Genomic DNA, 56,633 nt, shown 5'->3' with positions numbered 1-56,633 from the left:
CGGGTCGACACCACGAGCCGCCGGTCGAGCAGGGGCAGCGGGCGACCACAGGCGACGCCGTCGGAGTCGAGTTGCTCGCTGGCGTTCTCGGGCTTTTCGGCCAGGCCGGCCAGGCGGCCGGTCGCCGCGTACCGATCGCGCAGCGCCGCGGCGGCGCCGCCGTCGGTGGGTGAGGGCGCGACGAGGGCCGGATCGGTGGCGGGGGCGGGCTCGGTGGCGGGAGAGCAGCCGGCGAGAGCGGTGGTCAGAGCCGCCGCGATGATCAACCGTCGGGACACCGGAGGGATGCTAGCCGGGGATCGACGCCGATGGCGTCCCGCGAGGGTACGCGTCAGGCGGGGCGGGCGCCGACCGCGTCGCGTACCTCGGCGCCCTGCTCGCCCTCGACGGCGCGGGCGCAGTGGGCGCAGCAGAAGAAGCGGCCGGAGACCTCGACGCCGTGGCCGACGATCTTGGTCTGGCAGTGCTCGCAGATCGGCGCCATCTTGTGCACCGCGCACTCGAAGCAGTCGAACGTGTGCCGCGACCCGTCGACGGTGCGCACCTCGAACGCCATCCAGTAGTCGTTGCCGCAAACCTCGCAGGCAGCCATGCGAAACCCCCCGAAAACGGACCTGTCATCCGAGAGTCGCGCAGACGACACCATCGAGCAACCGGAACCGGCGAACCTGATCCGGCCCCACGGCGAGTCGCTCCCGGCGTGTCGCGCGTTGACCCCGGTGACCGCCGAAACTCCCCGGAGGATTCGTGATCAAGCGCAACAAGCTCTTCGGCAACCAGACCCGGGTGACGTTCTCGCTGCCCCGGGACACCCCGGCCGGCACGGTGAGCGTGGTCGGCTGCTTCAACGGGTGGGAGCCCGGCCGCCACGAGCTGGTGCCGCGCCGCGACGGCACCCGTACCGTGACGGTCCGGCTCGCGCCGGGGGAGTACCGCTTCCGCTACCTCGCCACCGGCGGGGTGTGGCTGGACGACGAGGCCGCCGACCAGGTGGACGAGGCCGGCGGCCTGCTGCGACTCTGACGCCGCCGTCGGTGTGACGCCGCCGTCAGCCGGCGCTGGGCTCCAGCCGCACGGAGATCGAGTTGACGCAGTGCCGGGTGTCCTTCGGGGTGAAGCCCTCACCCTCGAAGACGTGCCCGAGGTGGCTGTCGCAGCGCGCGCAGCGGATCTCCACGCGCCGCATGCCGAGCGTGTTGTCCGGGATCTCCTTGACCGCGCCCGGGATGGCGTCGTCGAAGCTCGGCCAGCCGCAGTGCGAGTCGAACTTGTCGTCGCTGCGGAACAGTTCCAGCCCGCAGGCCCGGCAGTGGTAGACGCCGGGGGTCTTGGTGTCGACGTACTCACCGGTCCAGGGCGCCTCGGTGCCGGCCTCGCGGAGCACCCGGAACTCCTCGGGGCTCAGCCGCACGCGCCACTCGTCCTCGGTACGGGGCAGTTCGTTGTCGGAAAGACTCACCGTTCCACGGTACGTCGGCTGTCGGTGGCATCGCATATGGTCGCGTGATGGCGGGCAGGAGCGCGGTCGAGGAGATCGAGGTGGCCGGGCACGCGGTGCGGCTGAGCAGCCCCGACCGGGTGATCTTCCCGGAGCGCGGCTTCACCAAGGCCGACGTCTTCCGCTACTACCTGGCCGTCGGCGAGGGGATCATGCGCGCCCTGCGCGACCGGCCGACGACGCTCCAGCGCTTCCCCGACGGCATCGAGGGGGAGATGTTCTTCCAGAAGCGGGTGCCGCAGCGGGGCGTGCCCCCGTGGGTCCGCACCGCGCGGATCGCCTTCCCGAGCGGCCGCCCGGCCGACGAGCTGTGCCCGGCCGACCTGGCGCACGTGGCCTGGGCGGCGCAGATGGGCACCGTGGTGTTCCACCCGTGGCCGGTGCGCGCCGCCGACACCGACCGCCCCGACGAGCTGCGCGTCGACCTCGACCCGCAACCCGGCACCGACTTCGCCGACGCGGTGACCGCCGCCGGTGAGCTGCGCGGGCTGCTCGACGAGCTGGGCGTGCCCGGCTGGCCGAAGACCTCCGGCGGCCGGGGCGTGCACGTCTACCTGCGCATCCAGCCGCGCTGGACGTTCGTCGAGGTGCGCCGGGCGACCATCGCGCTGGCCCGGGAGCTGGAACGCCGCCGCCCCGAGCTGGTCACCACCGCCTGGTGGAAGGAGGAGCGCGGCGAGCGCGTCTTCGTCGACTTCAACCAGATGGCACGGGACCGCACCATCGCCTGCGCGTACTCGCTGCGCGCCAACGCCCGCGCCACCGTCTCGACCCCCGTCGACTGGGACGAGCTGCCGCAGGTCGACCCGGACGACTTCCACCTGGGCACGGTGCCGGCCCGGTTCGCCGAGCGCGGCGACCCGCACGCCGGCATCGACGACGCCCCGTGGGACATCACACCGCTGCTGGAGTGGGCCGAGCGGGACGCCGCCGACGGCCTGGGCGACATGCCTTATCCACCGGAATACCCGAAGATGCCCGGCGAGCCGAAGCGGGTGCAGCCGTCGAAGGACCGCGACCGCCCGCGCCCCTGACGCGCCTCCTTTCGGCGAGTGGAACACCATGGGTGTCTCCGGGGCCCTGAGACACCCATGACGTTCCACCCGACCGCGGGTGGGCGCGGCGAGGTGCCGCGTGCGCCGCGCTCGGGTGCCGCCGGCTCAGTCGAGGGCGGTGAGCAGGGCCCGGACCGAAGCGACGATGTGCCGAGGGCGGCGGTAGAGGTCGGTGGCGGTGTAGACGCGCACGCGCCAGCCGTGCTCGGCCAGCCAGTTGAGCCGGGAACGGTCGTGGTGCATCCGGCCGGGGTCGAGGTGGGATCGGCCGTCGTACTCCAGGCCGATGCGCCGACTCCGATAGCCCAGGTCGAGGCGGTAGATCGGCAGCCCGGCGGGGTCGGGAACCCACAGTTGCGGCTCCGGTGGCGGTAACCCGCCGTCGATCAGCAACAGGCGTAACTGGCTCTCCTGCCGGCACTCCGGGCGCGGGTCGGCGAGCGCGGCGAGTTGCCCCGCCTGTCGTACTCCCCGCAGGCCGGCATGCCATGCCACTTCGGCGAGCAGGTCCTCCCGGCGGCAGGCGCCGGCTCGGAGACAGAGATCCAGCACCGGCAGCGCGTCCGACCGCCGGATCACCCGGGCGAGGTCCACCGCGCAGCGGGCGGCGGGCGCGCAGGGGATCCCGGCGATCTCTGTCGCGTCCCGCACCGGCAGCACCGTCTGGTGCGTCGCCACGCCCCGGATCCGCCGTGCACTCGCACCGGGCGGCACGATCACGTGCACCCGATCGTCGGTGACCGCCCCGAACCGGTGCAGTCGCGCGCCGGTGTGGAATCCCGCGACGGTTCCCGGCGGCAGCCGCCGGAACAGGGCGCGCAACCGGCTCGCCTCGTCCTCCGTGCAGCCGTAGACACCCCGGGACAGCCGGCCCAGCCGTCCCGCCGACACCTGATGCCGGACCGCTCCCCGGCTCATCCCACCCGCCCGCAACTCCCCATACCGCCACACCCGCCCACCCTCCCGCCCCACGCCCCCGAAATTCCGCCCCTGTGGACAGCCCTCGCCCTGCCCCGTCGATCTTGGAGTCGTGGTCGTTCCCAAAAGGCACATAGAACGCATTCGAGGTGCCACAACTCCAAGATCGACGGGGAGGTGGCGGGCGGCGCGGCGAGAGGACGGCGAGGGACCGATAACGATCATGTAACGGGCGCGAACCTTTTGGTGGGTGTCACTGCTCTCTCTCGGCATCGGCCCGCCGGGGCCAGGAGAGGACGTCGGATGAAGCTGGTGTGGAGGCGGGCGGTAGAGGCCCGAGGGCTGCTGCTCGCCGCCGCTGTCGCGGCACTCGTCGCGGTCGCGCTCGTCACCGGGCTCTCCGACTACAACCGCCGGGCGGTCTCCGCGGGTGCCCGGGCGGTGCTGGACGCCGCCCCGGCCGAGGAGCGCAGCCTGCTGGTCAGCGGCTCCGGCGGGGCCGACGCCGCCGCGTTCGCCGAGCGGGACCGGGCGGTACGGGAACAGTTCGCGAACGGGCTCGGCGGCGCCCCGGTCACCGTGGCCGCGACCCGCTCCGGGACCGGCCGGGAGCTGACCGGTGACGTGGGCGCCGCCCGCACCGACGACGACCCGATGTTCGCCAACCTGGCCACGCTCGACGACCTGCCCGCGCACGCCGAGCTTGCCGCCGGGGCGTGGCCGGTGCCGGGCAGCGACCCGTTGCAGGTGACGTTGCCGGAGAAGGTGGCCGCGCAACTGAGCATCGAGATCGGGGAGCGGGTGCCGCTCTACGACAGGGGCGCGGAGCGCGCCGGCACCGTGGTGGTCGTGGGCACGTGGCGGCCCCGGGACGCGACCGAGGCGTACTGGCGTCTCGCCCCGGGGGTGGGGGAGAGCCAGGGCGACGCGGCGGTCACCTCGTACGGGCCGTTCGCGCTGGACCCGGCCGACTTCGCCGGCACCTTCCCGGGTTCCACCTCGGCGGCCTGGCTGGTCGATCCGGATCTGGTGGCGGTCGAGCCGGCCCGGCTGCCCGCGGTGACCAAAGCGCTGGACGAGATCACCGGGAAGCTGCCGGACGCCACCGGGCTGGGCTCGTCGGCGCAGCAGGTCAGCCACCTGGACCGGCTCGTCGACCGGCTGAGCCGGGCCGATCTGGTGGGCCGGTCGGCGCTGCTCACCCCGCTGCTGCTGATCGTCGTGCTCGGCGGGTACGCGCTGGTGCTGGTGGCCGCCCTGTTGAACGAGGACCGGCGGGCACAGACCGCGCTGCTGCGGGCCCGGGGCGCCGCCCGGGGGCAGATCGCCGGGCTGGCCGTACGCGAGGCGACGCTCGTGGTGGCGCCGGCGCTGCTGCTGGCCCCGGCGCTGACCGGGCAGGCGATCCACTACCTGGGCGCGGACCTGGGGCTGGCCGACGGCGACCTGGCCCGGGTGTGGCTGGTGGCGGTCGGCGCGGCGACCGGCTGCCTGCTCGCCATGGTGCTGCCGGCGATGCGTCGGGCCGGCACGTACGTCGCGGACATGGCGTCCCGGTCCCGCCCCTCCCGGGGAGCGGCGGCGCAGCGGGCGAGCGTGGACATCGCGCTGGTGGCCCTCGCCGTGCTCGCCTGGACCCAGTTGCGGCAGTACTCGTCGCCGCTCGCCGGCGCGAACGGCAGCCTCGGCATCGACCCGCTGCTGGCCGCCGCGCCCACCATCGGCGTGCTGGCCGGCGCGGTGATCGCGCTGCGGCTGCTGCCGCCGACCACCCGGATCGCGGAACGCTTCGTGGACCGGCGGACGTGGAACGCCACCATGTTCGGCATGTGGCAGGCGGGCCGCCGCCCGCACGCCGGCCCGGTGCTGCTGCTCGCGCTCGCCGTCGGCGGCAGCACGCTCGCCTGGTCGCTCGTCGCCTCCTGGGAACGCTCGCAGCGCGACCAGGCGCAGCACACGGTCGGCGCGGACCTGCGGCTGACCGAGCGGGACGGCACCGCGCCCGCTGACCGGGCCGCGCAGCTGGCCGCCGTACCAGGCCTGGACCGGGCGCTGCCGGCCTGGCGCGACGACGTACGGGTGGGCCGTGAGGCCCGGCCGGCGACTGTGGTGGCGCTCGACACCGCCGCCGCGAAGGGGATGATCCGCCTCGACGACACCGGCGGCGACGCGTCCACAGCCGCGCTGCTGGACCGGCTCGCCGCCGGCCGGACCGCGCCGGTCGGCGGCGTCCTGCCGGCCGGGGCGAAGACATTCGCCGGCACCGTGCGCACCCCGGTCGAGAGCATGTTCGACAGGCCCCGGGTGGTGGTGACCGCGCTGTTCGTCACCGACGCCGGGGCCACCTGGCGGGTGCGGCTGGCCGAGGCCGGCGGCGACGGGAAGCCGGTACGTTTCTCCGTGCCGCTGCCCGACAGCGGCGGCGCCCCGCTGCGCCTGGCCGGCTTCGAGGCCGACGGCGGCGACGCCACCGGCAGCTCGTACCGGCTGCTCCTGGACGAGCTGCGGCTCACCGACGCCGCCGGGGCGGCCCTGCCACTGCCGGTGGAGGGGCCGTGGCGGGTGATCGACCCGGGCGCCGGGCCGCGCGGCACCGCCGAGGCGAGCCCGACCCGGATCGACGGGACGCAGGGCTTCGACGTGCCGGCCGGGCTGTTGCAGTTCGCCCGGGTGCCCTCGTCCCGGTTCGCGCTGGTGCCGCAGGCGCCGGACCGTCCGGTGCCGGTGCTCGTCACGCCGGGCGTGGCCGCCGCGATGAGCGTCAAGACCGGCGACACCGTCAAGCTGTCGGTCGCCGAGGTGACGCTGGAGGTCACTGTGGTCGGCCAGGTCGCCGCGATCCCGGGCACCGGCGGCGAGGGCGTGCTGCTGGACCTGCCGGCCGCCACCACCCAGCTCCTGGAGCGCAGCGGCGGCGTCCGGCCGGTGGCCGAGTGGTGGCTGGGCACCACGCCCGGCGGGCACGCCGCCGCCGCTGACGCGCTCGCCGCGACCGGCGGCACGGTGCTGCTGGACCGGCGGGCGGTGGCCGCGGAGGCCGCCGAGGATCCGTACTGGCAGGGTGCGCGCACCGGCCTGCTGGCCGCCGCGCTCGGCTCGGTGCTGCTCGCCCTGGTCGGCCTGGCTGTCGACGTCTGGGCCACCACCCGGCGGCGGCTCACCGAGTTCGCCGTGTTCAACACGCTCGGCGCGAACACGCGGCTGCTGGCTCGCGCGTACCTCGCCGAACAGACGTTCCTGGCCGCGATCGGCGTCGGCGTCGGGCTGCTCGTCGGCGCCCTCGTCGCGGCCACCATGGTGCCGCTGGTGATCCTCACCCCGGCCGCCGGCCGGCCGGTGCCCGAGGCGGCCTTCACAGTGCCCTGGGTGCCGATCGGGACGACGGCCGCCGGGCTGCTGCTCGCCGCGCTCGCCTTCGCCGCCCTCATCACCACCGGCATCCGCCAGCGGGTCGCCGCCGCGCAGCTCCGGATCGGAGGAGAACGATGAGCCTTCCGGGTGCCGCGCGCCGGGTCCGCGCGTACGGGGGGCAGTTCCTGCTGCTCGCCGTCCTGACCCTGGTGACCGCCCTGCTGATCACCGGGGTGCCCCGGGTCGCCGACCGGCTGACCGGGCAGGGGCTCACCGAGTACGTGGCCGGTCAGCCGGTGGCCCGCCGGGACCTCACGTACAGCACCGCGCCGGACGCTGTGCCGGCCTCGGCCCAGCCCGTCGTCGCCAGCCGGGGAAGCCAGCTCGCGGCGATCGAGGAGAAGATGCCCGCCGAGGTACGCGACACGATCGGCGAGCGCTGGTTCGCGGCGCAGACCGTGCCCGGACGGCTGCGCGGCCCGACGCTCAGCGCCGACAAGGGACTGATCGACGTGCATCTGCGCGCCGGCACCGGGATCAGGGAGGCGGCCACCCTTGTCGACGGGCGGTGGCCGGAACGTCCCGTCGCCCCGGCCCGTACCGTCGAGGTGACGCTCGCCGAGACGATCGCCGGCACGCTCGGCGTGACGACCGGCGACCGGTTCCTGCTCCTGATCCTCGATCCGGACGGCAACGTGCTGAAGTCCCTCCCGGTCCAGCTGGTCGGCGTGTGGCGGCCGAACGACCCGGCCGACGGCGTCTGGGACACGCTGCCGTCGATGCTGAAGCTCACGCCGCCGGAAGGAGACGGCAAACCGTTCGTGGGCGTCGCCTACACCGCCGACGGCGGCGTCGACGAGGCCGCCGCGACCGGCTGGCCGGTGAGCTTCGGCTGGCGCTACCGGATCGCCCCGGAACGGCTCGAACCGGGCCGCCTCGACGAGCTGATCGCCGGGGTCGACGGGCTGAACCGCGCCCTGCCCACCGAGGTCACCGTGACGCTCAGCCAGGGCGTGGACATCCCGCTGCGGCGCTTCGCCGACTCGCTGGCCGCCGCGCGTACCCTGCTCGCTGTCATCGCCGCCGGGCTGCTCGCCACGCTGGCCGGGCTGACGCTGCTCGCCGCCCGGCTGGCCGCGCGCCGCCGCCGCGCCGAGTTCCACCTGATCCGGGCGCGCGGCGGCTCGACCGGCGCGGTGCTGCGCCGCGGCCTGGCCGAATCGCTGCTGGTGCTGCCGGCCGCCGCCGGGATCGGCTGGCTGCTCGGCGGGCTGCTGCCCGGCGCCGGGGCGTCGTGGTACTGGGTGGTGATCGCCGGGCTCCTGGCCACGCTGCTGCCGCCGCTCGCCGCGCTCGCCGTGGGCCGCCGGGCCGGTGGCCGCGCCGACCTGGGCGGCCGGTCGCCCGCCGTCCGGCTCACAGTCGAGGTGGCGGTGCTCGGGCTCGCCGTGCTCGGCGCGTTCCTGCTGCGCCGCCGTGGGCTCACCGCCGGGTCGGTGGACCCGCTGCTGGTGTCCGTACCGGTGCTGCTGGCGATCGCGGCGGCGCTGCTGGCGCTGCGCGCGTACCCCTGGCCGTTACGGCTGGCCAGCCGCGTCGCCGCCCGGGCGCGCGGCAGCGTCGCCTTCCTCGGCACCGCCCGCGCGGGCCGGGCCGCGACCACCGGGCCGCTGGTCGTGGTGGTGCTGGCCGTCGCCACCGCCGCGTTCTGCGGCGTGGTGGCGACCGGCATCGAGACCGGCCGGGACACCGCCGCCGCCCAGGCCGTGCCCGGTGACCTGCTGGTACGCGGGGAGCGCTTCACGCCGGACACGGCCGGGGAGCTGGCCGCGCTGCCCGGGGTACGCGCTGTCGCGCCGGTGCTGACCATCCCGGCCGAACGCCCCTACGCCGACCAGGCCGGGCGTCCCGCCCCGGTCACCGAGCTGCGCGTGGTGCTCGTGGACGGGGAGCGGTTCGCCGAGGTGGCGCGGCAGGCCGGCGTACCGGTGGACGTGCCCGACCCGGTGCGGGCCCGCGCCGACGGGAGCACGCCGCTGCCGGCGCTGGTGTCCCCGGCGGTGGCCGGGGACCTGGCCGACGCCGGGCTCGCCGACGCCCGGGGCGAGCGACCCGCCTGGCTGGACGTGCAGGGCAACCGGCTGCCGGTGCGCACCGCCGCCACTGTCGACGGGTTCGCGCTGGTGGGCGAGGGCGTACGCCGGTTCGTGGTGCTGCCGTGGCCGGCGTTGCCGGCCGACGCCCCGCACCAGCTCGCGCCGACCGGTTTCGTGCTCGCCGGCTCCGGCGTGGACCCGGCCGAGGTGGACCGGGTCGCGGGCGAGGGACAGCGACGCTACCTGCGCATCGGCGGCGTCGACGCCGGGGACCAGGCCCGCGCGCCGGAGGTGACGACCCGGTCGACGGTCCGCGCCGACCTGGGCGGCACCGGCGTGAACGGCCTGCTGGTGTTCGGCTTCGCCCTCGGGGCCGGGGGCGGCGCCGTGCTGGGGCTGCTCGGGCTCGCGCTCGCGGTGCTCGCCGGTGCCCGTTCGCGCGGGCAGGTGCTGTCCCGGATGCGCACCATGGGCCTGTCCCGCCGGCAGTGGCGCGGACTGCTCATGGTGGAGCTGACCCCGCTGGTGCTGGTGTCGGTGCTCACCGGAGCGGTGGTCGGCGCGTTGCTGCCGCTGCTGCTCACACCGGTGCTCGGACTGCCCGCCTTCACCGGCGGCGTGGACGTGCGCCCGGGTTTCGAACCCGGCCTGGTGGCCGGGGTGTCGGTGCTGGCCATGCTGGCCCTCGGCTTCGCGATCGCCGTGGAAGCCGTGAACAACCGCCGGTTGCGCCTCGGTGAGGTGCTGCGGCTCGGAGAGGAGAGCTGAGATGACCGCGACCGCCGAGGCGTCCGTACCGGATCTGGCGTCCCTGCAACAGCGTGCCGCCGAGCGTGCCGCCGAACGGGCCGGCGGGCGGGACCGGCTGCGCGGGCACATCGTCTGCGACGGTTTGGTGCGCATCTTCAAGACCGAGGGCGTCGAGGTCTTCGCCCTCCAGGGCCTCGACCTGGTGATCGACAGGGGTGAACTGGTCGCGATCGTCGGCGCCTCCGGCTCCGGCAAGTCGACGCTGCTGAACATCCTGTCCGGCCTGGACACCCCGACCGCCGGTATCGCCCGGGTCGCCGACTACGACCTGCTGTCGCTGTCGAACAAGCGGAGGCTGGCGTACCGGCGGGACGTGGTCGGGTTCATCTGGCAGCAGACCGGCCGCAACCTGCTGCCGTACCTGACCGCGCTGGAGAACGTCGAGCTGCCGATGAAGCTGGCCGGGCGGGCCGGCGGGCGGCGCAAACGGCGGGAGCGGGCCCGTGAGCTGCTGGAGATGGTGGGCGTCGGCTACTGCGCGGACCGGCGGCCGGGCCAGATGAGCGGCGGCGAGCAGCAGCGCTGCGCGGTCGCCGTGGCGGTGGCGAACGACCCGGAGATCCTGTTCGCCGACGAGCCGACCGGCGAGCTGGACGAGGCCACCGGCGCGGAGGTCTTCGCCGCGCTGCGCACCATAAACGCCGAACTCGGCGTCACCATCGTGGTGGTCACCCACGACCACGCCGTGGCCGGCCAGGTCCGCCGTACCGTCGCGATCCGCGACGGCCGGACTGCCTCGGAGGTACGCCGGACCGCGCGCGTCACCGCCGACGGCGGCACCGAGATGGTCAGCGAGGAGTACGCGGTGCTGGACCGCACCGGCCGGATGCAGTTGCCCGCGCAGTTCGTGGAGGCGCTGTCCCTGCGCGACCGGGTTCGGCTCAACCTGGAACCCGACCACGTCGAGGTGCGCCCCGGCGACCGGGCGCACGCCGAGGAGAGTGAGTGATGACCGACCAGGCCGAGGTGCTGCCGGCGGCGCCGGTGAGCGCCGTCGAGGACGTGGTCCGGGTCGAGGGGGTGAGCCGCACCTTCGGCAAGGGGGAGCACGCCGTGCACGCCGTGCGGGACGTCTCGTTCACGGCCGGGCGCGGTGAGCTGGTCGCCGTCCGGGGCCGCTCCGGCGCCGGCAAGACCACGCTGCTGAACCTGGTCGGCGGCCTGGACCGGCCGGACGCCGGGCGGATCCGGGTGGCCGGGCACGACGTCACCGCCGCGGGTGAGCGGGAGCTGCTGTCGCTGCGCCGCGGCACCATCGGGTTCGTGTTCCAGACGTTCGGCCTGGTGCCGATCCTGTCCGCGGCGGAGAACGTCGGGGTGCCGCTGCGGCTGGCGAAGGTGCCGGCGGCCGAGCGGGAGCAGCGGGTGGCGGTGCTGCTGGAGCTGGTCGGGCTGGGTGGGCACGCGGCGCAGCGCCCGTACGAGCTGTCCGGCGGGCAGCAGCAGCGGGTGGCGGTGGCGCGGGCGCTGGCGAACGAGCCGGACCTGCTCATCGCCGACGAGCCGACCGGTCAGCTCGACTCCGAGACCGGCCGGTCGATCATGGACCTGCTCCGGGCGGTGGTGCACGCCCGGGGCATGACCGCGCTGGTCGCCACGCACGACCCGGCGCTGATCGAGCTGGCCGACCGTACGCTCACGCTGCGCGACGGCCGGCTGGTGCCGGAGGACTGACCCGGGGTGCCGGGCCGCTCGCCTTCGGGTGGCGGCCCGGTGCCGGATCAGAGCGCCAGCTTCATGCCCTCGTGGCTGGCCACGAAGCCCAGGTCACGATAGAACCGGTGCGCGTCGGCGCGCTGCTTGTCGGTGGTGAGCTGCACCAGCGCGCAGCCGTGCTCCCGGGCCCGGTCGATCGCCCAGCGCATCATCGTCCGGCCCAGCCCACGGCCGCGCCGGTCGGAGCGGACCCGCACCGACTCGATCAGGCACCGCTGCGCGCCGTGCCGGCCCAGCCCCGGGATGTACGTGAGCTGGAAGCAGCCCACCAGCTCCCCGCCGTCGTCGGCGACGATCAGGTGGTTACGCGGGTCGGCGTCGAGGTCGGCGAAGGCCCGCTCGTACGCCTCGTCCACCTCGGGCAGGTCGCGGGTGCGGCCCAGCACGTCATCGGCGAGCAGCGCGAGCACGGCGGGCAGGTCGGCGCGGACCGCCTCCCGGAAGATCACCTCGGTCACCGGGCCAGCCTGGCACAGCGCCGCGCCCCGGTACGGCCCGGGCGGCGTCAGCCGACGTCCAGCCAGCTCCGCAGCGCCCACCACCAGTGCACGGTCTCCGGCACTGTGCACCGGGCCCCCTCCTCGACCGGTGGCCCGCCGGTCAGCTCCCGCAGCCGCCGCAGCCGGTAGCGCACCGTGTTCGGGTGGACGTGCAGCTCGGCGGCGGTCTGGTCGAGCCGCTGGCCGTGGTGCAGCCAGGCGAGCGCGGTGACTGCCAGCTCCCGGTGGAAGTCGTCGGCCGGGTCGAGCGCGCCGAGCAGGCTCGCCCGCAGCAGCTCGGCGAGCAGCGGCTGGGCGGCGAGCGCGGTCTCCCCGGCCAGGTCGGTGACCTGACGCAGCCCGCGCAGCCGGCGGTCGGTCGCCGTGGCCAGCGCCGCCAGGCAGAGCGCGTACATGTCGGGGGCCCGCGCCAGCGGTTGCGCGGGCGCCACAAGTGTCAGCACGTCGGCCGGTACGGCGTCGGGCGGTCGCGGCAGCAACCCGGCCAGCCGGTCCTCGACCGTGCCGAGCAGGCCGCCCCGCGTGGTGAGCTGCCGGTGCAGCGTGTACGCCCGGACCGGGTCGGGTGGCGCGGCGACCAGGCAGTGGTAGCGCCCGTCCGGCCGCAGCCCGAACCGGGTCAGCTCGGCCGTGGACAGTCCCGCCGGTCCGTCGCGCAGCAGCCGCCGCAGCAGGTGTGTCCGGGCCGCCGCGCCGGTGCGTACCAGTTCCCGCTCCGCGCCGCGGTGCCCGTCGACCACGGCCCGCTCCACGGCCGCGGCGTACCGGCCGATGGTGAGCAGCCCTTCCAGCAGCACCTCGTCCGGGATGCCGGCGGCCCGCCCGTGCCGGACCACCAGCTCCACCGCCCGGTCCCGCCCGGCCTGCACGCCGCTCAGCAGGCCGGCCACCGAGACGCCCTGCGCGGCCCGTTCCGCGCCCAGCCGACGGGCCTCGGTGAAGTCGCGTCCGGCCGGGTCCTCGCGGCGTTCCAGCGCGCCCAGGCCGCTTGTCAGCAGCAGCACGACCTGGCGGCGTACCTCCTCGGCGGGAAGCCGGGCCACCTCGGGGGAGTCGGCGCGGGCCGCCCGCGCCACCTCGTCGACGGCGGCCGGATCGGCGGACAGGTCGCGCAGCAAGGCCCCGAACGTCGGGGCCTGTCCGGTCCGGGTCATCGGCACCCCGCCGCCCTCCGTTGTCGACGCGGCACAACCGGGCCGCGCGGACGTTGGCGTCGGATCCCTAGCCCCGGCGGGCGGCCGGTTGCTCTCCTGGTTGTTACCGCAAGGTAACACCGCTCGCGCCACTGAGAAACGTCGATGCCGTACCGGCTGCCAGGAGGCGTCCATGACCCCCGTGCCACAGCACCCGTCCCGTACCCGCCGCCGCGCCGGCCTGGCCGTGCTGGCCGCGCTCGCCCTGATCGCACCGGCGCCCCTGGTGACGGTGCCCGCGCCGGCCGCCGCCGCGGTCACGCTCCAGGAGGTGATGTTCGTCGGCAACAACTGGGACGGCACCGCCGACGTCATCAGGTCCCGCGGCGACTACGCCAGGCTCGGCCGGATCAACGCGATCCCGGACCGCGCCGCCCGACTGCGCGAGATCTACCTCAACCCGGTCAAGCTGGCGTTCTTCCTCGGCATCCGGCAGGGCCCCGGAGAGGGCCACGACCAGCTCATCGACGACATGTACACCACACCGGACGGCACCGCGCTCGTGGTGTCCCGGCCCAGCTTCGCCGACGTCGTCTCGATCGACCTGGCCACCGGCGCGCTGCGCTGGCGGTTCCCGGTCTCCGGCTACCGCGCCGACCACATGGCCGTCTCACCCGACGGCACCCGCGTCGCGGTCTCCGCCTCCACCTCCAACACGGTGCACGTCCTCGACATCCGCACCGGCGCGCAACTGGGCTCGTTCGGCGCCGGTGACAAGCCGCACGAGAACATCTACACCGACGGCGGCACCCGGCTGTGGAACATGTCCATCGGGGAGGTCAACACCGACCTGGACGCGCCGTGGCTCGACTGGACAAAGGGCGACCGCCGGATCACCGTCGCCGACACCAGCACGTACCAGGTGGTCAAGGTGATCGACATGCGCGACCGGTTGGACGCCGCCGGCCGCAAGGACCTCTCCGACGCGGTCCGTCCCGCCGTGTTCACCCCGGACGGCAGCCGGCTCTACTTCCAGGTGTCCTTCTTCAACGGCGTGGTCGAGTACGACGTGGCCACCGACCGGGTCACCCGCGTCGCCACGCTGCCGAAGAACCCGGCCACCAGCGAGGACCGCACCACCTGGGTAAACGACTCCCGGCACCACGGCCTGTCGATGAGCCCCGACGGCACCCGGATCTGCGTCGCCGGCACCATGGACGACTACGCCACGGTGCTCGACCGGGCCACGCTGCGCGAGGGCCCGCTGGTGCCCGCGAGCAAGCCGTACTGGGCCACCGTCAGCGGGGACGGCCGGGACTGCGTGATCTCCGAATCCGGCGCGGACCAGGTCACCGCGATCAACTTCGCAACCGGGCAGAAGGTCGCCAGCGTGCCGGTCGGCGACCACCCCCAGCGCGTGCGCGTCGGGCACATCCCGCAGGGCTGGACGCCCCCGGCCGCCGGCTGATCACGCCCGTGGCCGCCGGCTCGCTCACGCCGCCGGCCGCGCCGTCACCGGGCGGGGCAGCGCAGCCCCTCCCGGGGGACGGTGAGCGAGATCAGGTACGCGTCGACGGCAGCCGTCACGCACGAGGTCTGCGGGTAGGCGGTGTGCCCCTCGCCCTCCCAGGTGAGCACCCGTCCCACACCGAGCATCGACGCGAGCGCGGGCGTCTGCTCGTACGGCGTCGCCGGGTCGCCTGTGGTGCCGACCACGAGGATCGGCGGGGCGCCGTTCGCCCGGCCGGTCGGGTACGGGTCCCGTTCGCCGGGCCACTCCACGCAGCCCAGCATGCCCATCGCCAGGGCGGCGCCGAACAGCGGGTATTTCTGCCGCCACTGCGACTGCAACTGGCGGACCTGATCGAGGGTCGGCTTCTCGGTCTCGTCCGCGCAGTTGACCGCCAGGTTGGCGTCGAACAGGTTGGAGTAGTGCCCGTCGGGCTCGCGGCCCGCGTACGAGTCGGCCAGCTTGAACACGCCGTCCGGGTCGCCGCCCTGCAGGTCGTCGATCGCCCGGGCCAGCTCCTGCCAGCCCTGCTCGGTGTAGAGGGAGGAGATCACCGCGTAGAAGATCCAGCCGGCGGTGGCCTCCCGGCCGCCCTGACCGCGTACCGGAGAGGTCCTCGCCTTGTCGATCTCGGCGGTGATCGCGCCCCGGGCGTCCGGGGCGATCGGGCAGCCGCCGGCGTTCGTCGCGCACCACTTGGTGAAGTTGTCGAACGCCCGCTCGAAGCCCTTCGCCTGGCTCTCCGACCCGGCGATCAGCTTCTGCTGCGGGTCGACCGCGCCGTCGAGCACCAGGGCGCGCACGCGCTGCGGGTAGAGCTGCGCGTAGGTGGCGCCGAGCAGCGTGCCGTAGGAGTAGCCCAGGTAGGTCAGTTTGTCGTCGCCGACCGCCGCGCGGACCGCGTCCATGTCCCGCGCGGCCTGCTCGGTGCCGTAGAGCGGGAGCTGGTCGCCGTACTTCGCGCCGCACCGCTGGCCGATGCGCCGGTTGAGGTCGACGAAGCCGTCGAACGACGACTGGCTCCGCGGGTCGGGGTCGTAGCCGAAGCTCGCATCGAGGTCGGCGTCGGAGATGCACTTGACCGGGCTGGACCGGGCCACACCGCGCGGGTCGAAGCCGACGATGTCGAACCGGTCCGTGATCGCCGTCGGCAGGCCGCCGAACGCCGGACCGAAGGAGAGGTAGACGGCGGTGTCGACACCGGAGGCCCCGGGACCGCCGGGGTTGACCACAAGCGACCCGATCCGGTCGCGTTGCTTGGTCGAGCGTGCCCGGATCAGCGCGATCTCGAACGTCTCGCCCGCGCCCGGCCCGGCGGTCGCGCCGGTGGTGGCCCCGGTGCCCCAGTTGCGCGGCACGGCGATCCGGGCACACTCGTAGCGCATGTCCGTCGCGCCCCGGCCGACCAGCTCGTCGGGCACCTCCGGGCAGGCCCGCCAGTTCGCGGCGGCCCCCGGCGGGGCGGCCTCGCCCTCGCTCTCGGCGCGCGGAGCGAACGCCGGCAGCGTGCATCCGGCGGTGAGCACCACCGCCGCGACGAACGCGGCCAGGACGGGCCGGAACCGGCGGGTCCGGTCGGGGAAGCGTGTCACGTCGGCGCCTTCCATGATCGTGTCGACGGTCAGGCTACGCCCGGCCGCGGGCGTCACCGACCGTCGCCGCCGGATCGCCGCGCAGCACCTCGTCGACGTCGTAGCGGATCGGGCGGTCGAGCTGGCCGTAGTCGCAGGAGCGGGGATCGCGGTCGGGGCGCCACCGCAGGAAGCGGGCGGTGTGCCGCAGCCGGTCGCCCTCCATCGCGTCGTACGCCACCTCGACCACCAGCGCCGGGCGCAGCGGCTCCCACTCCAGGTTCTTGCCGCCGGTCCACCGGCTGACCCCGCCCGGGATCCGCTGGCCCCGCTCGTGGTCGCCGTGCACCCACGGGTGCTCGTCGCCGACGTCGCGGCAGGGCTCCAGCTCGTCGAGCAGCTCCTTGCGGCGGGCCATGGTGAACGAGGAGCTGACGCCGATGTGGTGCAGCACGCCGTCGTCGTCGTAGAGACCGAGAAGCAGCGAGCCGACCACCGGCCCGGACTTGTGCCAGCGGAAACCGGCCACCACCGCGTCCATGGTGCGCGCGTGCTTGACCTTGAACATGAGCCGCTTGCCCGGCTCGTACGGCAGGTCGGCCGGCTTGACGATCAGCCCGTCCAGCCCGGCGCCCTCGAACACGTCGAACCAGCGGCGGGCCGTCTCCGGGTCGGTGGTCACCTGGGTCACGTGCACCGGTGGGCGCACCCCGGACAGCGCCTGCTCCAGCCGCTCCCGGCGGCGGGGGTAGGGCTGCTCGGTGAGCAGCTCGTCGTCGATCGCCAGCAGGTCGAACGCGACGAAGTCGGCCGGGGTCGTCTCGGCCAGCAGCTTCACCCGGGAGGCGGCCGGATGGATGCGCTGGGCCAGCAGCTCGAAGTCGAGCCGCGGCTGCCCGCCCGGCCCGTCCCGCCGGATCACGATCAGCTCGCCGTCGACCGCGCACCGGGGCGGGAGCTGCCGGCGGGCCTGCTCGACCACCTCGGGGAAGTAGCGCGTCATCGACTTGCCGCCCCGGCTCGCCAGCTCGACCTCGTCGCCGTCGCGGAACACGATGCAGCGGAAGCCGTCCCACTTCGGCTCGTAGGTGAGGCCGTGGTCGGTGGGCAGCTCGGCCACGCTCTTCGCCAGCATCGGCTCGACCGGAGGGTTGATCGGCAGGTCCACGGCGACCAGTCAACCAGACCCCACCGACAGTGGTGAGGCAGATCACCGCCGGTCGTCGGGCGGCGTGTCCCGTCCCGGCCGTGTTCGTCACCGCCGCCCGAATGGTGAAACCGCAGGTCAGAGCTACCGTCGCGGCGTGCCGGAGTGGAGTTGCGGATGCTGCGGGCGCTGGCGGGTCAGCGTCGAGTTGATCCGTGGCCGCTACCGCTACCGGCTGGCGCACCGCTACCCGCCCGAACGCGGCGGCGGCGTCAATGTCCTGGGCGAGGTCGGCTCGGTCACCGAGCTGGAACGCCTGCTGACGCGGTACGCCCCGGTCACCCTGGCCGACCTCCACGAGGCCGCCTGACCCCCACGAGGCCGCCTGACCCCCACCCGCTCCCCGTCGGCCGGGGTCGCCCGGAGCAGGGCGGCGCGGGGTGGGGCTCGGGCATAGGCTGAGGGGACCGTCCACGGGGGAGGGAAAGCCCATGCGGTTCGCCGAGTCCGTCGAGATCGCCGCCGACGTCGAGCGGGTCTGGGACGTGCAGAGCGACGTCGAGCGCTGGCCGGAGTGGACGCCCTCGGTCACCGCCGCGCGCCGGCTGGAGCCCGGTCCGCTGATCCTCGGCTCGACAGCCCGGCTGGAGCAGCCACGACTGCGCCCGGCGGTGTGGCGGGTCGTGGAGATCTATCCGCCGTACTCGTTCGCGTGGGAGTCGGCGAGTCCCGGCGTGCGCACCCGTGGTGAGCACCGGCTGATACCGCTGGAGGACGGGCGGACCCGGGCCGAGCTGGTGCTTGTACAGACCGGTCCGCTGGCCTGGCTCGTCGGGCTGCTCGGCGGCTCGACCATGCGCCGCTACCTGCGCCAGGAGGCGGACGGCCTCAGACGCCGCTGCGAGCAGGACTGACCGTCTTCTCCAGCACGGCGAGGCGGTTGCCGTTCTCGTCCGGCCGGTGCGCCACCACCCGGTAGCCACGGCCCGCGTACAGGGACAGGTTCGCCGCGCTGTCCGCGCCGGTGAACAGCGCGAACCGGGTCACCCGGCCGGCGCAGGCGTGCTCGACGGCGTCCAGCAGCCGCCCGCCGACGCCCCGGCCCTGCTGGTCGGGCGCGACCGAGAGGCGGCCGACGTGTGCGGTGCCGCCGTCGACGCGGGCGCGTACCGAGCCGACCAGGCGGGTGCCGCACCGGGCGGCGAGCACCACGTCCGGGCCGGTGAGCGCGGCCCGCACCTCGTCCAGCGTCTCGGTCAGCGGGGGCAGGAAGACGTCGCGGTAGCGCTGCGCCTCCACCAGGTACGCGGCACGCTGCACGGTGAGGATCTCCCCGGCGTCGGCGAGGCCGGCGGGGGCGATGGTCACGTCGGTCACCGGCTCAGCTCACCACAGCCCGCCGGGGCGGCCGTACCCTGGCGGGGTGTTCTCCACGAGCGAGGGGGTGACCGGCGTGCCGGAGCTGACGTACCCGGAGGTGGGCGCGACCCGCGACGGCGGCCTGCCGGCCGGCTACCACCACCTGCGCCACCGGGTCCGGCTGCCGGACGGCGGATTCCCGCTGGCGGCGGACGCCGTGCTGGGCTGGCGGCTGCACCGCGCGGCCGGCGTGGTGATGCGCGCGGACGCGCCGCGCGCCGCCCCCGGGGTGCGGGTCACGCCGGGCGTCGGTGTCGGCCCGGTGCGGCTGTGGGGCCCGACCGAGGTGGTCTGGACGGTGGACGAGCCGGACCGGGCCGGGTTCGGCTACGGCACGCTGCCCGGGCACCCGGAGGTCGGCGAGGAGGCGTTCCTGGTGACCCGGGGCGCTGACGGCGTCTGGTTCGAGGTGACCGCGTTCAGCCGCCCCGCCCACTGGTACGTGCGGGCCGGCGGGCCCGTCGTGCTGGGATTCCAGCGGTTGTACGCCTGGTGGCTGGGGCGGACGCTGCGGCGGCTGTGCCGGCGGAGCTGAGACGGTCAGTAGCGGGCGAAGGAGCGGATCGGGGCGCGCGGGCCGTACTTCGGTGCCTGGACGCCCGCCGCCTCCAGCAGCACGCACACCCGGCCCCGGTGCCCCCGGAACGGCTCCAGCAGCGCCAGCATCCGGGCGTCGTCGCCGCGCGGCTCACCGGCCAGCGCCCACGCCACTGTGTTCGGCACGTGGTAGTCGCCGACGCTCACCGCGTCCGGGTCCCCGTACGCGATCCGCACCACCTCGGCGGCGGTCCACGGCCCGATCCCGGGGATCGCGGTGAGCCGCCGGGTCGCCTCCGCCGAGTCGGCGCAGCGTTCCAGCCGGTCCGCGACGGCAGCCGCGCGGCGCAGCGTGTCGGCGCGCCGCTGTTCCACCCCGAACGGGTGGAACACCCAGTACGGCGTGGCCGCCACCGCGCCCGGCTCCGGCGGCAGCAGCAGTGGTTGCAGCGGGCCGGGCGCGGGCTCCCGGAAGTGCCGCACCGTCGCGGCGTACGCCCGGTACGCCTCCTTGCCGGTGACCTTCTGCTCGAAGACCGCCCGCAGCAGCCGGGGGAAGATCTGCCCGGTGGCCGGCATCCGCAGCCCGTGGTGCGTGTGGGCGAGGCGGGCCACCAGCGGGTGCACGGCGGCGAGCGCGGCGAACCCGGTCAGGTCGTCGCACAGCCCGGCGATCCGGTCGGCCCGCTCGACGACCCAGCCGGCGCCCGGGCCGTACCCCTCGGCGGTCAGCTCGCCGGCCTCCGGGCGCAGCGCCAGCGTGGCCGGGCCGTCCGGGGTGCGGGTGGCCCACCAGAACGTGCCGGCGGCGATCCGCGCGCACGGGTCGTACGGGCTGAACGTGAGCGCCCGCACCGACGCGGCCAGCCGGTAGCCGGCCGGCGGGCGCAGCGTACGGCGGGCGTCGGGCGAGGTCACCCGGCCACTCTGCCACGCGACCCGGCCGTGACGCCGGGCACGCCCCGCGTGCCGGGAGGCGGGCCGATGCCGGTACGCCCCGCCTCCCGGGTCCGCGACGGTGACCGGCCGCGCCCTCCCCGGCGGCGACCGGTCACCGTGTCCTGGCGGCTCAGTACGAGTAGTCCGAGCCGCCGCCGGAGCTGTTCGAGCTGCCCGCCGCGGGCGGCGCGACCGGCTTGGGCGTGCCGGTCGGCAGGCAGGTCAGGTTCTTCTTGCCGTTCGGGTCGACCACGAACCAGGTGCCGCCGACGCCCTGGCCCTTCCACTGGCCCGGCTTCTTGTCGCCGATGTAGCGGTAGACCGGCCAGCCGCCGATGGTGAGCTGCCGGGTGCCGTCCTGGCGGGTGATGGTGCCGACCTTGTCGTCGGAGACGCCCCGCAGCTTCGGGTTGCCGTCGGTGAGCGACGGCGGCCAGACCTCGGCGCACTTGTCCACGCAGTTGGACTGCGGCGGGTCGTCGGAGTCCTTGTCGAACCGGTACAGCACCCAGCCGTCCTGGTCGGTGACGACGCGGCCCATCCGGGGCAGCTTCTTGCCGACCAGCTCGTCGGTGATCTTCACGTTGGACGGGGGCGCCTTGTCCGCGACCGGCTCCTCCTCGGGAGCCGCCGACGCCTCCGGTTCGGCCGCCGCTGTGGGTTCGGCCGCGGCCACGGCGACCGGCTCGGCCGCGCCCGAGTTCGCCCCGTTGTAGCCTGCTGGGGCGCAGGCCGTAAGTGCGACCATCGCGCTCGCGACGATGACGGTCGTCCGCATGTGGTGTGCCACGTGCCCTCCTCGTTCTTGGCAGTTCGCCGAGTAGTACGGGCGCGGCGCTGTCAAGGTTGAACCCGTACGGGTGGCACATTTCACAGTGGACCGATTGAACCGACAGGCGTCGCCGCGCGTGCGTCAGCACGAGGGGGTCCGCCGGCCGGGCACGACGCGACGGCGCCGGGTGGCTCAGCCACCCGGCGCCGCTCAGCGTTCGATCAGATGTCGTCCACAGTCACCAGCGGACTGGCCACCCCGTTCGCGTCGACCGACTGCACCTGGAGCTTGTCGATGTCGCGCACCGGGGCCGAGGTGGACGCGTTCAGCTCCAGCGGAAGCTGGTTCTGGTTCGTCCCGTAGCCGCCGACCGGCACCGACCAGGTGCTGATCACCTCGCTGGTGGCGTTCTTGCGGACCACCACCAGCCGGCACGTGCGCGGCCCCGGCAGGCGGCTCAGCTGCACCGCGATCTGCGTGCCGTACTCCTTGCGGGCCAGCCACATGGTGGTCTGCACGCCGGTCGCCGGATCGGTCGCGTTGTGCTTGTCGCCCTCGATGTCCTGTGGCCCGCCGACGCCCGGGTCGTTCGGGTTGCCCGGCTCGCCGCTGGACGCCACAGTCGGCGCGGCCTGCGTCGGCACCGCCTGCGGCGGCGCCGGATCGTCGCCCAGCATCCCGGCCGCCGCCGCGCTCGCGCCGCCGAACACCACCACTGCCGCCGCGGTCGCCAGCAACTGCCGCACCCGGGTACGACGGCGGTCCCGCCGCACCGCCATCAGCGTCCGGTCCAGCAGCGCCGGATCGGTGTGCGTCTGCTCCAGCGCGGCCATCGCCTCGCCGTCGATGCCGGAGAGCAGCCCCACCACCGGGACCATCGTCTCCAGTTCCGCCGCGCAGGCCCAGCAGGTGGCCAGATGCTCCTCGAAGCGCTCTGTGTCCTGCGGATCCAGCACGCCGAGCGCGTACGCGGCGACGTCCATGTGATCGGCCCGGCTCATTCGGTCACCCCCCTCTCCTGCAGAGCCGTGCGCAGCGCGCGCAGCGCGTAGTAGACCCGCGACTTGGCGGTACCGAGCGGAAGCCCCAGCTCCTCGGCCGCCTCCGGCACGGTGCGCCCCCGGAAGTACGTCGCCACCAGGATCTCCCGGTGCGACTGGCTCAGCGTACGCAGCGCGTCCGCGACGGTCATCGTGCGCAGCACCCGGTCGGTGCTGTCCGACTCGGCGAACATGGTCAGATCCCGGTCGTACGTCTCGGGCGGGCGGGCCTGCTCGCTGCGGTGCTCGTCGATGGCGATCCGCCGGGCCACAGTGACCAGCCACGGGCGCAGCGAGCCCTGGCCCTGCACGCCGAGGCGGTGCGCGTTGCGCCACGCCCGCAGCAGCGTCTCCTGCACGATGTCCTCGGCGCGCTGCCGGTCCCCGCCGGTCAGCCGCATCACGAACATCAGCAGCGGGCCGGCGTGCTCGGCGTACAGCAGGCGGATCAGCTGGTCGGAGTGGCTGGCCTCGGCCGAGGTCGCCTGGTGGCGTCCGGGGGCGGGTCGCGGCGGCACCGGGTCATTCTGGCGATCGGCGGACCGGGCGTCGACCCCCCGGCCCGAACGCGAGGCGCGCGAGTGTGGTTGTGCCCGGGCGAACATCCACTCGGGCCGCGCCACCTCGCCGTGCCAGCCGGCCGCCACCGCATGCATGCAGACCTCCGCTGTCCAATGACATCAGCCGGCCCCCCACGGGCATGGCCGCCCGGTGATACGCAGCGGCCAGCCGATCGGATCAACGTTTGACCGAGAAAATTCCCGGCGGCGGGGGAGTGGAGTCGACGGCGTCCGCGTCGTGGACCACCGGCGCGCCCCCGGCGAACCGGTCCAGCTCGGCGCCGGCCAGCACCCGGCCGGGGAACCAGTCGCCCGCCGCCCGCCGGGTCAGCTCCGGCACCGGCGGCTCCACCCGGGACGCCACCAGCACCAGGTTGCCGTAGCGCCGGCCGCGCAGCACCGCCGCGTCGCCGACCAGGCAGGCCCGGGGCAACACGGTCCGCACGGTGGCGACCTGCGCCCGGGCGTGCCGCAGCGGCGGGCCGTCGGCCACGTTCGCCAGATAGCTGCCGCCGGGCGCGAGCACCCGGGCCACCTCGGCGGCGTACTCCACCGAGGTCAGATGCGCGGGGGTACGGGCGCCGGCGAACACGTCCGCGACGATCACGTCGTACGCGCCGTCCCGGCTCGACGTCAGCGTCGCCCGCGCGTCGGCCACCCGTACCCTCAGGCGCGGATCCGACGGCCAGGGCAGCTCGCGGCGGACCAGCTCCACCAGTGCGCCGTCCACCTCGGACACCCGCTGCGACGATCCCGGCCGGGTGGCGCGCACGTACCGGGGCAGGGTCAGCGCGCCGCCGCCCAGATGCAGCACCCGCAGCGGCGCACCGGCCGGCGCCACCAGGTCCAGTGCGGCGGCCAGCCGCCGGACGTACTCGAACTCCAGGTGCGCCGGGTCGGTCAGGTCCACGTGCGACTGCGGCGCGCCGTCCAGCAGCAGCGTCCACGAGCCCGGACGGTCGGGGTCCGGCACCAGCTCGGCCCGCCCGGTGTCGACGTCGGCGACCACCCGGTCGGCGTCGCGTCGCCGGCCCATCAGCGCCGCATCCCGCGCGCCGCGCCGGTGAGCACCCGGTGCAGCAGACGCGCGTCGCCGAGCATCCCGCGCAGCCGCCGTTCCAGCCCGGCGATCGGCACCAGGTTCTGCGGGGCACGCGGATCCTTGTACGGGGTGGAGGCGAACCGGGGCAGCGTCACCAGCGACAGGTCGGCCAGCGCCACCGCCTCCGGCACTGTGAGGTCGGCCGAGCACTCCACCCGCACGATGCCCGCCCACGGCGCTCCGGCGCGCACCGGCAGGCGCAGATACCACGACCAGCCGCCCCACGCCGTGCCCAGCCGGAACACCGGGCAGCGCTCACCCGGCGCCAGCCCGGTCACCACGGCGGTGAGCCGGGCGTCGAGATACTGGCTGTGCTGCGTCTTGATGTACCCGAGCGTGCGTGGCAGGTTTCGCCGGCTGCGCAGCGGGCCGTCCACGACCAGCAGGTCGCCGTCGGTGCGTACCGCGTCGGAGACGGCCACCTCCAGCGCGGTCAGCGGCGCCTGCACCGCCGCGGGCAGCTTGCTCAGCTCACCGGTGCCGCTGACCCGGTGCACCGGGTAGCGGACCGTCCCGGCGACCACGTCCTGCGCCGACGGGCTCGCCGTGAACAGGCCCCGGCCCACCCGGGCGCCGGCCAGCTCGGCGGCGCCCCGGTCCAGGTCGCAGCGCACCACACCGGCCGCGTACGAGGCGGCGATGCCGGGGAACGAGCCGCCGTCCTCCTCAGCCGTCCAGACGCTGGCGTCGATCCGGCGTACCCCGTCGACGAGCAGCACCACGTCCGGCGACCGCACGTCCGCGCGGGGGCCGATCGCCCGCCAGTCGGTGGCCGGCAGCTCGACGTCGGCCTCGACCTGGGCGCTGCTCGGCGCGGCCGGCCCGGACCCGCCCGCCGCCTCGAACGACGCGCCGTACGACGGATCCCAGGCGTCGACGTAGAACGCCGGCGACGGCCCGGTCACGCGGCGCTCCGCCGGGACGTGCCGGTCACAGGCCGGTCCGTTCCACGCGGGCCGTCCGCGCGTCCTTGCGGACCTCGAACCGGACCGGGATGCGCTCGGCCAGCGCCGGCACGTGGGTGACCACGCCGACCATCCGGTCGCCCCGGGCGGCCAGGTTCTCCAGCGTCGCCGCGACCGTGTCCAGCGTCGCCGCGTCGAGCGTGCCGAAGCCCTCGTCCAGCACGATCGACTCCAGGCTCGCGGCGGTGGTGGACATGCCGGCGAGCTGCTCGGACAGCGCCAGCGCGAGCGCCAGCGACGCCTGGAACGTCTCCCCGCCGGACAGCGTCCGCACCCCGCGCCGCAGCCCGGCGTCGTGGTGGTCGACCACGAAGAACTCGCCCTTGTCGTGGACCAGGTCGTACTGCCCGCCGGACAGCTCCCGCAGGATCCCCGACGCGCCGTCCACGAGCAGGTCCAGCGCCTCGGTGAGCAGCCAGCGCTCGAAGTTGTTGGCCCGCAGGTGCGAGGCGAGCGCCCGCGCCACCCGCGCCTCGTGCTCGTGCCCGGCCCGCTGTTCCCGCAGCCCGGCGGCCTGCTCGCGGCGCTCGTCCAGGCGGCGCAACTCCGCCTCGGCCCGCTCCACCGCCACCGCCACGTCGCGCGGCGCGTCCCGCGGGGCGTCCAGCCCGGCCGCGGTGAACAACGCGGCGATCCCGTCGGCCACCTCGGCCGCGGCCCGCTGCGCCGCCTCCACCGAGTCGGCCAGCCCGTCCCGCTCCGCGCGCCGCGCCCGCGCCTGCTCGCCGGCCCAGCCGGCCAGCGCCGCCCACGCCGCCGCCACGTCGTCCCGGTCGGCGGCGGGCGGCCCGAACCGGGCCAGCCCGTCGCGTACCGCGTCGAAGTCGCGCCAGGCCCGGCGCAGCCGCTCCTGCGCCGCGTCGAGCGCGCCCCGCGCCCGCCGGGCCGCCTCCCGGCCCGCCCGCACCGCGCCCGCCGCCTCCTCCAGCGCGGTCCGCAGCCGCGCGTGCTCGGCCAGCGACTCGCGCAGCCGCTCCGGCGCGGGCGCGTCCGCGAGCTGCTCGTCCAGCTCGGCCAGGCGCGTGCCGAGCTGGTCGTGCTGGGTGCGGGCGCGCAGCAGCACCCGGTCGGAGTCACGGGCCGCGGTGTCGCGTTCCTGCACGACCCGCTTGGCTGCCTCGCTCGCCGCCCGCGCCGTCTTGCCCGCCTCGATCGCCCGGCTCACCGCCGAGCCCTCCGGCACCGCCGGCACTGTGGTGACTGTCTGCTCGCACACCGGGCAGGGCGCGCCGCCGACCAGGTGCGCCCGCAGCGCCACCGCCTGGTCGGCGGCCTTCGCCTCCTCGTGCGCGCGGAACGCCGAGTCCAGCTCCGTCTCGGCCCGTTGCGCGTCCGCCCGCGCCGCCGCCAGCGCCGCCACCGCCGCGTCGTGCTCGGCGCGCGCCGCGTCCACCGCCGCCCGGACCGTCGCCGCCTCCGCGGTCAGCCGGTCCCGGTCCGCGTACGCCTTCAGGTGCAGCCGCAGCGCGCTCTCGTCACCGGCGGCGGCCAGCTCCCCGCGCAGCTTCTCCTCGCGCTCCTCGGCCAGCCCGACCGCGCCCGCCGCCTCGTCGGCGGCCACCCGGGCCTGCGCCACCGCCCGCGCCAGCTCGGCCGTGCCGTCCGGCGGCCGCACCCCGGCCAGCACACCCAGCTCGGCGTCGAGGGCGGCCAGCGCCGCGGCCCGCTCACCCGCCGTGGCCCGGGCCAGCTCCCATTCGGGTACGGCGGCAGCGACAGCGGCGGCCAGTTCCCGCATCGCGTCCACCCGCTCCCGGGCGGCGGTCAGGCTGTCGTCGTCGACGTCGGCGAGCCCGCCGAGCATCTTGTCGACGGTCTCCAGCTTCGCCTCGGCCTGCCCGGCCCGCTCGACGGCCTTCTTCTGCACCGACTCGTAGACGCCCAGCCCGAGCAGGTTCACCAGGATCTGCTGGCGGGTGGCCGGCTTGGCGTGCAGGAAGTCGGCGAACTGCCCCTGCGGCAGCACCACGCACGAGGTGAACTGCTCGTACGGCAGCCCCACCGCGTCCAGCACCGCCTGCTCCATCTCGGCCGGGGTGCCCGCCACCACCTCGCCCAGGTCCTCCGGGCTGAGCCCGGTGTCGAGCTTGGTGATGTCGAATCCCGGCGGCATGAGCTGGAGGCCGGCGTTCGCCGTCTTCACAGTGCCCCGGCCGTCGCGGCGCACGACCCGTGTCGCCACGTAGCGGTCACCGGCGGACTCGAAGACCAGCCGCACCCGCGCCTCGGTCGCCGACGGTGCCAGCGCGTTGGCCAGCCCCCGGGTGCCGCCCCAGCGCGGCACCGTGCCGTAGAGCGCGAAACAGATCGCGTCCAGCACCGTCGACTTGCCCGAACCGGTCGGCCCGACCAGCGCGAAGAAATCCGCGTCGGTGAAGTCGACAGTCGTCTCGTCGCGGAACACCGTGAACCCGGCCATGTCCAGCCGCATCGGCCGCATCAGTGCTCCACCTCCTCGAGCAGCTCGTCGAAGAGCTCCCGGACACCCTCGTCGGCGTGCCCCCGGCTGTCCAGGTAGTCGCCGAACAACTCGCCCGGCGACCGGCCGGCCCGCTGAGCCGTCCGGGTCCCGCTGCCCGGCGCGGGCACCAGCTCCGGGTCGATCCGGATCTCCAGCGCCCGGGGCAGCAGCTCCTGCACCTCCTCGCGCAGCCCGGCCCGGGGCTGCTCCCGGACGTAGACGCGCAGCCAGCCCTCCGGCGCCTCGATCTCGGCGAGCTGCGCGAGCGTGCCGCGCACCGTGCGCAGCGGCACCGCGCCCGGCACCGGCACCTCCCGGACGCGGGCGGCGGTGGTGGCGGTGACCTCCACGATCGTCACCGAGCCGACGTTCTCCTGCTCGCCGAAGTCGACAGCGAGCGGGCTGCCGCTGTAGCGGATCGGGCACGGGCCGATGACCCGCTGCGAGCGGTGCAGGTGGCCCAGCGCCACGTAGTGCGCGTTGCCGGGGAAGACGGTGGCCGGCACCGCGTACCCCAGCACGGTGTGCGCGTCCCGCTCGCCGCCGCCGGTGCTCGCCCCGACCACTGTGAGGTGCGCGGTCACCAGGTGCACGCGGTCCGGCTCGGTGAAGCCCTCGGCGAGGCGGTCCAGCACCCGGCCCAGGTGGTCGGCGTACGTCTGGTTGGCCTCGGCCGGGGTGAGCGTGTACATCTCCACCGCGCGCACCGCGTACCGCTGGGACAGGAACGGCAGCGCGGCGATCCGCCAGCGCTCCCCGCCGGCGGTGACCCCGTCGACGACGTGCTCGTCCGGATTCTCCCGTACGCTGCCGCGCAGCGTGATCCCGGCGGCCTCGGCCCACGGCCGCAGCGCGTCCAGCGCCGCGCCGTTGTCGTGGTTGCCGCCGATCGCCACCACGTCCGCGCCGGTCCGCCGCAGCGCGGTGAGCGCCCGCGTGACCAGCCGGGTCGCCTCCGGGGTGGGCGCGGCGGTGTCGTACAGGTCACCGGCCACGATCACCAGGTCGGGCCGCTCACGCTGGGCGATCTCGATCACCTGGGCGAGGACCTGCTTGTGCTCCTCGGCCCGGGACTGCCCCTTGAGGACCTTGCCGACGTGCCAGTCGGAGGTGTGCAGGATCTTCATGGTGGGTGCCGCCTAGAACGGGATGTCGTCGTCGGAGGAGCCGGAACCGACCACCGCGAACGGGTCGGCGGCCTGGGTGATCGACCGTAGCGTCTCCGAGGGCGCGCGGCCCGCCTCCGAGACCCGGGTGGCCCACGCCGGGAACGGGAACTCCAGGCACAGCGGCACCGGGATGTCCGGCTGGTTGACGAACATGGTGCCCGGCTTGGCCAGCAGCGCCCGCTGCCGCTGGGCGGGCGGCAGGAAGCCGTACTCCGGGCGGGACGCCTCGGCCGGGTCGAGCCGGCCGACCACCCGGATCGCCGAGTTGGTGACGATCCGCCGTTCCACCTCGCTCGCGGTCTGCTGCGCGCCGACCAGGATCACGCCCAGCGAGCGGCCCCGCTCGGCGATGTCGAGCAGCACCTCCTTGATCGGCGACGAGCCCTCGCGCGGTGCGTACTTGTTCAGCTCGTCGAGCACGACGAACAGCAGCGGCTTGGCGGTGCCGGCCTTCTCCTTGCGCTCGAACTCGCTCTTGAGCGTCACGCCGACCACGAACCGCTGCGCGCGGTCCGGCAGGTTGTGCAGGTCGACGACAGTGACCTGGGCGCTCTCCGCCGTGTTGATCGAGTGCGGGCGACGGGTCGCGAGGTCGCCCCGGATCAGCCGGCCCAGGTCCTTCTTGCTGCCGATGAGCCGGCGGGCGAACGCGTTCACGGTGCCCAGCCCGACCGCGCTGCCGGCCCACTCGCCGCGCGTCTCGTCGTCGTTGAGCTGCTCGACCACGTGGTCGACCAGATCCGCGTACGAGCCGAGCCGCACCCCGTCGATGCTCACCCCGCCGTCGGCGGGCTGGGCGTAGCGGGCCAGGTGCGCGGCCACCGAGTGGACCACCATCGTGTACTGCTGGCGCTCGTCGTCGGCGTCGGCGAACACGTACGGCAGCAGCCTATCGGCGCAGAACTCGGACAGCGTCCAGTAGAAGCTGTCCACCCCGGTGAGCCGGCTGCTCACATCCGGCGTGCCCGAGGAGTCGCCGACCCGCGGCGGGGCGTAGACCCGCACGTCCGGGAACGCCCCGGCGTCCAGGCCCAGCTTCGCGTACGCCGCCCGGGTCGGGTCGTCGAGCCGGCTGTTCGGGTGGTCGAGGAAGAGCAGGTCCTCGCCCTTGACGTTGAAGATCAGCGCCTTGGCGTTGACCGCGTCGCCGCCCAGCACGCCGGAGCGGAACACCGAGTAGAGCAGGAACGTGGCGAAGCTGGTCTTGGTGGCGACACCGGAGATGCCGGAGATCGACACGTGCGCGCCCCGGGTGCCGTCGAGGAAGTCGGCGTTGAGGTAGACCGGCACGCCGTCGCGGCCCATCCCCATCGGGATCCGCCGCTCCATCCGGTCGAAGTGCAGCGCCCGGGCCCGCGCGTCGCCCTCGGCCCGGTGCACCACCGCGCCCGGCGTGGGCGGCACGTAGAACTCCGGGTCGACCCGCGTCGTGGTCACCTCGGCCGCCTCCTGCACCTGCGCCGGCAGCGTGCCGTCGGCGATGGCGAAGACGTCGGAGTCGAACTGCGCCCCCTCGTGCCGGGCACGTACCTGGGTCACCACCCCGGCGATCGTCACCGGCTCACGGTCGGGCAGGTCGCGGCGGGTCACGACCACGTCGTCCAGTTGCAGGTAGCTGCCCGGCGCGACAGCGGTCCAGAAGGTGAGCGGGGTGGCGTCGGCGGTGCCGAGCACCCGGCCGACACCCTCGCCGGGCCCGTCGAGCTGGTCGTCGGTCATCGGCGGTCTCCGGTCGGCTGGTCGTACCGTTGGCGGTGCACGTCGTGCATCCTGCCCGAGGGATGCGACAGGTTGCCACGCGACGCGGCGGACGCCACGCCACCCGTGCGCCGAACGGTAGCCGCCCGAATCCGCCCGACCACAGTGCGTGCGTTTCCTCCACGTTCGCCCCTCCGTCGCCGGCCGGCCGCCGCCGTCGCCGCCGGTTCCGGACGGCCCGCCCGCTGACGGTCAGCAGTGCCGCCGGGTCCACCGAGAGGGCGTCGGGCGTCGCGCGGTCAGATCCAGTCGCGCGGGTGGAACACAGGGGTGTCTCCGCCGGCCCATGACACCCATCGCGTTCCACCCGTCGTCCGCCCACCCGGCATGCACCGCTTCCGCCCGCATCTTCCTGAAGAGCGGGAGTCGTGTCCCGCGTGCCGTCTGCCATCAGGCGGCGGGGGCGGCGCCTGCGGGTGGTGTCTGGGCGGGGTCGCGTGCGTAGCGCAGCATCAGCACGCCGTCGGCGGCGGCCAGCACGTGCCGCAGCGGCAGGTGGCGCGGGACGCTGGCGTCACCGGCGGTGATCCGGCCCGGGCCGGCGCCGGCGAGCAGCGGCGCCACGGTCAGGCACAGCTCGTCCACCAGGCCGGCGGCGGTGAGCGCGCCGAACAGGTGCGGGCCGCCCTCGCAGAGCAGCTGGTCGAGCCCGCGCCGGCGCAACTCGGCCAGCCCGGCGACGAGATCGACCCGCCCGGAGCCGCTGGCCCGCCCGGCGTCGTCGCCCTGCCCGGAGCCGCCCGTCCGTCCGGAGCCGCCCGTCCGTCCGGAGCTGTCGGCGCGGCCGCTGGCGTCCGGCCGGGCGGCACCGCCAGTCCGGCCGGACTGGCGGTGCCGCCCGGTCTCGTCGGTGCCGCAGCGGATGACGTCGGCCACGTCGGTCAGGCCGGGCGGCGGTACGGCGTCGGCGTGGGTGAGCACGATCGGCCGGACCGGGGCGTCGGCGAAGGCGGCCTGCGCCGGGTCGAGGTCGAGCGAGCCGGAGACGACCACGAGCGTCGGGTACTCGGCCAGTCCTCGCTCGCGGCGCCAGGCCCGGCGGTCCGGGCTCAGCCGCACCGCCCGGTAGCCCTCGTGCCGTAGCGTGCCGGCGGCCACCACGAGGGCGTCGCAGAGCATCCGCAACAGCCCGAAGACCCGCTTGTCCGGCTCGCCGGAGAGCCCGGCGGAGTAGCCGTCCAGAGTGACCGCGCCGTCGGCGCTGGCGACGAAGTTGACCCGTAGGTGCGGGTGGTCCGCCCGGTCGTAGAGCGCGGTGAGCTGCGGATCGGTGAGCGCGCCGGTGGCGGGTGCGGGCCAGATCCGTTCGATCGGGGTTCCGACGCTCATTCGCCGGCCGGACCGGTGACCGGAGGGGTGGGTTCGGGGGTACGGTGCTGGCAGTCGCACCATTTCCGGCCGGGACAGTCGTCGTGCCGCCGTTCCCGGCAGGCTCGGCAGATCATGCAGGCAGCCTATGCCCAGGAAGGACGGGACGTCGTGTCGCGTCAGATCTTCCAGCTCACGGTGTCGCTGGCCGGTGTCCGGCCGCCGGTGTGGCGGCGGGTTCTGGTGCCCGGCGGCTACACCCTGGACCGGCTGCACCGGGTGATCCAGCACGCGATGGGCTGGCGCGACTGTCACCTGCACTCGTTCGACGTCGGCGGCCGGCAGTACGGCGAGCCCGACCCGGACGGCGAACCGGCGCTGCGCGACGAGCTGGACGTCCGGCTGGACGCGCTGGTCGGCAAGGGCGACCGGTTCCGCTACACCTACGACTTCGGCGACTGGTGGGAGCACGACCTGGTGGTGGAGGACGCCTGCGCCGCCGACCCGGACGAGAGCTACCCGGTCTGCCTGGACGGCGAGCGCGCGTGCCCGCCCGAGGACGTGGGCGGTCCGGCCGGTTACGCGGTCATGCTGGCCGCGCTCGCCGATCCGGGGCATCCGGAGCACCTGACCATGCGTGAGTGGGCCGGCTCGGCGTTCGACCCGGCCGCGTTCGATCCGGCCCGCGCCACAGTCCTGCTGCGCCGCTGCTGCTGACCGCAGCGCCGCCGAGCCGCCGAGCCGCTGAACGCAGCGCCGCCGAGCCGCCGCAGCGCCGGCCGTTGCTGGCCCGCGGCGCCGGCCGCCGGTGACGACGGGGCAGGCAGTGCCGCTGACAGCGGCCTCCGCCGAGAGCCCGGGCGTCCACGCGGTAACGAAATGGGAACGCTCCCAACGGTCTATTGACACCCCTGTCACCTCCCGGCAACCTCATGGGAGCGCTCCCGAGAGTGGTGCGGATCTCCCTCCTGCCCGCTCCGGCCCGCGCGACACGCACCCCCCACCACACAGCAGATATCGCCTCACCACCGAAAGAGGGGTCTCGGATGAGCGTCCCAATCCGTCGTCGGCGGTTCGCGGCCATCGCGCTCGCGTCCGTCGTCGTGCTCGGCACCACCGCCGCCTGCGGCGACGACTCGGACAGCGGCGACAGCGGCAGCGGCAGCGGCCCGGTCACGCTGGTCGTCGACGTCTTCGGCGACCAGGGCTTCGGCTACGAAGAGCTGTACAAGCAGTACGAGTCGGAGCACCCGAACGTCAAGATCCAGGAGCGGGGCAAGGGCCTCGGCCTCGGTGACTACAACACCCGCCTGACCCAGCAGATCACCGCGGGTTCGGGCGCCGGTGACGTGGTGGCCCTGGAAGAGGGCACCATCGTCCAGTTCTACGCCCAGGCCGACAAGTTCGTGAACCTGGCCGACCACGGCGCGAACGACCTCAAGGGCAACTTCCTGCCGTGGAAGTGGGAGCAGGGCACCACCCCCGACGGCAAGGTGCTGGGCCTCGGCACCGACGTCGGCTCGATGGCGCTGTGCTACCGCAGCGACCTGTTCAAGGCCGCCGGGCTGCCCACCGACCGCGAGCAGGTCGGCGCGCTCTGGCCCACCTGGGACAAGTTCATCGAGGCCGGCCAGACGTTCGCCGCCGCCGACAAGAAGCACAAGTTCGTCGACTCGGCGACCAACTTCTACAACGTCGTGCTGATGCAGATCGCGGGCCAGGGCAGCGGCTACACGTACTACGACAAGAGCAACAAGATGGTCATCGACCAGAACCCGGACGTGAAGACCGCGTACGACCTCACCACCAAGATGATCGCCGCGGGGCTGTCCAACAACCTCCAGTCGTTCTCCAACGAGTGGAACGCCGGCTTCAAGAACGGCACCTTCGCCACCATCGCCTGCCCCGCCTGGATGACCGGTGTCATCAAGGGCCAGGCCGGTGACGCGGCGGCCGGCAAGTGGGACATCGCCAAGGCGCCGGGCGCCGGTGGCAACTGGGGCGGCTCCTTCCTCGGCGTGCCGAAGTCGAGCAAGCACCAGAAGGAGGCCGCGGAGCTGGCCAAGTTCCTGACCAGCGCCAAGGGTCAGATCGGCGCGTACAAGGCGGTCGGCAACCTGCCCTCGAACCCGCAGGCGCTCACCGACCCGGCCGTGGCCGACTCGACCAACGACTACTTCAGCAAGGCCCCGGTCGGCAAGATCTTCGCCGCCGGCGCCACCGAGCTGAAGCCGGTCTACCTCGGCCCGAAGAACAACGCGGTCCGCACCGCTGTGGAGAACAGCCTGCGCGCCGTGGAGCAGGGCAAGTCGGCCGGCGAGCAGTGGCAGGCGGCCCTGAAGAACGGTGCGGCCGCCGGTAAGTGACCGGTTGAGCCGCCCGCGGGTGGCGTCGGCAGCCCCGGCTGCCGGCGCCACCCGCGGTGCCCGCAGAGTCCGGCGTCGCCCGTGTGGCGGGTGACGCCGGCCGAGGAGAAGGACTCCCCATGAGCCTCGACCTGCACGCCGCGGCGCCGCCCGAACCCGGCCCGCCGCGCGCCGCTCGTCACACGCGCCGCCGTTCCGCCTCACTGACGCGCCTGGACCTGAAGTACTCGCCGTACCTGTACGTCCTGCCGTTCTTCGTGATCTTCGCTGTGTTCGGCGTGTACCCGATCGCGTACACGGTCTGGATCGCGCTGACCGACCGGTCGCCGCTGAACTCGACCATCTCCTTCGTCGGGATGGACAACTTCGTCGAACTGATCACCCAGGACCCGCAGTTCTGGAACGCGGTGGTCAACACCTTCGGCATGTTCCTGCTCTCCACGGTGCCGCAGTTGCTGCTGGCGCTGATGCTCGCCAACGCGCTGAACCGGAAGCTGCGCGCGCAGACGTTCTTCCGGATGGCGATCGCGATGCCGATCATCACCTCGACCGCCGTGGTCGCGCTGATCTTCTCGATGATCTACGCCAAGGACTTCGGCCTGGTCAACTGGCTGCTCGACAGCGTCGGCCTGGACCCGATCGACTGGCGGGCGAACCGCTTCGCCTCCTGGTTCGCCATCTCCACCATGGTGGACTGGCGCTGGGTCGGCTACAACGCGCTGATCTACCTGGCCGCCATGCAGTCGATCAGCAAGGACATGTACGAGGCCGCGGCGCTGGACGGCGCCTCCCGGCGGCGTCAGTTCTGGTCCATCACGGTCCCGCAGCTGCGCCCCACGATCATCTTCACGCTGATCATCTCCACCATCGGCGGCCTGCAGCTGTTCACCGAGCCCCTGCTGTTCACCAGCGGCTCGGGTGGTCTCTCCGGCGGTTCGGAGGGCCAGTTCCAGACCATCACGATGTACCTGCTCGACGTGATGAACCAGCGCTTCCGGTGGGGGTACGCCGGGGCGGTCGCGCTCGTGCTCTTCGTGCTCATCGCGTTGATGTCGGCGATCAACTACCTGCTCGCCCGCCGCATCAGCTCCGACAAGTGAGGTGACGAGATGACGACCACCGCCGTCCGCCCGCCCACCCGGCAGAACCCGCCGGTGAAGACCACCCACCGGGCCGAGCGGCTCTGGAAGGCCAGCCCGCTCACCATGATCGGCCTGATCTTCGGCGTGCTGCTCTCCCTGTTCCCGTTCTACTGGATGATCGTGATCGCCAGCCGGACGAACGACGCGGCCAACTCCTGGCCGCCGCCGTTCCTGCCCGGCGGCAAGCTCGGCGAGAACATCGAGCGGGTGCTCGCCAACAGCGACGCCAACATCGTCAAGGGCCTGATGAACTCGTTCCTGGTCTCCGGGACGATCACCGTCGCGACGGTGTTCTTCGGCTCGCTGGCCGGCTTCGCGTTCGCCAAGCTGCGCTTCCGGGGCAAGAACGCGCTGCTGCTGATCATCCTCACCTCGATGATGGTGCCGATCCAGCTCGGCGTGCTGCCGCTGTACATCCTGATGGCCAAGCTCGACTGGCTGAACACCATGCCGTCGGTGACCGTTCCGTTCCTGATCGGCGGCTTCGGCATCTTCATGATGCGCCAGTACGCCGAGCAGGCGGTACCGAACGAGTTGATCGAGGCGGCCCGGGTGGACGGCTGTTCCACCTGGCGGGTGTACTGGCACGTGGTGGCGCCCGCGCTGCGTCCGGCCGCCGCGGTGCTGGGTCTGCTGACCTTCATGGAGCAGTGGAACCAGTTCTTCTGGCCGTTCGTGGTGCTGGCGGACCCGTCCAACCCGACCGTCCAGATCTCGCTGCGCAGCCTCAACACCGCCTACTTCGCCGACAACTCGCAGATCTTCGCCGGTACGTTGATCGCGACCCTGCCCCTGTTCGTCGTGTTCGTTCTGTTCGGCCGCCAGATCATCGGCGGCATCATGGAAGGCGCCGTCAAGTCGTGAGCAACCCAGCAAGCCCACCCGCCGTCGGCGTCCTCGACGCCGGTCCGGCCCTCACCTTCCCGCCCGACTTCCTCTGGGGCGCGGCCACCGCCGCGTACCAGATCGAGGGCGCGGCGACGGAGGGCGGCCGTGCCCCGTCGATCTGGGACACCTTCAGCCACACCGAGGGCCGGACGGTGGCCGGGCACACCGGCGACGTGGCGTGCGACCACTACCACCGGATGCCTGACGACGTGCGGCTGATGGCCGACCTGGGCCTGCGGTCGTACCGCTTCTCGGTGAGCTGGCCGCGGGTGCAGCCGGGCGGCACGGGCGGGATCAACCAGGAGGGCATGGACTTCTACCGCCGGTTGATCGACGAGCTGCTCGGCCACGGCATCGAGCCGTGGCTGACGCTCTACCACTGGGATCTGCCGCAGCCGCTGGAGGACGCGGGCGGCTGGCCGGCCCGGGACACCGCCGGCCGCTTCGCCGAGTACGCCCACCTGGTCGCCGAGGCGCTCGGTGACCGGGTGAAGTACTTCACCACGCTGAACGAGCCGTGGTGCTCGGCGTTCCTCGGCTACGGCTCCGGCGTGCACGCGCCGGGCCGCCGGAACGGCGCGGACGCGGTCCGGGCCGGGCACCACCTGATGCTCGGTCACGGCCTGGCCGTGCAGGCGGTACGCGCGGCCCGCCCGGAGGCGCAGCTCGGCATCACCGTCAACCTCTACCCGGTCACCCCGGCGAGCGAGTCGGCGGCGGACGCCGACGCGGCCCGGCGGATCGACGCGCTGGCGAACCGGTTCTTCCTCGACCCGGTGCTGCGCGGCGCGTACCCGGCGGACCTCGTGGCGGACCTGCGCGGTGTCACCGACATGGGGCACGTGCGCGACGGCGACCTGGCGACCATCTCCACGCCGCTGGACATGGTCGGCGTCAACTACTACAGCCGGCACGTGGTCGCCGCGCCGGTCGAGGGCGCGGAGCCGGAGCCCTACTGGCGGGCACCGTCCTGCTGGCCGGGCAGCGAGGACGTCCGGTTCGTCACCCGGGGTGTCCCGGTGACGGACATGGACTGGGAGATCGACGCACCGGGCCTGGTGGAGACGCTGGAGCGGGTCCACCGGGAGTACACCGACCTGCCGATCTACGTCACCGAGAACGGGTCGGCTTTCGTCGACGAGGTGGTCGACGGCCGGGTGGACGACCCGGACCGGCTGGCCTACTTCGCCGCGCACCTGCGCGCGTCGCACGCCGCGATCGAGGCCGGTGTGCCGCTCAAGGGCTACTTCGCCTGGTCGCTGATGGACAACTTCGAGTGGGCCTGGGGCTACACGAAGCGGTTCGGCATGGTCTATGTCGACTACGACAGCCAGGCCCGGATCGCGAAGTCCAGCGCCAGGTGGTACGCCGACGTGATCCGACGCAACGGACTGCCCGCACAATAAGCTGGGCCAGCCAGTAACGGGCGGCCCGGCGCCGACGCCCCAATCGGTGCCGGGCCCGCCCGACCGTCGGAGGAGCACAGACGATGACAACGCAGCGCACCCGCTCGCTCGGGCGTCCGACCCTCGACGCGGTCGCGGCCCGCGCCGGCGTCGGGCGCGGCACGGTCTCCCGCGTGGTCAACGGGTCGCCGCAGGTCAGCCCGGAGGCTCGGGCCGCGGTCCAGCAGGCCATCGCCGAGCTGGGGTACGTGCCGAACCGCGCCGCCCGTGCGCTGGTCACCCAGCGGACCGACTCGGTCGCCCTGGTCGTGTCCGAGTCGGGGGAGCGGGTCTTCACCGAGCCGTTCTTCGCGGCCATCGTCCGGGGTGTCAGCTCCGGGCTGGTGGAGACGCCGATGCAGCTCTGGCTGGCCATGGTGCAGTCGCCGATCGAGCGGGAACGGGTCGAGCACCACCTGACCAACCAGCACGTGGACGGCGTGCTCCTGCTCTCCCTGCACGACTCCGACCCGCTGCCCACGCTGCTGGAGGAGCGCGGCCTGCCGACGGTGCTCGGCGGCCGCCCGGCCCGGATGCTGCACCCGAACGCGCAGCCGGCGTGGTTCGTCGACATGGACAACGTCGGTGGCGCGCGGCAGGCGGTGGAGCACCTGTTCCGCAAGGGCCGCCGGCGGGTCGCGACCATCGCCGGCCCGCAGGACATGGGCGCCGGCCTGGCCCGGCTCTCCGGCTACCAGGAGGCCGTGCGCGCGGCCGGCGGCCGGGTCGATCCGAGTCTGATCGCGTACGGCGACTTCAGCGAGGGCAGCGGCACCGCGGCCATGCGCCGGCTGCTCGACGTCTGCCCGGAACTGGACGCCGTGTTCGTCGCCTCCGACCTGATGGCCTTCGGCGCGCTGCGCGCGTTGCGCGAGGCCGGCCGCCGGGTGCCCGAGGACGTGGCGGTGATCGGTTTCGACGACGCCCCGATCGCGCGCCAGGCCGAGCCGCCGCTGACCACCGTGTTCCAGCCGGTGGAGGAGATGGGCCGGCAGATGGCCCGGCTGCTGGTCTCCCGCATCCGCGGCGAGGAGGTCCCCTCCCCGCACGTGCTGCTGGACACCGAACTGATCCACCGGGGCTCCGCCTGACAAACCCCCTCGGCTGAGCCGGTCAGGCCCAGCGGCGCAGCTCGCGCCGGGCCAGCGACGCGCGGTGGACCTCGTCCGGACCGTCGGCCAGGCGCAGCGTGCGGGCCTGCGCCCACAGCTCGGCCAGCGGGGTGTCCTGGCTGACCCCGGCCCCGCCGTACGCCTGTATCGCCTTGTCGATCACCCACTCGACCATCAGCGGCGTAGCGATCTTGATGGCCTGGATCTCGGTGTGCGCGCCCTTGTTGCCGACGGTGTCCATCAGCCACGCGGTCTTCAGCACCAGCAGGCGGGCCTGCTCGATCCGGACCCGCGACTCGGCGATCCACTCGCGTACCACGCCCTGCTCGGCGAGCGGGCGGCCGAACGCGACCCGGTCGAGCACCCGGCGGCAGAGCAGTTCCAGGGCCCGCTCGGCCATGCCGACCAGGCGCATGCAGTGGTGGATGCGGCCGGGGCCGAGCCGGGCCTGGGCGATGGCGAACCCGGTGCCCTCCTCGCCGACGAGGTTCTCCGCCGGCACCCGCACGTCGGTGAAGTCGATCTCGGCGTGGCCGCCGTGCGGGGCGTCGCTGTAGCCGAAGACCCGCATCCCGCGCCGTACCGTCACGCCGGGGGTGTCCCGGGGGACCAGGATCATGCTCTGCTGGCGGTGCCGCTCGGCGTCCGGGTCGGTCTTGCCCATCACGATGAAGATCTCGCAGCGCGGGTCCATCGCTCCGGACGACCACCACTTGCGGCCGTTGATCACGTAGTGGTCGCCGTCGCGGGTGATCCGGGTGCCGATGTTCGTCGCGTCGGAGGAGGCCACGTCCGGCTCGGTCATGCAGAACGCGGACCGGATCTCGCCGGCGAGCAGCGGCATGAGCCACTGCTTGCGCTGCTCCTCCGAGCCGAACTCGGCCAGCAGTTCCATGTTGCCGGTGTCCGGCGCGGCGCAGTTGAGCGCCTCCGGGGCCAGGTGCGGGCTGCGGCCGGTCAGCTCGGCCAGCGGCGCGTACTGCAGGTTGGTCAGCCCGGCGCCGTAGCGGGCGTCCGGCAGGAACAGGTTCCACAGCCCGCGCTCCCGCGCCTGCGCCTTCAGCTCCTCCATCACCGGCGGGCGGGCCCACGGGTCGCCGGCCGCGAGCACCTGCTCGTGGTGCACCGGCTCGGCCGGGTAGACGCACTCGGTGAGGAACGCCTCCAGCCGCTGCCGCAGTTCGACAGTGCGGTCGTCGTACGCGAACTCCATCAGCTCTCCCTCACCGCGCGCAGCCCGTGTGCCACGAGCGGCGCCACCATGTCGCCGATCCGGTCGAAACCCTCGCCCAGCGTCTGCCCGAGCGTGTGCCGGTAGTGGATGCCCTCGCAGATCACCGCGAGCTTGAAACAGCCGAGTGCCACGTGCCAGTGCAGCGGGCCGACGTCGACGTCGCTGCGCCCGGCGTACCGCTCGATCAGTTCGGCGCCGGTGGGGAAGCCGGCGCGCGGCCCGATGCCGTCGGCCACCGGGTTGCCCTCGCCGTGGTCGCTGTCGCCGAGCACGTCCCAGTACGTCAGCAGCAGGCCGAGGTCGGCCAGCGGGTCGCCGAGGGTGGCCATCTCCCAGTCGAGCACGGCCCGCACGGCCACCGGGTCGACGGTGGCGAGGAGGTTGTCCAGCCGGTAGTCGCCGTGCACGATCCGGCCGGCGTTGGCGCCCTCGGGCACGCTGGCGGCCAGCGCGTCGCGCAGCTGGTCGATGCCGGGCAGTGGCCGGCTGCGGGACCGGTCGAGCTGGCCGGCCCAGCGGCGTATCTGCCGGGCCAGGTAGCCCGCCGGGCGGCCGAAGTCGGCGAGCCCCACCTCGGCCGGCTCGACCCGGTGCAGCGTGGCGAGCGTGTCCATCATCGCCATCGCGAGGTCGCGCCGCTGCGCGTCGGTGAGCGTGTCGGTCTGCTCCCGCCGCCGGTAGACCTCGCCGTCGACCTTCGCCATCAGGTAGAACGGCGCGCCGATGACATGGTCGTCGGCGCAGAGCAGCAGCGCTTCCGGCACCGGTACGCCGGTCGGCGCGAGCGCCGAGATCACCCGGTGCTCGCGGACCATGTCGTGCGCGGTGGCCAGCACGTGCCCCAGCGGCGGCCGGCGCAGCACCACCTCGCGGTCGCCGGCGCGCAGCAGGTAGGTGAGGTTGGACTTGCCGCCGGCGATCAGCCGGGCCGACAGCGGCCCGCTCAGGTCCGGCCGGTGGACGGCCAGATGGGCGGCGAGCCGGTCGAGGTCGAGCCCGCGCGGGGCGGGACCGGTCGAGGGCGCGGCGACATCGGCGGCCGGATCGGTCATCCGATTAGTTGATGGCAGCTCAGCTTTGTTGTCAAGGTCGGGTTTTCCCGGCGGGACATGCCCTTGCAACAGGGGCGAAATGGTCAACCGGCAGGCTGGGCCCCAGCCTGCCGGCGCGCCGCCGGCCCGCCGAGCGGAGGGGATCAGACATGCTGCTGAGAGTTCGGGTGACCCTGCCGGACCGTCCGGGCACGCTCGGCCAGGTGGCCCGCACACTCGGCGTCTCCGGCGCGGACATCGTGCAGGTGGTCGTGCTGGAACGGCTCGGCGGCCGGGCGGTGGACGACTTCACAGTGGTCTGGCCCGGTGCGGCGCGGGTGGAGCGGATGCTCGCCGGGCTGGCCGCGATCCCCGGCGTCCGGGTGGACGGCGTGTGGCGTGCGATCGGCGCGCCCACCACCACCGGGCAGGACGCCGAACTGCTGGCCCAGGTGGCGGCCAACCCGGTGGAGGGGATGGCCACGCTCGTCGACGCGGTGCCGGGGCTCCTCGCCGCGGACTGGGCGGTGGCCGCCGTCGTACCCCTGGACTGGGCCTCACGCAGCGGCGGGGCCGGCGTCGCCGCCGTCGGGCACGCGAGCTGGCGGGCGCCGGCGCCGCCCCGGCTGCCGGAGGTGACCCCGCTGCGGGCACGCGCGATGACCAGCCCGGAGGGCCACCACTACGCGGTGGCGCCGTTCGGCCGGGCCGGGCTGGTGCTCGTGGTCGCCCGCGACCACAGCGAACCGCTCACCGCCGCCGGGTTCCACTCCACCGAGGTGGACCGGCTCGCCCAGCTCGTCCGCGCCAGCGCGGTGATCCTCGGTGACCGGCTGGACCTGGTCGGCACGCCGCCCGTGACCACGGTCACCTGACCGGACGGCCCGCGTCACCCCGGGGCAACGGGCCCGCAACAGGCGGACGGCATGGTCGGTGCCGAGGAAGGGAGACAACCATGGCGCTGTGGCGGATCCGAGCCACCGTGGACGACCGGCCCGGCTATCTGTCGGTGCTCACGGCGAGCCTCGCGTTGCGCGGGGTCAACATCCTCAGCGTGCAGGTGCACACCACCGAGGCCGGCGCGGTCGACGACTTTCTGGTCGACGCGCCCGAGCAGGTGACCGAGGCGGAGCTGCGGGCCGCCGTCGAGCGGGGCCGGGGCCGGGACTGCTGGGTCGCGCGCAGCGAGGCGCGCGGGCTGGCCGACGAGCCGACCCGGGTGCTCGGGCTCGCCGGGCGGCTGGTCCGCGACCCGGAGGCGACCGGCGCGGTGCTGCGGACGCTGCTCGGCGCGGACGCGGTGAGCTGGCGTCCGACGCCCGCCGCCGCGCCGGGCGGGGTGGGCGGCACCACGATGGTGCTCGCCGACCCGGCTGGCGGCGCCCACGAACTGCACCGCCGGGAGCCCAGCTTCACCCCGGCCGAGTACGCCCGCGCGCAGGCCCTGGTCGAGCTGGCGGCCACGCTCGCCCGGCGGGACGCCGACCGGATCACGCTGGTGCTGCCGGACGGCGGCGAGGTGTCGGTGCGGGCCGCGACCGCCGAGGACGTCCCCGGCGTACGCGACCTGCACGCCGCCTGCTCGGCGCGCAGCCGGCAGCGGCGCTACCTGAGCGGTGCGGCGGACCCGTCGCCGGCCCGGCTGCGCCGGCTGCTGGAACCGGCCCGGGGCGTGACACTGCTCGCCACGGCGGGCTCCGGCGGGGCGGCGGAGCCGGTCGTGGCGATGGCGAACCTGCTCGGCGAGGGCGACGAGGCCGAGGCGGCGCTGCTGGTCCGCGACGACTGGCAGCGCCGGGGTCTCGGCTCGGCGCTGCTGCGCCGCCTGCTGGGCCACGCCGACCGGGCCGGGTACGCCGCCGTGCTGCTGCACGTGCAGTCCGAGAACACGCCGATGCTGCGGACGCTGCGCCGGCTGGACCGGCCGGTGGCGATGGAACGCGACGGCGCCGTGCTGACCGCGACGCTGCCGCTGACCGTGCGGCAGCCGACGGATCAGTTCGCGCGCGCCGAGGCCGCGGTGCCGGCACAGCGGTCGAGTTGAGCTGACGGCCGCCGGCCGGACCACGGAGGTGCGCCGCAACGGCGCGGCACACCCGAGGGGTACGGACGGACGGCCGCAACCGGCGCGGTCACGCGCCACCAGGGCCGACCTCCGATACGGAGGACGGTGACACGGCGGGGCTCCCGATGCGGGGGCCCCGCCCGTCTGTTCGCGATCAGGTGGCCGGGTAGCTGCTGTAGTCGGGGAAGTTGCCGTAAAGCCGGCCGTCGCCGCCCACTGTGACCGCCTGCACGAGCAGGTCGCCGCCGACGAACGCGCCCTTCCAGGACGCGCCCCGGCCGCCGAACGGCTCGTCCCGGTCGCCCCGGGAGCGCGGCTTGTTGATGCCCACCTTGAAGGCCTGGAGGTCCACCGCCAGCTTGCCGGCGAGCTCCTCGTCGTCGCAGGCCAGCGACGCGACGAGCGCGCCGTTGGAGGCGTTCATCTGGGCCAGCAGCTCGTCTGTGGTGTCCACCACGACGATCGTGTCGACCGGGCCGAACGGCTCGGCGTGCATGAGGCGGGACCGGCCGGGCGGGGCCAGCAGCACGGCCGGGGCGACGTACGCGGACGTGTCCTGCCCGTCCAGGAACGGCGCCCCGCCGAGCTTGCCGCGGTGCAGCGGCACGGCGCCGCCGCGTACCGCCTCGTCGACCTTGCGCCGCAGCTCGTCGGCCTTGGCGCCGCTGATCAGCGGCCCGAAGTCCAGCTCCGGCAACGGGTCGCCGGCCCGCCACGTCTCGTCCACCGCGAGTGGATGGCCGAAGCGGATCGAGCGAACCACCGGCAGGTACATGTCGAGGAACTCGTCGACCAGGTCGCGCTGGACCACGAACCGGGGGTACGCGGTGCAGCGCTGCTTGCCGTACTCGAAGCCCTTGCGCAGGTGCGCGGCGAGCGTGTCCCACTGGGAGAAGTTCCAGATGCCCCAGGCGTTCAGGCCCTCCTGCTCGATGAAGTGCCGCTTGTCGCAGTCGAGCAGCGCGGCGGCGACCTTGCCGCCGTTGGAGCGCCCGCCGACGAACGCCACCGCGCCGATCTCCGGTGCGCGGACGAGCACCTCGGACAGCTCCTCGCCGCTGCCGGACAGCAGCGTGGCGGGCAGCCCGGCGCGGCGCATCAGCGCGTGCGCGACGGTGAGGCAGACCGCGCCGCCCTGGGAGGGGGTCTTGGCGATCACCGCGTTGCCGGCCAGCAACTGCACCAGCTCGGCGTGCACCAGCACGCTCATCGGGTAGTTCCAGGAGGCGATGTTGCTGACCGGGCCGGGCAGCGGCTCCCGGCCGTCGGCGAGCATCCGCTCGATCTCCCGCACGTACCAGCGCACGCCGTCCAGTGCGCGGTCCACGTCGGCGCAGGCCAGCCGCCACGGCTTGCCGATCTCCCAGACCAGCAGCAGGGCGAGCAGGTCGCGGTGCGCGGTGAGCGCGTCGAGCGCGTCGGTGACCCGGGCGATGCGCTCGGCCAGCGGGGTCTGCGCCCACTCCCGGTGCGCGTCGGCGGCGTGGGCGACGGCGGCGCGTGCGGTGTCGGCGTCGAGGCGGGCCAAGCCGATCAGCACGGTGTTGTCCACCGGGGTACGGACGGCGGTGGGCGTGCCGAGCGCGCGCCAGTCGCCCTGGACGAGGTTGTGCAGCGTGGTGGCGCCGTCGGGGCCGGTGCCGAACGCCTCGGGCGTGGCGGCCACCGCCCGGGCGAGCGTGTCGGACCAGGAGGTGCCCTCGGCGAGTCGTAGAGCCATCGCGATCTCCTCAGTGTCGTCCGGGGAGCGGCGGCGTCGATGGCACCGCAGGTGAGGCGTACTGTCCCGCGGGGCCGAACGGCCGGGCAACCGTACGCTCGTATGCCAGGACGGCCGAGCTGCCGCCGACCCCCTCGGGGGTGCGTTCGACACGTCGGCGATGCCCCTGAGCTGGGAAAGAACACTCTCTATATCGATTTCTATCGATAGTGTGATCCAGCTCCCGATGGTTACCCGTGAGTACGCCCGGACGTCCCGGATCAGTGCGCTCTTCCCCTGTGATGAACGGCGCATTACATTGTCGTTTATCCATGGGAGCGCTCCCGAGGCTTCCCGGATACCCACCACCACCGCCACGCGGCAGCCGGAGCCCCGAATCCCCGTCCCGCTCCGGCTGCCGCCCCGGCGCCAGCCACAGGAGCTCGCCATGCCCCGTCCGATATCGCCGCCCGGAGGCCGGTCCCGGCTCCGCCGGCTGTTCGCCGCAGGCGCCGCGCTGGCCGTCGGCCTGGCCACGGCCGTCGCCGCCCCGCCACCCGCGTCCGCCGCCGCGCAGGCCGCACCAGCGTTCAACTACGCCGAGGCGTTGCAGAAGTCGCTGTTCTTCTACGAGGCGCAGCAGTCCGGCCGTAAGCCGTCCTGGAACCGCGTCTCCTGGCGCGGCGACTCGGCGCTCACCGACGGCGCCGACGCCGGTGTCGACCTCACCGGCGGCTGGTACGACGCCGGTGACCACGTGAAGTTCGGCTTCCCGATGGCGTTCAGCGCCACCATGCTGGCGTGGGGCGCGGTCGAGTACCGCGACGGGTACGTCGCCTCCGGCCAGCTCACCCACCTGCTGAACAACCTGCGCTTCGTCAACGACTACTTCGTCAAGGCGCACGTCGCCCCGAACGTCCTCTACGGACAGGTCGGCAAGGGCGACGACGACCACAAGTGGTGGGGCCCGGCCGAGGTGATGCCGATGGCGCGGCCCGCGTACAAGATCGACGCGAGCTGTGGCGGCGCGGACCTGGCGGGGGAGACGGCGGCCGCGATGGCCGCCTCGTCCATGGTCTTCCGGCCCACCGACGCGGCCTACGCGGACAAGCTGCTCGGCCACGCCAAGCAGCTCTACACGTTCGCCGACACCGTGCGGAAGAGCTACCACGAGTGCATCACCGACGCGACGAGCTTCTACAAGTCGTGGAGCGGCTACCAGGACGAGCTGGTGTGGGGCGCGATCTGGCTGTACCGGGCCACCGGCGACGCCACCTACCTGACCAAGGCCGAGAGCGAGTACGACAAGCTCGGCACCGAGCCGCAGTCCACCACCCGCTCCTACAAGTGGACCATCGCCTGGGACAACAAGCAGTTCGGCGCTTACGTGCTGCTGGCGAACCTGACCGGCAAGCAGAAGTACGCCGACGACGCCAACCGGTGGCTGGACTACTGGACGGTGGGCGTCAACGGGCAGCGGGTGCCGTACTCGCCCGGCGGGATGGCGGTGCTCGACTCCTGGGGCGCGCTGCGGTACGCCTCCAACACGGCGTTCGCCGCGCTGGTCTACAGCGACAAGACCACCGACACCACGCGTAAGGCGCGCTACCACGACTTCGCCGTCCGGCAGATCAACTACGCGCTCGGCGACAACCCGCGCAACTCCAGCTACCAGATCGGCTTCGGCGCCAACTCGCCGCGCAACCCGCACCACCGCACCGCGCACGGCTCCTGGTGGGACAGCCAGACCGTGCCCGTCGAGACCCGCCACGTGCTCTACGGCGCGCTCGTCGGTGGCCCGTCGGCGGCAAACGACGCGTACACCGACAGCCGGTCGGACTACGTGATGAACGAGGTGGCCACCGACTACAACGCGGGCTTCACCTCCGCGCTGGCCCGGCTCGCGAACGAGTACGGCGGCAGCCCGCGCGCCGGTTTCCCGTCCGCCGAGACGCCCGACATGGACGAGATGACAGTGGAGACCACTGTCATGCAGGCCGAGCCGCGCGCCACCGGGCTCAAGGCGATCATCTACAACAAGTCCGCGTTCCCGGCCCGGGCGCTGACCACCGGTAAGTTCCGGTACTACTTCCGGCCCGACGGCACCGGCCCGGTGACGGTGACCCCCGGCTACACCCAGGGCTGCCCGTCGCCGTCGGCGGCGAAGCAGTTCTCCGGCGACATCTGGTACGTCGAGGTCGACTGCACCGGCTACACCATCGCGCCGGCCGGGCAGTCGCAGCACCGGATGGAGGTCCAGTTCAAGATCGGGGTGCCGGAGGGCGGCACCTGGGACCCGACGAACGACCCGTCCTACCAGGCCACCGCCGGGCCGAACCGCAAGGTGCCGCTCTACTCCGGCGGCGTGCGCGTCTGGGGCGAGGAGCCGGGACCGGCCACCCCGGACACCACCGCGCCGAGCGTGCCCGGCACGCCCGTGGCGTCCGCCGTCACGTCCAGCGGGCTCACGCTGACCTGGGCTGCCTCCACAGACACCGGCGGCAGCGGCCTGGCCGGGTACGAGGTGACCCGTACCTCGGCCGGCGCCGACCCGGTCGTCACCGCCTCGACCGGGACCACCCTGGCCGTGACCGGGCTGGCGCCGGAACGGACGTACCAGTTCACCGTGCGGGCGCTCGATGGCGCCGGCAACCGGTCCGCGGCGTCGGCTGCCGTCAGCGTCACCACGCCGGCCGGCCCGGCGCCGGACACCACACCGCCGACCGTGCCCGGCACGCCCACCGCCTCCGCTGTCGGTGCGACCGGCCTGACGCTGACCTGGGGGCCGTCCACCGACGCCGTCGGGGTCACCGGCTACCGCGTCTACCGCGGCGGGACCGTCCTGGTCGGCTCGACCACCGGCACCACGCTGGCGGTGACCGGGCTGACCGCCTCCACCACGTACACCTTCACCGTGGTGGCGGTGGACGCGGCCGGAAACGTGTCGCCCCCGTCGCCCGGCGTCACGGTGACCACCACGGCCCCGCCGGTCGGCGGCGGCTGCGCGGTGACCTGGACGGCGAACACCTGGGACACCGGGTTCACCGCGAACATCACGGTCGCCAACACCGGCACCACGGCGATCAACGGCTGGACGCTGGCGTTCACGTTCCCGAGCAGCGGGCAGAAGGTCGGGCAGGCGTGGTCGGCGAACGTGACCCAGACCGGCGCCGCGGTGACCGCCTCGAACCTGTCCTACAACGGGACGATCGCGGCGGGGGCGTCGACGAGCTTCGGCTTCAACGGCACGCACACCGGCAGCACCGCGAGGCCCGCCGCCTTCACCCTGAACGGTTCCGCCTGCACCGTCTCCTGACCGGTCGGCGGGGGGGGGGGGGGGGGGGGGGGGGGGGGGGCCCCCCCCCCCCCCCCCCCCCCCGACGCGGGATCAGCGGCCGGACTCGAGCGAGCCCGCGCGGCCACCGCCGTAGGAGCCGGCCAGGCCGGCCGCGGCGAGACCGTTGCTGCCGGTGGCGCGGTTGCCCTCGCGGTTCATCTCCACCTCGAGGCCCTGGCCGCGACCGTCGAGGTCACGCAGCTGGCTCTCCAGGTAGGCCTTGAGGCGGGTGCGGTACTCGCGCTCGAACTGCTTGAGCTCCTCGATGTGCTTCTGCAGCGCGGTGCGCTTGGCGTCCAGGCCGCCCATGGCCTCCTGGTGCCGCTGGCGGGCGTCCCGCTCCAGGGCGTCGGCCTTGGCGCGCGCCTCCCGGGTGACCTCCTCGGCCTTGGAACGGGCCTCGGAGAGCAGCTGGTCGGCCTCGCGACGGGCGTCGGAGACGTGGTCGTCGGCGGTGCGCTGGGCCATCATGAGCACCCGCAGCGCCTGCTGCTCGCCGTCGCCGGTCACGCCGGCCGGGCCACCCTGCGCGCGTACCTGCTCCAGCTCGGCCTGCATCGCACGGGCCGCCTGCTCGGCGGCCGCCTTGTCCCGCTGCACCCGGTCGAGCTGGGCCTTGACGTCGTTGAGCTCCGCCGCGAGGCGGGCGTCACCGCCGGGGCCGGCGGGAGCGCCACCCCGACCGCCGCGCTCCACCTGGGCGCGCAGCTCGTTGTTCTCCTCGATCAGACGGGCCAGCTCGCGCTCGACCTCGTCCAGGAAGGCGTCGACCTCCTCCTCGTCATACCCCCGCTTGCCGATCGGCGGCTTTTTGAAGGCGACGTTGTGAACGTCGGCCGGGGTCAGCGGCATCGAAACTCCTCGGGTCAGTTGCGGCCGCGAAAGCGCTCTGGTCAGGCAAACGCGAAGATCAGGCGCCTAAACACGAACTCCATCAGCACGAACAGGATAACCAGGAGCACAAGGGAGGCCAGGTCGATGCTCACGGTACCAATTCGCAGTGGCGGGATCACACGCCTCAACGCTCGCAGGGGCGGATCAGTGACGCTCCACACGACTTCCAGTCCCGCCGACGCTCCCCGGCCCGGCTGCCAGCGGCGACCGTAGGCCAGCACCGCGCCCAGTACGAAGCGCGCCAATAGGACAATTAGGAAGATGTACAGCACCAGGTAGAGCACCTGGAACAGGATCGACAACACGGCAGGCGACGTCCCTCGGTCATGGTCAGCTCAGGCTGAAGAAGCCGCCCTCAGCGATCTTGGCCTTGTCCTCAGCGGTGACCTGGACGTTGGCCGGTGAGAGCAGGAACACCCGGTTGGTCACGCGCTCGATCGTACCGCGCAGACCGAACGCGAGCCCGGCGGCGAAGTCGACGAGCCGGCGGGCGTCCGCCTCGTCCATCTCGGTGAGGTTGATGATCACCGGTACGCCGTCGCGGAAGTGCTCGCCGATGGTCCGCGCCTCGCGGTACGTGGTCGGGTGCAGCGTGGTGATCTGGTAGCGCTGCTCGTCCTCCGGCGCCACGCGCTCCCGCTCGCGCGGCTGGGCCTGCGGCGCGAGGGCGAGATTGTCCCGAGTGTGGTAGGTCAGGGCACCCGACGTTTCCCCGGCGGAGGACCGGGTGATCGACCGCACGCTGGAGCGATCGACCCGCTCCGGGCGCTCGGTCTCGCCCCGGTCGGTGTCGGCCGAGCGACTGGAGGCGCGCTCGGACAGCCGGCCGCGCTCGCCAAGCCGGCTACGCGTGGTCGGCGGCTCCTCGGCCTCGTCGTCGTCCTCGTCGGCGAACTCCTCGGCGTACCGGCTCGACCGGTAGCGCGACGAGTCCCGGTAGCCACCCTTGTCGTAGCCACCGTCCTCGTACGCCCGCTCGTCGTCCTCCTCGACGAGACCGAGCCAGACCCCCGCCTTGCGCAGTGCACCCATCCCCGCGCCCTTCCGTCCGCCGTGCGGCACGCGCCCCCGTGCCGTGTCGCTTGATCACGAGTGGACGATCATGCCCACCGGACCGGATCGGCAATCCCCTGACGTGCGGTTCGCGGTCCGCCCGTCACGGCCCCCGGCTACGGGAACGCCGTCCTGAACAACACTGATGTAATTTGCTTCCGTCGTGGTGAGGCTACCGCAGCGCAGGGCGCATTCCGAGCAACGCGCTGCCGACACGGACATGTGTCGCGCCGTACCCGATCGCGCTCTCCAGGTCTCCGCTCATGCCCGCCGACAGCGCCGTGGCGCCGGGATGGTCGGCCCGCAGGGCCGCCGCCACCTCGGCCAGCCGGGCGAACGCCCGGTCCGGCTCCCAGCCCAGCGGCGCCACCGCCATCAGGCCGGCCAGCCGCAGACCGTCGGCGCCGGCCACCGCCGCGGCCACCGGGTCGAGCCCGCGCTGCGGGTCGGCCGCGCCCGGCAGCGCCCCGCCCCGGGCCGCGTCGCCGTCGATGCTCACCTGCACCAGCACGTCCAGCGGCCGGTCCCGGAGGGCGCCGGCCGCGGCGTCCAGCGCGGCGGCCAGCCGGACGCTGTCCACCGACTGGACCACGTCGGCGTACCGGACCACCGAACGGGCCTTGTTGCGCTGCAGCTGGCCGATGAAGTGCCAGCGCGGCGACGCCCCGGCCGCGGCCACCGCCTCGGCCTTCGGCGCCGCCTCCTGGTCGCGGTTCTCCCCGACGTCGGTCACGCCCAGACCGGCCAGCGCGACCACGTCCGCCGCCGGGTACGTCTTCGTCACCGCGACCAGTGTGACCTCGTCGCGCTGCCGCCCGGCCGCCGCACAGGCGTCGGCGATGCGGGCCCGGACCCGGGCCAGTCCGGCCGCGAGTTCGGCGCGCCGCTCGGGCCGCACCGCCGTCTGTGACTCCGTCATCGGCGCGGCTCAGGACCCGTTCTTGAGGAAGTCGGGCACGTCGACGTCGTCGAAGAGCACCCGGCGCGACGGCTGCTGCGGTGCCGGCATGGTGGCCGGCGGGCTCGCCGGCGCGTTCGGCTGGGCCGGCGGGTTCTGGTTGCTCTTGCGCGGCGGCTCCACCGCCTTGTACGCCGGCGTGCCCCCGTCGAAGCCGGCCGCGATCACCGTGACCCGCACCTCGTCGCCGAGCGCGTCGTCGATGACCGCGCCGAAGATGATGTTCGCGTCCGGGTGGGCCGCGTCGGTGACCAGCTGCGCCGCGTCGTTGATCTCGAACAGGCCGAGGTCCGACCCGCCCGCGATGGACAGCAGCACGCCGCGCGCGCCGTCCATGCTCTGCTCCAGCAGCGGGCTGGAGATGGCCGCCTCGGCCGCCTCCACGGCGCGGTTCTCGCCGCGGGCGCTGCCGATGCCCATCAGCGCGCTGCCGGCGCCGCTCATCACGCTCTTGACGTCGGCGAAGTCCAGGTTGATCAGGCCCGGCGTGGTGATCAGGTCGGTGATGCCCTGGACACCGGAGAGGAGCACCTGGTCCGCGGTGCGGAACGCGTCCATCATGGAGATGTTGCGGTCGCCGAGCGCGAGCAGCCGGTCGTTCGGGATCACGATGAGCGTGTCGCACTGGTTGCGCAGCTCCTCGATGCCCGCCTCGGCCTGGACCTGCCGGCGCTTGCCCTCGAAGGAGAACGGCCGGGTGACCACGCCGATGGTGAGCGCGCCGAGCTTGCGGGCGATGTTCGCCACCACCGGCGCGCCGCCGGTGCCGGTGCCACCGCCCTCGCCGCAGGTCACGAACACCATGTCCGCGCCCTTGAGGACCTCCTCGATCTCGTCGCGGTGGTCCTCCGCGGCGTTCTTGCCGACGTCCGGGTTGGCGCCCGCGCCCAGTCCCCGGGTCAGCTCCCGGCCCACGTCGAGCTTGACGTCGGCGTCGCTCATCAGCAACGCCTGCGCGTCGGTGTTGATCGCGATGAACTCGACGCCCTTGAGCCCAACCTCGATCATCCGGTTGACGGCGTTGACGCCGCCGCCCCCGATGCCGACGACCTTGATGACCGCCAGGTAGTTGTGCGGAGGTGTCATCTCCGGTCCTTTCCCTTCGAGATTGGCATGGGCCGACCCCACACGGCTTGGCCGGATCAGCGGTCGAACATGTCCTTCGTCGCCTCCGACGGGCTGAACCCTCACCCTCTACTAGAGGCTTAGAGTTATGTCAACCACTGATCTCTTCGGGGCAACGTATGCGCCGCCGCGCCAGGAGCCAAGGACCTGTTCCGGCGTGTCGCCGACCGAGCGACAGGGGACACAGCCCAGCTCGTTGAGCCACGGGTCACTCGAACGTGACCACGTCCGGCGCGCTGACGTCGATCCGGTCCGCCTTGCGGCTCAGCAACGCGGTAGCCACTGTGGACTTGTCCGCGCCCCGGGAGGCGTCGCCCCAGAAGACCTGACGCTCGCCGCGCAGCAGCAGCGTGATCCGCGCCAGCCCGGCCACGTCCACCGCGACCAGCTCCGCGCGCAGCTTCCCGCCCAGCGCGGCGAGCACCGCCAGGCCGGCCCGCGTGCCCGGGTCGTCGGGGCCCGGCCGGGCGACCCGGATCTGCGGCAGCCCGTCCGGCACCCGGTCCAGGCGCTGGAAGACCACGCCCGAGCCGTCGACGACGACGAAGCCCTCCCCCTGCGGCACCGCCGCCACCGGCGTGCGTTCCCGCACCCGGATCACCAGCGTGCCCGGCCAGTCCCGCTCCACGGTGGCGCTCTCCACCGGCGGCAGCGTGCCCACCCGGCGCGCGGTCGCGGCCAGGTCCACCCGGGCCAGCGGTTCGTCGTCCGGCACCGCCGCCGCGTCGCGGATCTGCACCGGGGTGACCAGCCGCGCGCCGACCACCCGTACCTCGCGCACGCCGAACAGCCCGGTGCCCAGCACCGTCCACGCGACCAGGCCCGCGACGGCAAGCACCGCGGCGGCCACCGCCCAGGGCAGCGCGGCCCGCATCCGCCGCTGCCGGGCGCGGGCCATGAACCGGCGGGTCGACGGCGGCACGGCGTCCGCGTTGGCCCGCACCAGCTGCCAGCGCCGGGCCGGGCTGCGCCGCCCGCCGCCGCCGTCCGGTCCGGGGGTACGGCCACGGGCCGGACCGGGACTCATCCGGCCGGGGTCGCCGCGCCGTCCGGGTCGACGCCGGCGCCGAGGCCCGCGCCCCCGCCGGAGCGGGCGAGCAGCGCGTCGAGCAACTGGTCACCCATCAGCGAGATCGGCGGCGCGCCCATGGTCACCACCACGTCGCCGGTGCGCGCCCGCCGGGCCACCTCGCCCGGCACGTCGTCCCACGACTCGACGAACACCTTCCGCTCGGCCGGCAACGGCACCACCTCGATCAGCGCGGCCGAGCCCTCACCGGGGCGGCGCGTCTCACCGGGACCGAAGACCTCAAGCAGCACCACCTCGTCGGCGATGCCGAGCGCGGCGGCGATCTCCGCCTGGTTGTCGCGGGTGCGGTAGAGCCGGTACGGCTGGAACACCACGATCAGCCGGCCGTCGCCGGCCACCTCGCGCAGCGTCTGCAACGCCAGCGTCATCGAGGTCGGGTGGTAGGCGTACTCGTCGTAGACGAGCACGCCGTCGGCCACGCCCTTGCGCTCGAAGCGGCGCCGCACGCCGGGGAACGCGCCGAGCGCGGCCTCCGCGGCGGCCACCGGCAGTTCCAGCAGGTACGCGGTGAGCACCGCGCCGGCGCTGTTGAGCGCCATGTGCCGGCCCGGTACCGGCAGCCGGATCTCGCCCAGCGGCCGGCCCTCGATCTCGGCCTGGTAGCGCACCCCGTGCGCGGACGAGACGACCTCGCTCATCCGCAGGTCCGCGCCGGCGGACTCGCCGTACGTCCAGACCCGGCGGCCCTCGGCCCGCAGCGTCTCGGCCAGCCGGCGCCCGCCCGCGTCGTCGGCGCAGGTGATCACGAAGCCGGCCGGGTCGGTGAGCCGGGCGAACTCCGCGAACGCCGCCTCCAGGGTGGCCAGGTCGCCGTAGGTGTTGAGGTGATCCGCCTCGATGTTCGTGATGATCGACACGAACGGGCGGTAGATGAGGAAGGAACGGTCGCTCTCGTCCGCCTCGACCACGAAGTGCTCGCCGGTGCCGTGGTGCGCGCCGGAACCCACCTCGGAGATCTCGCCGCCGATCACGAACGACGGGTCGGTGCCGGCCTGCTGGAGCACCATGGTGACCATCGACGTGGTGGACGTCTTGCCGTGGGTGCCGGCCACCGCCACCGTGCGGCGGCCGGTCATCGCGGCGGCGAGCGCCTCGGAGCGGTGCAGCACCCGCAGGCCCCGGCGACGCGCCTCGACCATCTCCAGGTGGTCCTGCGGGATGGCGGAGGAGTAGACCACCGTGTCCACCCCGTCGAGGTTGGACGCCTCGTGGCTGGAGTGGATGGTGCCGCCCAGCGCCCGCAGGCCGGCCAGCGACGGCCACTCCCGCAGCTCGCTGCCGGAGACCGGCAGACCCCGGGTGAGGAAGAGCCGGGCCAGCCCGGCCATCCCGACGCCGCCCACCCCGATCAGGTGGATCCGGCCCAGGTCCTCCGCCGTCATGGTGCCGGCGGGCGTGAACTGCGCGGTGTTCATGAGACGTACCTTCCCGTCGCGGTGTCCCACATCAGCGGGCGACCGCCTCGTAGACGAAGTTCAGCAGCGCCACGTCGCCGTCCCGGCGGCCGTACCCGGCCGCGGCGGCACCCATCGCGTGCAGCCGCTGCGGATCCCGGATCAGCGGGATCACCGTCCGCTCCAGCCACGCCGGGGTCATCTCGGCGTCGTCGACCAGCAGCCCGCCGCCGGCCTCCACCACCGGCAGCGCGTTGCGCTTTTGCTCCTGGTTGCTGTGCGGGTAGGGCACGTAGACGGCGGGGAGGCCGATCGCGGCCACCTCGGCGCAGGTCATCGCGCCGCCCCGGGCCAGCATCAGGTCGGCGGCGGCGTAGCCCAGCTCCATCTCGGACAGGTACGGCAGCGTGACGTACGGCACCGGCAGGTCGGTGGGCACCGAGACCGGCTCGTTGCGGGCGCCGATGACGTGCAGCACCTGCACGCCGTTGCGGGCCAGTTCCTTGGCCGCGCCGGAGACCGCCAGGTTGATCGAGCGGGCGCCCTGCGAGCCACCGGCGACGAACAGCACCGGCAGGTCGGGACGGAGTCCGAAGTGGGCGCGGGCGGCGTCGCGCAGCGCCGCCCGGTCCAGCCCGGCGATGCCCCGGCGCAGCGGCACACCCACCACGCGGGCGTCGCGCAGCGCCTCGGCCTGGGCCGGCTGGTGCGGGAAGCCCACCGCGACGTTCTTGGTGAACTTCATCCCGAGCCGGTTCGCCACGCCCGGCGGCACGTTCACCTCGTGGATGACGATGGGCAGTTCCCGCCGCCACGCGGCCAGGTAACCGGGCACCGAGACGTACCCGCCGAAGCCGACCACGGCGTCGGCCTGGACCTCGTCGATCACCTTGCCCGCCGCGCGCGCCGCCTTCCACATCCGGTCCGGGGTGCGCACCAGACTCATGTTGACCGACCGGGGAAGCTGGTAGGCCGGGATCTGCCGCAGGTCGTAACCGGCCGGCGGGATCAGCTCGTTCTCCAGCCCCTTCGGTGTGCCCAGGCAGGTGATCCGGACGCTCGGGTCGTGTCGGCGCAGGCAGTCGGCGAAGGCGAGCAGCGGGTAGATGTGCCCGCCCGTACCCCCTCCGCAGAGCACCACCGAACGCAGCGGACCCATCAGCGTCTCCTCTCGCTCGCCGCGCCGGCGCGCGCCCGGTCGGACCGGGCGCCGCGGGGCGCGGCCTGGTCGTCCTGCCGCCGCTGCCGGGACCGGGGCACGGACCCTCGGTCGGCCGGGGGCGGCGCCGGTCGGCGGCGCCGGCCGGGAAGCGGCGGCAACGGGGCCCACACTAGCCGGACCCATCGGGCGGGCGGACGGGCGTGCAGCGCTCGCGCCGCGTCCGGCTCGGCGCGGGCGAACGAGGCGAGCATGCCGATCGCGGCGAGCGTCACCACCAGGGCGCTGCCGCCGTCGGAGATGAACGGCAGCGGTACGCCGGTCAGCGGCAGCAGGCCGGTGACGCCACCGATGTTGATGACGGCCTGGCCGACCAGCCAGGCGGTCACACCGGCGGCGGCGAGCCGGCGGAACGGGTCCTCGACCCGGCGGGCGATCCGCATCCCGGTGTACGCGAGCACGGCGAACAGCGTCAGGACCACTGTGCAGCCGACCACGCCCAGCTCCTCCGCGACGATGGCGAAGATGAAGTCGTTGTGCGCCTCGGGCAGGTAGTTCCACTTCAGCGAGCTCTGGCCCAGGCCGACGCCGAACCAGCCGCCGTTGCCGATCGCGTAGCGGGCCTGCACGAGCTGGTAGCAGTAGTCCAGCTGCTGCTCGAAGCAGGTCTTCGGATCCGGCGGGTCGAGCCACATGGTGAGACGGCCGAGCCGGTAGTTGTCGGCGTCCCGGGAGCCGGAGCCGGCGCCGAGCGAGGCGGCGGCCACCAGCAGGCCGATGCCGGCCAGACCGATCGCGGAGAGCGCGGCGAAGACCCGGCCCCGCACGCCGGCCGCCCAGAGCAGCCCGACCACGAGCGCCAGCAGGCAGAGCATGCTGCCCAGGTCGTTGAAGCCGACCAGGACGAACAGCAGGCCCACCACCGGGAACAGCGGCGTCGCCAGTTCCTTCCACCAGCCCAGCGCGGCACCCTTGCGGGCCAGCACGTGCGCCGCCCACAGCACCAGCGCGAACTTCGCCACCTCGACCGGTTGCAGCGAGATCGGGCCCAGGGAGAGCGAGAGGAGTTCGGCCTTCAACGGCCCGATCGACGTCACCCCGAACAGCGAGTTCAACGCGACGAGCAGGTTGAGGGTGAGCAGCAGCGCCACCGCCACGCCCACCGCCGGGCGGCTCACCGCCCGGAACGTGCGCGCGGGCAGCCGCTGACAGGCCCAGAACGCGCCGATGCCGATCACCGCGAACACGGCCTGCTTGGTCAGCGACGCGGACGCGTCGCCGCCCTCGGCGAAGTCCTTCACGCTGG

General features: G+C 73.9%; 50 protein-coding genes (2 of these 50 cut by a window edge). 19 read left to right on the top strand and 31 right to left on the bottom strand.

Features of this window, described 5'->3' with window-relative positions; genetic code table 11:
- On the bottom strand, positions 1-278 hold the start of the coding sequence (locus ACGFIA_RS00755) for a hypothetical protein (protein ID WP_357382712.1). 394 nt of this gene lie to the left of the window's left edge; only the first 278 of its 672 coding nucleotides appear in the window; it begins with the start codon at positions 276-278; the stop codon falls past the left edge of the window.
- A 53-nt stretch (positions 279-331) separates the two neighbouring features.
- Complete coding sequence (locus tag ACGFIA_RS00750; protein ID WP_121686440.1) at positions 332-592, bottom strand: Prokaryotic metallothionein; 261 nt, start codon at positions 590-592, stop codon at positions 332-334.
- A gap of 155 nt (positions 593-747) precedes the next feature.
- Here ACGFIA_RS00750 and ACGFIA_RS00745 point away from each other — a divergent pair, with 155 nt between their 5' ends.
- Positions 748-1,023 carry an isoamylase early set domain-containing protein gene (locus ACGFIA_RS00745; protein WP_151500414.1) on the top strand — a complete coding sequence of 92 codons (276 nt, stop codon included), beginning with the start codon at positions 748-750 and terminating at the stop codon, positions 1,021-1,023.
- 25 nt (positions 1,024-1,048) lie between these two features.
- Here the strand turns inward: ACGFIA_RS00745 and msrB are convergent, their stop codons facing one another.
- Positions 1,049-1,459 (bottom strand): peptide-methionine (R)-S-oxide reductase MsrB, encoded by a 411-nt coding sequence (msrB, locus tag ACGFIA_RS00740; RefSeq protein WP_210898388.1) that lies wholly within the window; start codon positions 1,457-1,459, stop codon positions 1,049-1,051.
- Between the two features lie 47 nt (positions 1,460-1,506).
- Here msrB and ligD point away from each other — a divergent pair, with 47 nt between their 5' ends.
- Complete coding sequence (gene ligD / locus ACGFIA_RS00735) at positions 1,507-2,532, top strand: non-homologous end-joining DNA ligase (RefSeq protein WP_393257710.1); 1,026 nt, start codon at positions 1,507-1,509, stop codon at positions 2,530-2,532.
- A gap of 126 nt (positions 2,533-2,658) precedes the next feature.
- Here the strand turns inward: ligD and ACGFIA_RS00730 are convergent, their stop codons facing one another.
- Positions 2,659-3,504 carry a hypothetical protein gene (locus tag ACGFIA_RS00730; protein WP_357382719.1) on the bottom strand — a complete coding sequence of 282 codons (846 nt, stop codon included), beginning with the start codon at positions 3,502-3,504 and terminating at the stop codon, positions 2,659-2,661.
- 270 nt (positions 3,505-3,774) lie between these two features.
- On the opposite strand from ACGFIA_RS00730, the gene ACGFIA_RS00725 reads away from it, so the two are divergent.
- The 4 genes from ACGFIA_RS00725 to ACGFIA_RS00710 are packed head-to-tail and all read left to right on the top strand — an operon-like array spanning position 3,775 to position 11,402.
- Positions 3,775-6,960 carry an FtsX-like permease family protein gene (locus ACGFIA_RS00725; RefSeq protein ID WP_393257706.1) on the top strand — a complete coding sequence of 1,062 codons (3,186 nt, stop codon included), beginning with the start codon at positions 3,775-3,777 and terminating at the stop codon, positions 6,958-6,960.
- The gene (locus ACGFIA_RS00720) at positions 6,957-9,686 is read left to right on the top strand and encodes an FtsX-like permease family protein (RefSeq protein ID WP_393257703.1); all 2,730 of its coding nucleotides are present in this window, start codon (positions 6,957-6,959) and stop codon (positions 9,684-9,686) included. The genes ACGFIA_RS00725 and ACGFIA_RS00720 overlap by 4 nt, the downstream gene beginning before the upstream one ends.
- A 1-nt stretch (position 9,687) precedes the next feature.
- Positions 9,688-10,677 (top strand): ABC transporter ATP-binding protein, encoded by a 990-nt coding sequence (locus tag ACGFIA_RS00715; protein WP_357382725.1) that lies wholly within the window; start codon positions 9,688-9,690, stop codon positions 10,675-10,677.
- Positions 10,677-11,402, top strand: coding sequence for an ABC transporter ATP-binding protein (locus tag ACGFIA_RS00710; protein ID WP_393257699.1), 726 nt, complete (start codon positions 10,677-10,679; stop codon positions 11,400-11,402). The genes ACGFIA_RS00715 and ACGFIA_RS00710 overlap by 1 nt, the downstream gene beginning before the upstream one ends.
- A gap of 47 nt (positions 11,403-11,449) precedes the next feature.
- Here the strand turns inward: ACGFIA_RS00710 and ACGFIA_RS00705 are convergent, their stop codons facing one another.
- Together ACGFIA_RS00705 and ACGFIA_RS00700 are read right to left on the bottom strand one after the other, a co-directional pair.
- Positions 11,450-11,902: a GNAT family N-acetyltransferase gene (locus ACGFIA_RS00705; protein WP_357382729.1), complete on the bottom strand. Its 453-nt coding sequence runs from the start codon at positions 11,900-11,902 to the stop codon at positions 11,450-11,452.
- Positions 11,903-11,949: 47 nt separating this feature from the next.
- Positions 11,950-13,098 (bottom strand): helix-turn-helix domain-containing protein, encoded by a 1,149-nt coding sequence (locus tag ACGFIA_RS00700; protein ID WP_357382731.1) that lies wholly within the window; start codon positions 13,096-13,098, stop codon positions 11,950-11,952.
- A 172-nt stretch (positions 13,099-13,270) separates the two neighbouring features.
- On the opposite strand from ACGFIA_RS00700, the gene ACGFIA_RS00695 reads away from it, so the two are divergent.
- Positions 13,271-14,545 carry a YncE family protein gene (locus tag ACGFIA_RS00695; protein WP_393257694.1) on the top strand — a complete coding sequence of 425 codons (1,275 nt, stop codon included), beginning with the start codon at positions 13,271-13,273 and terminating at the stop codon, positions 14,543-14,545.
- A gap of 44 nt (positions 14,546-14,589) precedes the next feature.
- On the opposite strand, the gene ACGFIA_RS00690 is transcribed toward ACGFIA_RS00695, so the two are convergent.
- On the bottom strand, positions 14,590-16,194 hold the full coding sequence (locus ACGFIA_RS00690; protein ID WP_357476090.1) for an alpha/beta hydrolase: 1,605 nt from the start codon (positions 16,192-16,194) through the stop codon (positions 14,590-14,592).
- Between the two features lie 19 nt (positions 16,195-16,213).
- Positions 16,214-17,326, bottom strand: coding sequence for an ATP-dependent DNA ligase (locus ACGFIA_RS00685; RefSeq protein WP_357382737.1), 1,113 nt, complete (start codon positions 17,324-17,326; stop codon positions 16,214-16,216).
- A gap of 136 nt (positions 17,327-17,462) precedes the next feature.
- On the opposite strand from ACGFIA_RS00685, the gene ACGFIA_RS00680 reads away from it, so the two are divergent.
- Positions 17,463-17,675 carry a hypothetical protein gene (locus ACGFIA_RS00680; RefSeq protein WP_357382739.1) on the top strand — a complete coding sequence of 71 codons (213 nt, stop codon included), beginning with the start codon at positions 17,463-17,465 and terminating at the stop codon, positions 17,673-17,675.
- 121 nt (positions 17,676-17,796) lie between these two features.
- Positions 17,797-18,219, top strand: coding sequence for an SRPBCC family protein (locus ACGFIA_RS00675; RefSeq protein WP_357382741.1), 423 nt, complete (start codon positions 17,797-17,799; stop codon positions 18,217-18,219).
- Here ACGFIA_RS00675 and ACGFIA_RS00670 read toward each other — a convergent pair.
- Positions 18,194-18,682, bottom strand: a complete 489-nt coding sequence (locus ACGFIA_RS00670; protein ID WP_357382743.1) for a GNAT family N-acetyltransferase — start codon at positions 18,680-18,682, stop codon at positions 18,194-18,196. The genes ACGFIA_RS00675 and ACGFIA_RS00670 overlap by 26 nt on opposite strands.
- A gap of 46 nt (positions 18,683-18,728) precedes the next feature.
- On the opposite strand from ACGFIA_RS00670, the gene ACGFIA_RS00665 reads away from it, so the two are divergent.
- Positions 18,729-19,259, top strand: a complete 531-nt coding sequence (locus ACGFIA_RS00665) for a DUF1990 domain-containing protein (RefSeq protein WP_357382746.1) — start codon at positions 18,729-18,731, stop codon at positions 19,257-19,259.
- 5 nt (positions 19,260-19,264) lie between these two features.
- Here the strand turns inward: ACGFIA_RS00665 and ACGFIA_RS00660 are convergent, their stop codons facing one another.
- The 10 genes from ACGFIA_RS00660 to ACGFIA_RS00615 all read right to left on the bottom strand — a co-directional run bounded on the left by ACGFIA_RS00660 (position 19,265) and on the right by ACGFIA_RS00615 (position 31,356).
- Positions 19,265-20,179 carry a DNA-3-methyladenine glycosylase 2 family protein gene (locus tag ACGFIA_RS00660; protein ID WP_357382748.1) on the bottom strand — a complete coding sequence of 305 codons (915 nt, stop codon included), beginning with the start codon at positions 20,177-20,179 and terminating at the stop codon, positions 19,265-19,267.
- A gap of 151 nt (positions 20,180-20,330) precedes the next feature.
- Positions 20,331-20,990 (bottom strand): hypothetical protein, encoded by a 660-nt coding sequence (locus ACGFIA_RS00655; protein ID WP_357382750.1) that lies wholly within the window; start codon positions 20,988-20,990, stop codon positions 20,331-20,333.
- A gap of 203 nt (positions 20,991-21,193) precedes the next feature.
- Positions 21,194-21,973 (bottom strand): zf-HC2 domain-containing protein, encoded by a 780-nt coding sequence (locus ACGFIA_RS00650; protein ID WP_357382752.1) that lies wholly within the window; start codon positions 21,971-21,973, stop codon positions 21,194-21,196.
- Positions 21,970-22,668, bottom strand: a complete 699-nt coding sequence (locus ACGFIA_RS00645; protein ID WP_047893132.1) for a sigma-70 family RNA polymerase sigma factor — start codon at positions 22,666-22,668, stop codon at positions 21,970-21,972. The genes ACGFIA_RS00650 and ACGFIA_RS00645 overlap by 4 nt, the downstream gene beginning before the upstream one ends.
- Positions 22,669-22,750: 82 nt before the next feature.
- On the bottom strand, positions 22,751-23,608 hold the full coding sequence (locus ACGFIA_RS00640; RefSeq protein ID WP_357382754.1) for a fused MFS/spermidine synthase: 858 nt from the start codon (positions 23,606-23,608) through the stop codon (positions 22,751-22,753).
- Positions 23,608-24,579, bottom strand: a complete 972-nt coding sequence (locus ACGFIA_RS00635; RefSeq protein WP_357382756.1) for a hypothetical protein — start codon at positions 24,577-24,579, stop codon at positions 23,608-23,610. Before ACGFIA_RS00635 ends, ACGFIA_RS00640 begins: the two co-directional genes overlap by 1 nt.
- Before the next feature lie 25 nt (positions 24,580-24,604).
- The gene (locus ACGFIA_RS00630; RefSeq protein ID WP_357467521.1) at positions 24,605-27,079 is read right to left on the bottom strand and encodes an SMC family ATPase; all 2,475 of its coding nucleotides are present in this window, start codon (positions 27,077-27,079) and stop codon (positions 24,605-24,607) included.
- The gene (locus tag ACGFIA_RS00625; RefSeq protein ID WP_357389991.1) at positions 27,079-28,227 is read right to left on the bottom strand and encodes an exonuclease SbcCD subunit D; all 1,149 of its coding nucleotides are present in this window, start codon (positions 28,225-28,227) and stop codon (positions 27,079-27,081) included. The genes ACGFIA_RS00630 and ACGFIA_RS00625 overlap by 1 nt, the downstream gene beginning before the upstream one ends.
- Before the next feature lie 12 nt (positions 28,228-28,239).
- Positions 28,240-29,988, bottom strand: a complete 1,749-nt coding sequence (locus ACGFIA_RS00620; RefSeq protein ID WP_043325613.1) for an ATP-binding protein — start codon at positions 29,986-29,988, stop codon at positions 28,240-28,242.
- Positions 29,989-30,417: 429 nt separating this feature from the next.
- Complete coding sequence (locus ACGFIA_RS00615) at positions 30,418-31,356, bottom strand: pyrimidine reductase family protein (protein ID WP_393257681.1); 939 nt, start codon at positions 31,354-31,356, stop codon at positions 30,418-30,420.
- Positions 31,357-31,506: 150 nt separating this feature from the next.
- Between ACGFIA_RS00615 and ACGFIA_RS00610 the strand changes: the two genes are divergently transcribed.
- The 6 genes from ACGFIA_RS00610 (at position 31,507) to ACGFIA_RS00585 (ending at position 38,267) form a co-directional block, all read left to right on the top strand.
- Complete coding sequence (locus ACGFIA_RS00610) at positions 31,507-32,052, top strand: plasmid pRiA4b ORF-3 family protein (RefSeq protein WP_357467528.1); 546 nt, start codon at positions 31,507-31,509, stop codon at positions 32,050-32,052.
- A gap of 329 nt (positions 32,053-32,381) precedes the next feature.
- A complete protein-coding gene (locus ACGFIA_RS00605; RefSeq protein ID WP_357389985.1) occupies positions 32,382-33,701 on the top strand; it encodes an extracellular solute-binding protein in 1,320 nt (439 codons plus the stop codon).
- A 119-nt stretch (positions 33,702-33,820) separates the two neighbouring features.
- On the top strand, positions 33,821-34,801 hold the full coding sequence (locus tag ACGFIA_RS00600; protein WP_357389983.1) for a sugar ABC transporter permease: 981 nt from the start codon (positions 33,821-33,823) through the stop codon (positions 34,799-34,801).
- A gap of 105 nt (positions 34,802-34,906) precedes the next feature.
- Positions 34,907-35,707, top strand: coding sequence for a carbohydrate ABC transporter permease (locus ACGFIA_RS00595; protein WP_030274682.1), 801 nt, complete (start codon positions 34,907-34,909; stop codon positions 35,705-35,707).
- Positions 35,704-37,137 carry a GH1 family beta-glucosidase gene (locus ACGFIA_RS00590; protein ID WP_357389981.1) on the top strand — a complete coding sequence of 478 codons (1,434 nt, stop codon included), beginning with the start codon at positions 35,704-35,706 and terminating at the stop codon, positions 37,135-37,137. Before ACGFIA_RS00595 ends, ACGFIA_RS00590 begins: the two co-directional genes overlap by 4 nt.
- Positions 37,138-37,220: 83 nt before the next feature.
- On the top strand, positions 37,221-38,267 hold the full coding sequence (locus tag ACGFIA_RS00585; RefSeq protein ID WP_393257676.1) for a LacI family DNA-binding transcriptional regulator: 1,047 nt from the start codon (positions 37,221-37,223) through the stop codon (positions 38,265-38,267).
- 22 nt (positions 38,268-38,289) lie between these two features.
- On the opposite strand, the gene ACGFIA_RS00580 is transcribed toward ACGFIA_RS00585, so the two are convergent.
- Positions 38,290-39,501, bottom strand: coding sequence for an acyl-CoA dehydrogenase family protein (locus ACGFIA_RS00580; RefSeq protein WP_357467531.1), 1,212 nt, complete (start codon positions 39,499-39,501; stop codon positions 38,290-38,292).
- Positions 39,501-40,574 (bottom strand): phosphotransferase family protein, encoded by a 1,074-nt coding sequence (locus ACGFIA_RS00575; protein ID WP_357389975.1) that lies wholly within the window; start codon positions 40,572-40,574, stop codon positions 39,501-39,503. Before ACGFIA_RS00575 ends, ACGFIA_RS00580 begins: the two co-directional genes overlap by 1 nt.
- A 149-nt stretch (positions 40,575-40,723) precedes the next feature.
- Between ACGFIA_RS00575 and ACGFIA_RS00570 the strand changes: the two genes are divergently transcribed.
- Entirely contained in the window at positions 40,724-41,428 is a 705-nt protein-coding gene (locus ACGFIA_RS00570) for an amino acid-binding protein (RefSeq protein ID WP_357389973.1), read from the top strand.
- An 80-nt stretch (positions 41,429-41,508) separates the two neighbouring features.
- A complete protein-coding gene (locus tag ACGFIA_RS00565) occupies positions 41,509-42,597 on the top strand; it encodes a GNAT family N-acetyltransferase (RefSeq protein WP_357389971.1) in 1,089 nt (362 codons plus the stop codon).
- A gap of 175 nt (positions 42,598-42,772) precedes the next feature.
- On the opposite strand, the gene ACGFIA_RS00560 is transcribed toward ACGFIA_RS00565, so the two are convergent.
- On the bottom strand, positions 42,773-44,338 hold the full coding sequence (locus ACGFIA_RS00560) for an aldehyde dehydrogenase family protein (protein WP_357467539.1): 1,566 nt from the start codon (positions 44,336-44,338) through the stop codon (positions 42,773-42,775).
- Between the two features lie 427 nt (positions 44,339-44,765).
- Between ACGFIA_RS00560 and ACGFIA_RS00555 the strand changes: the two genes are divergently transcribed.
- Positions 44,766-47,633, top strand: a complete 2,868-nt coding sequence (locus ACGFIA_RS00555; RefSeq protein ID WP_393257669.1) for a glycoside hydrolase family 9 protein — start codon at positions 44,766-44,768, stop codon at positions 47,631-47,633.
- A gap of 72 nt (positions 47,634-47,705) precedes the next feature.
- Here ACGFIA_RS00555 and ACGFIA_RS00550 read toward each other — a convergent pair whose 3' ends face one another.
- The 9 genes from ACGFIA_RS00550 to ACGFIA_RS00510 form a co-directional block, all read right to left on the bottom strand.
- Positions 47,706-48,506 carry a DivIVA domain-containing protein gene (locus ACGFIA_RS00550; protein ID WP_357380797.1) on the bottom strand — a complete coding sequence of 267 codons (801 nt, stop codon included), beginning with the start codon at positions 48,504-48,506 and terminating at the stop codon, positions 47,706-47,708.
- 41 nt (positions 48,507-48,547) lie between these two features.
- Positions 48,548-48,853, bottom strand: coding sequence for a YggT family protein (locus ACGFIA_RS00545; RefSeq protein ID WP_357380794.1), 306 nt, complete (start codon positions 48,851-48,853; stop codon positions 48,548-48,550).
- Between the two features lie 25 nt (positions 48,854-48,878).
- Positions 48,879-49,580: a cell division protein SepF gene (locus tag ACGFIA_RS00540; protein WP_393257665.1), complete on the bottom strand. Its 702-nt coding sequence runs from the start codon at positions 49,578-49,580 to the stop codon at positions 48,879-48,881.
- 193 nt (positions 49,581-49,773) lie between these two features.
- Positions 49,774-50,520 (bottom strand): YggS family pyridoxal phosphate-dependent enzyme, encoded by a 747-nt coding sequence (locus ACGFIA_RS00535; RefSeq protein ID WP_357469554.1) that lies wholly within the window; start codon positions 50,518-50,520, stop codon positions 49,774-49,776.
- Positions 50,521-50,529: 9 nt separating this feature from the next.
- Positions 50,530-51,645, bottom strand: coding sequence for a cell division protein FtsZ (gene ftsZ / locus ACGFIA_RS00530; protein WP_357380788.1), 1,116 nt, complete (start codon positions 51,643-51,645; stop codon positions 50,530-50,532).
- Between the two features lie 247 nt (positions 51,646-51,892).
- Positions 51,893-52,711 carry a cell division protein FtsQ/DivIB gene (locus tag ACGFIA_RS00525; RefSeq protein ID WP_393257660.1) on the bottom strand — a complete coding sequence of 273 codons (819 nt, stop codon included), beginning with the start codon at positions 52,709-52,711 and terminating at the stop codon, positions 51,893-51,895.
- Entirely contained in the window at positions 52,708-54,189 is a 1,482-nt protein-coding gene (murC, locus tag ACGFIA_RS00520) for a UDP-N-acetylmuramate--L-alanine ligase (RefSeq protein ID WP_393257657.1), read from the bottom strand. Before murC ends, ACGFIA_RS00525 begins: the two co-directional genes overlap by 4 nt.
- Before the next feature lie 31 nt (positions 54,190-54,220).
- A complete protein-coding gene (murG, locus tag ACGFIA_RS00515; RefSeq protein ID WP_354870154.1) occupies positions 54,221-55,327 on the bottom strand; it encodes an undecaprenyldiphospho-muramoylpentapeptide beta-N-acetylglucosaminyltransferase in 1,107 nt (368 codons plus the stop codon).
- A protein-coding gene (locus tag ACGFIA_RS00510; RefSeq protein WP_393258567.1) for an FtsW/RodA/SpoVE family cell cycle protein crosses the window boundary here: on the bottom strand, positions 55,327-56,633 show its 3' portion. Its footprint extends 196 nt past the window's final position; the window shows 1,307 of its 1,503 coding nt (coding positions 197-1,503); its start codon lies off the right edge, out of view — the gene reads right to left on this strand; its stop codon occupies positions 55,327-55,329. The genes murG and ACGFIA_RS00510 overlap by 1 nt, the downstream gene beginning before the upstream one ends.

Origin of the sequence: Micromonospora sp. NPDC049203, assembly GCF_043197215.1 — a bacterium.
Lineage (GTDB): Bacteria > Actinomycetota > Actinomycetes > Mycobacteriales > Micromonosporaceae > Micromonospora.
Note: the sequence above shows the minus strand (reverse complement) of the source record. Positions and strands in the feature narration are given on the sequence as shown.

Coding starts and splice junctions, on each gene's coding strand:
- ACGFIA_RS00690 (WP_357476090.1), bottom strand. CDS start 16,194: ATGGAAGGCGCCGACGTGACACGCTTCCCCGACCGGACCCGCCGGTTC.
- ACGFIA_RS00615 (WP_393257681.1), bottom strand. CDS start 31,356: ATGAGCGTCGGAACCCCGATCGAACGGATCTGGCCCGCACCCGCCACC.
- ACGFIA_RS00575 (WP_357389975.1), bottom strand. CDS start 40,574: ATGACCGATCCGGCCGCCGATGTCGCCGCGCCCTCGACCGGTCCCGCC.
- ACGFIA_RS00720 (WP_393257703.1), top strand. CDS start 6,957: ATGAGCCTTCCGGGTGCCGCGCGCCGGGTCCGCGCGTACGGGGGGCAG.
- murG (WP_354870154.1), bottom strand. CDS start 55,327: ATGGGTCCGCTGCGTTCGGTGGTGCTCTGCGGAGGGGGTACGGGCGGG.
- murC (WP_393257657.1), bottom strand. CDS start 54,189: ATGAACACCGCGCAGTTCACGCCCGCCGGCACCATGACGGCGGAGGAC.
- ACGFIA_RS00535 (WP_357469554.1), bottom strand. CDS start 50,520: ATGACGGAGTCACAGACGGCGGTGCGGCCCGAGCGGCGCGCCGAACTC.
- ACGFIA_RS00595 (WP_030274682.1), top strand. CDS start 34,907: ATGATCGGCCTGATCTTCGGCGTGCTGCTCTCCCTGTTCCCGTTCTAC.
- ACGFIA_RS00580 (WP_357467531.1), bottom strand. CDS start 39,501: ATGGAGTTCGCGTACGACGACCGCACTGTCGAACTGCGGCAGCGGCTG.
- ACGFIA_RS00565 (WP_357389971.1), top strand. CDS start 41,509: ATGGCGCTGTGGCGGATCCGAGCCACCGTGGACGACCGGCCCGGCTAT.
- ACGFIA_RS00695 (WP_393257694.1), top strand. CDS start 13,271: ATGACCCCCGTGCCACAGCACCCGTCCCGTACCCGCCGCCGCGCCGGC.
- ACGFIA_RS00710 (WP_393257699.1), top strand. CDS start 10,677: ATGACCGACCAGGCCGAGGTGCTGCCGGCGGCGCCGGTGAGCGCCGTC.
- ACGFIA_RS00675 (WP_357382741.1), top strand. CDS start 17,797: ATGCGGTTCGCCGAGTCCGTCGAGATCGCCGCCGACGTCGAGCGGGTC.
- ACGFIA_RS00640 (WP_357382754.1), bottom strand. CDS start 23,608: ATGGGCCGGCGACGCGACGCCGACCGGGTGGTCGCCGACGTCGACACC.
- ACGFIA_RS00525 (WP_393257660.1), bottom strand. CDS start 52,711: ATGAGTCCCGGTCCGGCCCGTGGCCGTACCCCCGGACCGGACGGCGGC.
- ACGFIA_RS00715 (WP_357382725.1), top strand. CDS start 9,688: ATGACCGCGACCGCCGAGGCGTCCGTACCGGATCTGGCGTCCCTGCAA.
- ACGFIA_RS00540 (WP_393257665.1), bottom strand. CDS start 49,580: ATGGGTGCACTGCGCAAGGCGGGGGTCTGGCTCGGTCTCGTCGAGGAG.
- ACGFIA_RS00650 (WP_357382752.1), bottom strand. CDS start 21,973: ATGAGCCGGGCCGATCACATGGACGTCGCCGCGTACGCGCTCGGCGTG.
- ACGFIA_RS00555 (WP_393257669.1), top strand. CDS start 44,766: ATGCCCCGTCCGATATCGCCGCCCGGAGGCCGGTCCCGGCTCCGCCGG.
- ftsZ (WP_357380788.1), bottom strand. CDS start 51,645: ATGACACCTCCGCACAACTACCTGGCGGTCATCAAGGTCGTCGGCATC.
- ACGFIA_RS00725 (WP_393257706.1), top strand. CDS start 3,775: ATGAAGCTGGTGTGGAGGCGGGCGGTAGAGGCCCGAGGGCTGCTGCTC.
- ACGFIA_RS00570 (WP_357389973.1), top strand. CDS start 40,724: ATGCTGCTGAGAGTTCGGGTGACCCTGCCGGACCGTCCGGGCACGCTC.
- ACGFIA_RS00600 (WP_357389983.1), top strand. CDS start 33,821: ATGAGCCTCGACCTGCACGCCGCGGCGCCGCCCGAACCCGGCCCGCCG.
- ACGFIA_RS00605 (WP_357389985.1), top strand. CDS start 32,382: ATGAGCGTCCCAATCCGTCGTCGGCGGTTCGCGGCCATCGCGCTCGCG.
- ACGFIA_RS00550 (WP_357380797.1), bottom strand. CDS start 48,506: ATGCCGCTGACCCCGGCCGACGTTCACAACGTCGCCTTCAAAAAGCCG.
- ACGFIA_RS00700 (WP_357382731.1), bottom strand. CDS start 13,098: ATGACCCGGACCGGACAGGCCCCGACGTTCGGGGCCTTGCTGCGCGAC.
- ACGFIA_RS00560 (WP_357467539.1), bottom strand. CDS start 44,338: ATGGCTCTACGACTCGCCGAGGGCACCTCCTGGTCCGACACGCTCGCC.
- ACGFIA_RS00620 (WP_043325613.1), bottom strand. CDS start 29,988: ATGACCGACGACCAGCTCGACGGGCCCGGCGAGGGTGTCGGCCGGGTG.
- ligD (WP_393257710.1), top strand. CDS start 1,507: ATGGCGGGCAGGAGCGCGGTCGAGGAGATCGAGGTGGCCGGGCACGCG.
- ACGFIA_RS00750 (WP_121686440.1), bottom strand. CDS start 592: ATGGCTGCCTGCGAGGTTTGCGGCAACGACTACTGGATGGCGTTCGAG.
- ACGFIA_RS00645 (WP_047893132.1), bottom strand. CDS start 22,668: ATGCATGCGGTGGCGGCCGGCTGGCACGGCGAGGTGGCGCGGCCCGAG.
- ACGFIA_RS00630 (WP_357467521.1), bottom strand. CDS start 27,079: ATGCGGCCGATGCGGCTGGACATGGCCGGGTTCACGGTGTTCCGCGAC.
- ACGFIA_RS00585 (WP_393257676.1), top strand. CDS start 37,221: ATGACAACGCAGCGCACCCGCTCGCTCGGGCGTCCGACCCTCGACGCG.
- ACGFIA_RS00625 (WP_357389991.1), bottom strand. CDS start 28,227: ATGAAGATCCTGCACACCTCCGACTGGCACGTCGGCAAGGTCCTCAAG.